Below are 46,847 nucleotides of genomic sequence, written 5' to 3'. Positions count from 1 at the left end.
CAGGGCTGGGACAAGGAAATCCTCTCGATCGAGTTGCAGGGCCTGATCGACCTCGACTTCGACGTCGAGCTGACGGGGTTCAGCCTGGCCGAGGTTGATCTTGTCCTCGACGAGGCCGGGGACAGCAACCCGGATGGATCAGATGAACCCGAGGATCATGTTCCCGAGATGGCAGGACCGCCTGTGAGCTTGATGGGTGACCTCTGGCTGCTCGGTCGCCACCGCTTGCTGTGCGGCGATGCGCGTCGATCGGATCACCTGGCGCTGCTGATGCAGAATGAGCGCGCCGACATGGTGTTCACCGATCCGCCGTACAATGTGAAGATCGACGGCAATGTCTGCGGCCTGGGATCGGTCAAGCATCGCGACTTCGCGATGGCGACCGGCGAGATGAGTGAAGATCAGTTCGTGGGCTTTCTCACCGAGACACTGGGCAACATGAGCAGCGTGATGCGCGACGGCGCTATCGCATTCGTGTGCATGGACTGGCGCCATATGGGCGAACTGCTCACGGCGGGACGGTCGGCGTTCACCGAACTCAAGAACCTTGTCGTGTGGAACAAGACCAATGGCGGCATGGGTGCCTTCTATCGCTCGAAGCACGAGCTGATCTTCGTGTTCAAGCAGGGGAGCGCCGAGCACACGAACAGCTTCGGCCTTGGCGAGACCGGCCGCTATCGAACCAACATATGGGACTATGCCGGCATCAGCAGCATCAGTGCGAACCGCAGCGACGAGCTGGCGATGCACCCGACGGTCAAGCCGGTCGCCCTCATTGCCGACGCAATCCGCGACTGCTCGCGGCGCGGCGAGATCATCCTCGATGCTTTCGGCGGATCGGGGTCCACGCTGATTGCGGCCGAGAAGACCGGGCGCAGCGCTCGTCTCATCGAATATGACCCCATCTACTGCGACACCATCGTCCGTCGCTGGGAGCAGCTTACCGGGAAACGAGCAACGCTCGCGGAAGGCGGGGCCTGCTTTGAGGATGTTGCCGACGCGCGCCTGACCGCCGCGACGGAGGCCGCCGAATGAGCGGCGAGGACCGGGACAGCAAGACCCTGTCCACTGCCCTTGTCCCTGCCACCGTGGGTTATTGCCAGCCACCGGTCGAACACCGGTTCCAGAAGGGGCAGTCCGGCAATCCGAGAGGTCGGCCGAAGAAGTCCCGCCAGTCCAAGCCTTCTTTCAATCCGTCCCACCAGCCGACCGATGGCCTTGTGCTGGAGGAAGCGTATCGGCTGGTATCCATCCGCGAGGGCGATCGGATGATCGAATTGCCGGCGATCCAGGCATCGACGCGCGCGCTGGCGATATCGGCGATGAAAGGGAGCCGGCTCGCCCAGAAGCAGCTCGCCGACATGGTGCGCGCCATCGAAGCGAAGCGGCACGAAGGCCAGTTGCAGCTTCTCGACACCATGATCGAGTACAAGAGGCGGTGGACCGCCGAGCTGAAACGCCGGCGGCAGTTCAACATCGACGAGCCAGATCCTGTACCGCATCCCGACCACGTCATCCTCAACCTTCGCAAGGGGACCGTTGATATCGAAGGTCCTGCCGACGACCAGGAGAAGGAGTTCTGGGATCACCGGTTCGCGCGCATGGACGACGCGCAGGAAAGCGTTACCTATTTTGCAAGCAAATATCGTCGATGCCGCGACGACCGGCTCAAGGCGCAGTATCTGGAGGAGTGGCACTTCGAGCAGCGCATGTTCGATCTGCTCAACGACAGCTTGCCAGAACGCCACAAGCGCAGACTGACCGACCGCTCATACGCCGAAGGCGCATCCCGTCAGGGCAAGACGCTTGAGGAGTTCCGCAGGAACAAGGCCATGCGCAAGGATTTTGTCGGCGATTGACGCATCGGCTACAGACGAAACGTGGTCTACGGCAGTTCGTGGCCGATTGCCGTCGGTCTGCTTCTGGCACAATGCTCGCTAAAGCGGACAGGCAAAGAGGCGGAGACTCTTGAAGCGCCTGCTGGCTCGTCAATACGGGATAGGCCTTCCATCCCAGCCGAAGAACCCGCCGCTATCCATCGGCGATAGCTGGTCGATGACGGCCAGGATGTGCATCGCGCTTTTATCCGCACTAAAGAGCGATGATTCAGCTACTCGCGCCTGAAACGGCTCCGAGAGCGGCGTGTCGACAGTCCCGGGGTGCAGTGCCGCGACGATTGCTTCGGGATTGCTGCGGCCGAGCTCTATCGCGAAGCATCGCACCAGAGCATTGAGCGCCGCCTTGGAAGCGCGGTAGCTGTGCCATCCGCCAAGTCTGTTATCCGCAATCGAACCAACGCGAGCAGAGAGAAATATAGCGACCGCGCGTTGCCTCCGGGCGAGCAGAGGAAGAAAATGCTTCGCGACGAGAGCGGGCCCAATGCTGTTGATCGCAAAAACCTCTGCCATCACCGACGTGTCGAGCTGCCGAAGACTTTTTTCAGGGCGGATGCCCGTGCCGCGATGCAGGATCCCGGTCGCCACGATCAACAGGTCGAGAGCGCCATCTTGGGCAATCTGGCGACCTGCCTCGGCAAGCGTTTCGTCGTCCAATATGTCGATCGACAGTCTTGTCACTTTGGAATGGCGCGCCGAATGGGGCCGCCTGTTCCCGGCATAGATGCGGTCAAATTGACCAGACGCTGCCAGCTGATCGACAAGCGCGGCGCCGATGCCACCGCCGCTTCCGATCACCAAGGCGCGCTTGCCGTTCAAATGCCTCTCCTCACGGCCACAAAGCCGGTCCGGCTTCGGGAGGCTTTAATCCGCCGCGGCTCGATATCCCATATGCCTCAAAGGGAAGGTAGATCGGATGCCTAGAAGCCGGCCTCGACCGCGAGCCGGATTGCATCGGCCGTGGTCTCGACGCCGAGCGCACGAAGTAGAGCAGCGCGGTGCATCTTAATCGTCCGCTCCGACAGCGAAAGCGTGAAGGCAATCTGCTTGTTGAGCTGTCCGCTCGCCATCAGCTTCAGCACTTCGCGCTGCCGCGGCGAAAGCGCCTCGATCTGCGCGCGCGCTCGCGCGCTCCTTCCCCCAACGGCGTCTCCAGCCTCGTCGACTTCGATCTGCGAGCCGAGAAAATATTCGAGATTGCCGCCGGGGCCAAAGATTGGCGCCACCAGCACGGCATTGCGGAAGGGCGTCCCGTCTTTCCGGTAATTGAGGATCTCGACGAGCGCCGGCCTCTGCTCCCGGATGGCGGCCCGCAAGGTCTCGGTCAGTTCAGGTTCGGTATCCGGCCCGGAGAGAAAGCGGCAATTGCGCCCAAGGATTTCGTCCGGCCCATAGCCGGTGAGCGCCGAGAAGGCAGCGTTGCACTCGACGATCGGATTGTCAGGTAGGCGCGGGTCGCTGATCACCGCGGCGATCGGGCTGGCCGCGATCATTGTCTTCAATGACATAGTATCTGCCTGCTCTCCCCTGGGTGCCCCAAGGGACATGTTGCGACACTTCCCCTCGCTCATGCAAGCCTGCGTCGATGACAATTGCGACGAACCGGAAAAAATGGCGCATGGCGCCCTGCAGATTGACGGCACAGTCATGTTTACGGGCGGCCGTAGGACATCGTGCGAGCCCACTTGGCGACCGCGAGGCCATGGTCTGATGCGGGTTGCGATCATCGGAGCGGGTATTGCGGGGCTCGCCTGCGCCAGGCGGCTGCGCGATGCAGGGCTGGAGGCGACACTCTTTGACAAATCCCACGGCATCGGCGGCCGCCTCGCGACCCGCCGCGCCAATCCGGGCAATCCCGAGGTCGCATTCGATCATGGCGCAACGCATTTCACGGCACGCTCGGAAGGCTTTACCAGGCTCGTAGCAGCGTGGGAGAAGGCAGGCCTCGCCGCGCGTTGGCCAGCGGCCGGCGCGGACAGCTGGGTCGGCACGCCGACCATGACCACGCCGCTCAAAGCTCTCGCGGACGATCTCGATGTCCGCCTGTCGCGACCGGTCACAGCCCTGACCAAATCGCCCGCGGGCTGGACGCTCCACAGCGAGGCAAAACGGCTCGGCAAATATGATGCGGCGGTGATCGCCATCCCCGCCGAGCAGGCAGCGCCGCTTCTGTCGCTTCACGATTTCGAGATGGCGCGCGCGGCCATGGCGGTGCGCTACAATCCCTGCTGGACCGCGATGTTCGTCTTCGATGAGCGGATCGAGGAGCTTCCCGATTTCCTCCGCGGCGCCGGCTCGCTTGTGACCGCTGCGCGCGACAGCGCGAAGCCCGGCCGCGCGCCGGGCGAGCGGTGGGTCGTGCAAGCCGACTGGACTTGGTCGGAGGCACATCTCGCCTGCGACGGCGCGAGCGTGGCGCCAGCGCTTCTCGCCGAACTTGGCAAGATCGCCGGACGCGACTTGCCCACCCCAAGCCATATCGCGGCCCATCGCTGGCTATTCTCGCAGCCCTCGGGACAGGATCTGAAGCTGCTCTGGAACCCTGCCATTGGTCTCGGCGCCTGCGGCGACTGGCTCTATCACGGCTTTGCCGAATATGCGTGGCTGTCGGGCCATGTACTCGGCGCGGCGATTGCGGCAGAGGCGCCGCGATGATGCGCGCGATCGTAATCGGAGCCGGCATCGGCGGCCTCGCCCTCGCCATCCGGCTCCAGTCGGCGGGCCTCGATACGCTGCTCGTCGAAGCGCGCGACCGCCCGGGCGGCCGCGCCTATGTCTTCGAGAAGGATGGTTTCACCTTCGATGCCGGGCCGACGGTGATCACCGACCCGGCCTGCCTCGCCGAGCTCTGGGAGCTGAGCGGCCAGCGGCTCGAGCGCGATGTCGACCTCGTCCCGGTGTCGCCCTTTTATCGGCTGAGCTGGCCCGACGGATCGACCTTCGATTATGGCAATGACAAGGAGGCGCTCGCCCGTCAGATCGCCGCGCTCGATCCCGCCGATGTGGCGGGATATGAGCGATTTCTTCGCTATTCCGCGTCGGTTTACGAGGAAGGCTATGTGAAGCTCGGCGCCGTGCCCTTCCTCGATTTCCGCTCGATGCTGAAGGCGGCACCCGCTCTTTTGCGGCACCGTGCCTGGCGCTCGGTCTATAAAACCGTCGCGAGCTATGTTCGGAGCGAGAAGCTGCGCGAGGCTCTATCCTTCCACACCTTGCTTGTTGGCGGCAACCCGATGGCGACGAGCAGCATCTATGCGCTCATCCACAAACTCGAGCAGGATGGCGGCGTCTGGTATGCGCGCGGCGGCACCAATCGGCTCGTCGCCGGCATGGCCGCGCTGTTCGCGCGTCTCGGCGGTACGCTGAGGCTTGGCGATCCCGTCGCCCGCATCGAAACTAAGGGCGACCGGGTGACGGGCATCGTGACGCGGAGCGGGTTTACCGCACGCGCCGATCTTGTCGCCTCGAACGCCGATCTCATGCACAGCTACCGCGACCTGCTCGCGCATCCGCGCGGCAAGCGCGAGGCGAAGCGCCTTGCGCGCAAGAGCTGGTCGCCGAGCCTCTTCGTCCTCCATCTGGGGGTTCGCGGTACCTTCCCCGAAATACCCCATCATATGATATTGTTCGGTCCGCGCTACCGCGGGCTTCTCGACGACATCTATCGGAACGGCACCCTCGCCGAGGATTTCTCGCTTTACCTTCATCACCCGAGCGCAAGCGATCCGGGCGTGGCCCCCGCGGGCCACAGCAGCTTTTACGCGCTTGCGCCGGTTCCCCATCGCGGCCACGCCTCGCTCGACTGGGAGGTCGAAGGGCCCAAATTGGCGAAGCGTATCATCGCCGAGATCGAACGGCGCCTGATCCCGGACCTTGGCGAGCGGATCGTCACGCAAATCCAATATGAACCGCCGGACTTCGAACAGGATCTCGCCGCGCATCTCGGCAGCGCCTTCAGCCTCACGCCCACGCTGCTGCAGAGCGCCTATTTTCGGGGGCACAACCGCGACGCGCGCATCGAGAACCTCTATTTTACCGGCGCGGGCACGCATCCCGGCGCGGGTATTCCGGGGGTCGTTGCGAGCGCGAAGGCGACGGCGAGCCTCATTCTCGGCGACTTTGGGGTCGAGATCGCGGCCTCCCGCGACCCGGGTGCGCGCCACCGAATATTCTCCGGGCGCGATGACGCGGCAGGAGATGTCATGCCCGGCTGATCGCACCGAATTTCCGGTTCTGCCGGCGGCCAGTGCCTTGCGACCCACGTCTGGCCGCGGCGGGGGGGCGGTGATTGCTCATCGCCGGGCGGTGCGACGCCACTTCGCACCGCCCAACCTTCCCCTTGCTCGCGCTCGCGCTCGCAAAGCGGCCCTTCATTGCCTGGGCTTCCCAAAAGGTCATCTTTTGCAGAGATCGGAGCCTGCCAGATGACAGAGCTCACGATCGCCCGCACCACAGCCCGTCAAAAAGGGAACCGCCGCCATGCCGCCCGCCATTTTGTGGCTCCGTCAGGACCTCCGCACCACCGACCATCCGGCGCTCCTCGCGGCGATCGCCGAAGGTCCGGTCATTCCGCTCTACATATTGGACGACGACAGCCCCGGAACGCGCGCGATCGGCGGCGCGCAGCGCTGGTGGCTCCATCACAGCCTCGCCGCGCTCGATGCGAGCCTGAGCAAACGCGGCAGCCGGCTCATCCTGCGCCGCGGCCCTGTCGCCGAAATATTGGAACGCGTCGCGGCGGAGTCCGGAAGCACGGCGGTTCACGCCACGCGCTGCTACGAGCCCTGGTGGCGGCGCTGCGAAGGAGCGCTGAACGCGAGGCTTGAGCTGCGGCTGCACGACGGCAATTATCTCGCGCCGCCTGACAGCGTCACCAATGCGCAAGGTTCCCGCTACCGCGTCTTCACGCCTTGGTATCGCGCGCTCTTGGGGCGCATGCCGCCCGCCCTTCCCTATGCCGCGCCCGACCATATTCCGGCTCCCGACGTCTGGCCGACGTCGGACAATCTTGCCGATTGGGGTCTGACCCCGACCAGCCCCGACTGGGCTAAAGGATTTGGCGACTGGCGCCCGGGCGAGAAGGGCGCATGGCGCGCGCTGCGCGACTGGCTGCCGCTCGCCGGCGGCTATAAGACCCGCCGCGATTTTCCTTCGCTCCCCGCGACATCGCGGCTGTCGCCGCATCTTCATTTCGGCGAAATCAGCCCCCGGTCGATCTGGCATGCGCTCGGCGAGCGCGACGATGCGGGCGCCGAAACCTTTCGCTCGGAGCTTGGCTGGCGCGAACATTGCATCAATCTCGTCGACCAGATGCCCGATTATGGCGATCGGAACGGGCGCCCCACCTTCGATAATTTCGGCTGGCGGAGCGGCCCCGAGGCAGACCGGGACTTCGCCGCCTGGACCCGGGGACGGACCGGCTACCCTATAGTCGACGCGGGCATGCGCGAGCTCTGGAATACCGGCTGGATGCACAACCGCGTGCGGATGGTCACCGCCTCCTTCCTCGTCAAACATCTGCTGATCGACTGGCGCCGCGGCGAGCGCTGGTTCTGGGATACGTTGCTCGACGCCGATCTCGGGTCGAATGCAATGAACTGGCAATATGTTGCGGGCACCGGGGTCGACGCGCCGGTCTTCTCGCGCATCATGTCGCCGCTGCTCCAGAGCGAGCGGTTCGCGATGGGAGATTATGTCCGCACTTATGTTCCGGAGCTTGCGCATCTGTCGGACGCCGAGATCACCGCCGCCCATGGTCAGGACGCGCAGGTGCCCACCTATCCGGAACCGCTTATCGGGCATGATGCGGCGCGGGCGCGGGCCCTCGCTGCCTGGGAAGCCCTGCGCGGCTAGCGAGTGAGGGCCACGGCGCTAGTTGAAAGGGGCACTTGCCACGCCGTGGCTGTCATAGACGGGCCCTTCGCGCGACACCGCGAATTTGCGGCTCGAGGAGGCGCGGACACCAAATGCGCCGATATGCCCCAGCATTCCCCTGTACTGCGGCCCGGCCAGATGCGCTGCGAGCGCAGCTTCGCCGTCCCATTCCTCGAACACGTGGATGCGCGTCGTCACATGCGGATCGAGGGTCCAGGCGTAAGCGAGACAGCCCGGCTGGGCGAGCGCGCCTTCGATCCAGCCGCGCGCACCCGCCAGCGCCTCTCCGCGCGTCTCGGGATCGATATCGATGACCGCCTGGATCAGGATCTTCATGCCTGCACCTCACTTCTCGAAAGCTGAGGCAACGGCCGAAACCGCCGCTCTGTAAACAGCCACCGGCCATCGATTCGGCGGCAGACGTCGTCATAGATGCCAAGGGTCCGGTGAAGGGTGCCGTCGCGCAGGAAGACTTCCTCGGTGTAGGACCGCATGGCCGCGGTCTCGCCATGGACCTCGATCGAACCCGGCCAGGCGCGAAAGACGATGTCGGGAAAAGCGCGCATCGCCGCGCGCCAGGTGTCGACGATCTTCGCCTTGCCCTCGAATATCCCGAAACCCGGAAGCGACCATCGGCCGCCTTCGTCCCAAGTCGCGGCCCAGGCCTCGCTGTCGGCCCGGTTGACCGCATCGGCATAGGCGTCGAGCAGGTCGCGAAGCGCCAGCCGGTCTTCGAACGACCCCTCAAACGGCATGGAAGCCCCCTTTTCGCCCGGCTGCGTCGATGGTCCAGCCTGCCGCCGGTTTGCCTGCAGCCGATGGGAGGGAGAACTGCCGTTATCGCTAGCGGCGATGGGCCGCGGAGGGCGGGCCGGATAACCCGCCCCAAAGGACAGGTCGCCCCGGCGGGGCGGCGCGCCTAATTTCATGCCCGTCCTATCCCCCCGGGACGAACATTCGAAAAGGAATGACCAATGGCTATTTCCCGTATCTCTCTTTCGCTCGCCGCAGCAGCGCTCGCGCTCGCCGGCGGCATTGCAGCCGCCAAGAACCCGATGGTCGGCGGCGCCGCGATGTATGAGACCAAGACCATCGTCGAAAATGCCGCCAATTCGAAAGATCACACGACGCTGGTCGCGGCGGTCAAGGCCGCTGGCCTCGCCGAGACCCTTTCGGGAGCCGGCCCGTTCACGGTCTTTGCGCCTACCAACGCTGCCTTTGCCAAGCTTCCCGCCGGCACCGTCGATACGCTGCTCAAGCCCGAGAACAAGGCGATGCTGACGGGCATATTGACCTATCATGTCGTGCCGGGCCGCCTGACCGCGACCGATATTGCCGCGCAGGCCAAGGCCAATGGCGGCAAGGCGGTGCTCACCACGGTGCAGGGCGCCATGCTCACCGTCTGGGAGAAGGATGGCAGCTGGTATGTGAGCGACGCCAAGGGCGGCACGGCGAAGATCGGCCCTGCCGACGTTCTTCAGTCGAACGGCGTGATCCACGTCATCGACGGCGTGCTGCTTCCCGCCTAATGACCTGTCGGGGCTGCGCGACGCTTGTTAGCGCAGCGCGGCCCCGACAATCAAAAGCCCTCAAAGCCAGCCCGAAAGCTCGCTCCTTATCAGGGCGGCGAGCATATCCATCCCGACATCGCTATCGTTGAGACAGGGCACATAAGCGAAATGGCGTCCGCCGGCGGCAAGGAACTGCTCGCGTCCGCGGATGGCGATTTCCTCGAGGGTTTCGAGGCAATCCGCGGCGAATCCCGGCGCGATCACGGCCACCGACCGGCCTTCGCGCCCTAGCGTTTCGAGCATCATGTCGGTTGCCGGTGTCAGCCATTTGGCCTGGCCGAAGCGCGACTGAAAGCTCGGAATAACATTCTTCCCCAGAACTTCGCCCAACCGACGCGCGGTCTTGAGGCACATGCAGTGATAGGGATCGCCGAGACGAAGGGTGCGCTCGGGCATGCCGTGGAAGCTCGCGACGATCGTATCGGGCACAAAGTCGAGGCCGCCGATCGCACGTCCGAGCGACGACGCCAGCGCCTCGACATGGCGATCGTCATCATAATAGGGCGGAAGGACACGCAGCGCCGGCTGCCAGCGCAGGCGCGCCATATGCGCCTGGACGGCATCGCCAACGCTCGCGGTCGTTGCGGCGCAATATTGGGGATAAAGAGGCGCAACGAGAATGCGGCGACATCCTGCCGCAAGAAGCGCGTCGATGCCGTCCGCGATCGAGCTGCTGCCATAGCGCATCGCATGCGCAACCACCGCACCACGTCCGAGCGAAGCCTCAAGCGCCCTTGCCTGGCGGCGGGTGATCGCGGCGAGCGGCGAGCCTTCTGAAGTCCAGATTTCGCGGTAGGCATGCGCGGATTTCCGCGGCCGAACCGCAAGGACGATCCCGCGCAGGATCGGTTGCCAGATCAGCGAAGGCAGTTCGACAACGCGCCGGTCGGAAAGAAATTCCGCGAGATAGCGCCGAACCGCACGGCTCGTCGGCGCGTCGGGCGTCCCGAGATTTACGAGAAGCACGCCGATGCGGTCGACCGGCACGGCGGGGTGACCCGTCGGCAATCGGGCGGGATCCGCTTCTTCGTAACGTTCCCCGATTCTGGCCGTTACCAGAGGCCCTTCGACAGTCATTGCAATCTCCGCGGACAAGACGCCTCGCGGCGACCATGCCGCGCGATGTGGATCGCATGTCTCCGACTTGCCCCGCGCCGCCAAGCTGCACCAAGGGGCAGACGGGATGCCATTTCCCGCCTCCCGGCAGGCCCCCGGGATCCCGGCACCGCCCTGGCTGCCGCGACACGTCAGCCGACGTTCCGAGCGGCACCCTCGCTCTTGAAACGGCAAAACGGCTTTCCTAACTCATTCCCGGACGCGGGATTTTCCGCGTCCTAGGACAGAGAGAGCGCCGGCTCTAAGTCCCGGCGCATCTCATGCCCGAATTGCTTCAATCAGGAGGATTTGGAAATGAGAACCGATTTTGACTTCACCCCCTACCGCCGCTCGACGGTGGGCTTCGATCATCTCTTCGACCTGCTCGAGAAGGGGCAGCGCGGCGAGACGTCGGACGGCTTTCCTGCTTTCGACATCGTGCGCGACGCCGACGACCGTTTCCGCGTCACGCTGGCGGTGCCCGGTTTCAAGGCCGACGAGATCGAGATCGTCGCGCAGCAGAACCAGCTCAGCGTCACGGGCAAGCCGGCCGAGGAGCATGCGACACGCGCCTATCTCCACCGCGGCATCGCCCGCCGCGCGTTCGAGCGTCGCTTCCAGCTTGCCGACTATATCGAGGTCGGGCGCGCGAGCTTCGCCGACGGGCTGCTCACGATCGAACTGAGCCGCGTCGTCCCAGAGGCGATGAAGCCGCGCAAGATCGAGATCGGCAGCAGTGCCGGCAAGCCGCAGCGGATCGAAGCGCCGATGGATAAGGCGCTCGAAAGCGCCTGAGTTCGACAAGGGAGGCACGCCAACGGCGTGTCTCCCTCTCTTGCTGAAGCGCGATCGCCTCAGACCTGCTCCGGCGCGCCGCGTGTCCCTGGAACCGCCAGGCTAATCAAGCGAGTGAATGATGTCCGCCGCGCGCCACTCGGCGGGCCCGATCAGGGCGTCGTGCGCGATGCGGACCGAGTGGAGCGCGGCTTCGATCTGGCGCCTCCACATGGCAAGAAAATCGAACAGCACCGGGAAGTCCGGCGGCAGATCATAGTCCTGCCAGACGAAGAGCTGGAGCAGCGAGGGATGATCGGGCCGGTAATAATGGATCTCGGCGGTTGTCAGCCCATAGCCGTCCAGCTGCGCGATCAGCGCCCGGTCGGTCATGGCGCGCGCGCCTCGCCGCCGTCGAGCGACCGGAGCGCGGCGAGCACATCGTCGACCGGCACGGCGCGGCGCGCGCCGGGCGGCTTTCGGAGCGCGGGCTTGTTGCGGACCGCCGAGTGGTCCGATGCCCAGGATGCCAGAAGTGCGCGCTTGACCTCCGGCTCGAGGCTCGGGTGACGCGCCACGTCGAAGGGGTGAAGAAAACGGGAAAATGGCTCGGACATGATCGTGCCTCCTTCGTTATAGCCTTTCCTTTCCTGTCGTGCGGCAGGCTGCCGCGACCAGAGATTTTGGAAAGGAAGCGAGTCGAGTCAAGAGGTGTCAGCCCCTTGATAAAGGGCATTTGTTTTGCGCTGGCGCGAATGCGAAAAAATTTTCGTCGACCCTCTTGAAGCAAAAAATTCCGCTTCCTAGCTCATCGGCGCCGCGCGTCCCGGACAGGCGCGCCGGCTTGTCATATCGCTATGCAACATGGAGGTTATGCATGCATTTCCGTCCCTTGCACGACCGTGTGGTCGTCCGCCGCATCGAAGCCGAGGAGAAGACCTCGGGCGGCATCATCATCCCCGACACCGCCAAGGATAAGCCGCAGGAAGGCGAAGTCGTCGCCGTCGGTCCGGGCGCCCGCGCCGAGGACGGCACGGTCACCGCACTCGACGTGAAGGCCGGCGACCGGATCCTGTTCGGCAAATGGTCGGGCACCGAGGTCAAGATCGACGGCGAGGAACTGCTCATCATGAAGGAGAGCGACATCCTCGGCGTCATCGAGCAGGCCGCGGCGCTCAAGCAGGCGGCGTAACGCCCATTCATCACCCACTGAAAGGACAGCAAGAAGGAGGTCAAAATGGCTGCCAAGGAAGTGAAATTTGCGTCGGACGCGCGTGATCGCATGCTGCGCGGCGTGGATACGCTTGCGAATGCAGTGAAGGTCACGCTCGGCCCCAAGGGCCGCAACGTCGTGATCGACAAGAGCTTCGGCGCGCCGCGCATCACCAAGGACGGCGTCACCGTCGCCAAGGAGATCGAGCTTGCCGACAAGTTCGAAAATATGGGCGCGCAGATGCTGCGCGAGGTTGCGAGCAAGCAGAACGACAAGGCCGGCGACGGCACGACCACTGCGACCGTGCTCGCGCAGGCGATCGTCCGCGAAGGCTCGAAGGCGGTCGCCGCGGGCATGAACCCGATGGACGTCAAGCGCGGCATCGATCTCGCGGTGAATACCGTCGTCGAGGACCTCAAGGCGCATGCCAAAACGGTCGAGGCGAACAGCGAGATCGCGCAGGTCGCGACGATCTCAGCCAATGGCGACGAAGAGGTCGGCAAGATCCTCGCGGAAGCGATGGAGAAGGTCGGCAATGAGGGCGTGATCACGGTCGAGGAAGCGAAGAGCCTCGCGACCGAACTCGAGACGGTCGAGGGCATGCAGTTCGATCGCGGCTATCTCTCGCCCTACTTCATTACCAATGCCGAGAAGCTGAAGGTCGAACTCGACGATCCGTACATCCTCATTCACGAGAAGAAGCTGTCGAACCTGCAGGCGATGCTGCCGCTCCTCGAGAGCGTCATCCAGTCGGGCCGGCCGCTGCTGATCATCGCCGAGGATGTCGAGGGCGACGCGCTTGCGACGCTCGTCGTCAATCGCCTGCGCGGCGGGCTCAAGGTCGCCGCCGTCAAGGCGCCGGGCTTTGGCGATCGCCGCAAGGCTATGCTCGAGGATATCGCGGTGCTCACCAGCGGCAATGTCGTCAGCGAGGAACTCGGCATCAAGCTCGAGAGCGTCACGATCAACATGCTCGGCCGCGCGAAGAAGGTCGTCATCGACAAGGATAATACGACGATCGTCGATGGCGTCGGCGCGAAGTCGGATATCGACGGCCGTATCGCGCAGATCCGCCAGCAGATCGAGACGACGACCAGCGACTATGACCGCGAGAAGCTGCAGGAGCGGCTTGCCAAGCTCGCGGGCGGCGTCGCGGTGATCCGTGTCGGCGGCGCGACCGAGGTCGAGGTCAAGGAGAAGAAGGATCGCGTCGACGACGCACTCCACGCAACCCGCGCGGCCGTGGAAGAAGGCATTCTTCCCGGCGGCGGTATCGCACTGCTCCGCTCGCTGAAGGCGCTCGAAGGCCTCAAGGCCGCGAACGACGACCAACAGTCGGGCATCGACATCGTCCGCCGCGCGCTCCGCGCGCCGGCGCGCCAGATCGCCGACAATGCCGGCGAGGATGGTGCCTGGATCGTCGGCAAGCTGCTCGAGAGCGACGACTATAGCTGGGGTTTCAACGCCGCGACCGGCGAGTATCAGGACCTCGTCAAGGCGGGCGTGATCGACCCCGCGAAGGTCGTACGCACCGCGCTGCAGGATGCCGCGTCGGTCGCCTCGCTGCTGATCACCACCGAGGCGCTCGTCGCCGAGCTGCCGAAGGAAGAGAAGGCCGCACCGATGCCGGCGATGGACTTCTGACAGACCGGGGGCGGCGGGCCACCGCCGCCCCCGCATTTCCATACCGCCCTATTCACCCAACCACCGCGCACCGCGCCACGCCTCGTCAAGCGAGCGAAGGGCATTTCTGCGTTCGGGGGTTCACCCCAGGTCCGTGCACGAAACGGGCTTCCAACCGGCGATCTGCCCCAAGGGACATGTTGCGACGCCATGCTGCGCTCGGGCATGCGCCGATCCGGCGGTCCACCTCCCTCTCCTCCCCTCCCGGACCGCCAACACTTCGCCGTCAGGAGGCCAGGACCATGCTTCACGTGCCCCCTTCCAGCCCCACCGTTGACGGCGCGATACCCCCCGAGGTTCTCGCGTCGGTGGAGACGCTGCTGCGCTGGGTCGGCGAGGATCCTCATCGCGAAGGCCTGCTCGACACACCGAAGCGCGTCGCGCGTGCCTGGAAGGATTATTGCCAGGGGTATGACGAGGATCCGGCGGTGCATCTCTCGCGCACCTTCGAAGAGGTCGGCGGCTATGACGAGATCGTCTTGCTGCGCGACATCCCTTTCCAGTCGCATTGCGAGCATCATATGGCGCCGATCACCGGAAAGGCGTCGATCGCCTACCTCCCCCGCGACCGCGTCGTCGGCATCTCCAAGCTCGCGCGCGTGCTGAACGGCTATGCGCGCCGGCTGCAGGTGCAGGAGCGGCTGACCGCCGAGGTCGCCCGATGCATCTGGGACAATCTCCGTCCGCACGGCGTCGCCGTGGTGATCGACGCCCAGCATGGCTGCATGACCGGGCGCGGCGTGCGCACGCCCGGCGTCGGCATGATCACGAGCCGGCTCCTCGGCTGCTTCCTCGACGACCAGCGGAGCCGCAAGGAAGTGCTCGCACTGATGGGCTATTGATGCGCCGGTCGAGAATCCGGAACGGTCTCGCGAGCGTTACCCGCCCCCATGAGGCGCTCGCCAGAATTCTGTGCGGCGCCGCCTCGCGCGGGTCTCCTGCCGGGATTGCACCGACATGACGCGGTCTCCACAACCATCCGACGATCTTGGTCATATTCCGAACAGCTTGCGTGGGCAGCCGGACGAAGCGGGTCATTTCGGGAAATTCGGGGGCCGCTTCGTCCCCGAAACGCTCATGCCCCTCATCCTCGATCTGGAGCGCGAATATCGAGCCGCAAAGCGCGACCCGGCCTTCCAGGCCGAGTTCGACGACCTGCTCGAACATTATGTCGGCCGTCCCAGTCCGCTATACTTCGCGCCGCGCTTGACGTCCGCGCTCGGCGGCGCTCAGATCTGGTTCAAGCGCGACGAACTCAATCACACCGGCGCCCACAAGATCAACAATTGCGTCGGCCAGATCCTGCTGGCGATCCGGATGGGCAAGACCCGCATCATCGCGGAAACGGGCGCGGGCCAGCACGGGGTGGCTACTGCAACCGTCTGCGCGCGCTTTGGCCTGCCCTGCGTCGTCTATATGGGCGCCGCCGATATCGCGCGCCAGGCGCCCAATGTCTTCCGCATGAAGCTGCTGGGCGCCGAGGTCGTGCCCGTCACGGCCGGCGCCGCGACCCTCAAGGACGCGATGAACGAGGCGCTGCGCGACTGGGTCGCCCATGTCGAGGACACCTTCTACATCATCGGCACCGCAGCCGGTCCCCACCCCTATCCGGAGCTTGTGCGCGATTTCCAGAGCGTGATCGGAAGGGAAGCGCGGGCCCAGATGCTGGCCCGTGCCGGCCGCCTACCCGATCTCCTGGTCGCCGCGATCGGCGGCGGATCGAATGCGATCGGTCTCTTTCACCCGTTCCTCGACGACCCGATGGTCAAGATGCTCGGCGTCGAGGCGGCTGGCCATGGCCTCGACAAAGCACACGCCGCGTCACTGGCCGGCGGGCGTCCCGGCATTCTTCACGGCAACAAGACCTATCTGCTGCAGGATGACGACGGGCAGATCGTCGAAGGGCATTCGATCAGCGCTGGCCTCGATTATCCCGGCATCGGCCCCGAGCATGCATGGCTCAAGGACATCGGACGGGTAGACTATGCCTCCGCGACCGACGCCGAAGCGCTCGAGGCGTTCCAGCTGCTTTGCAGAACAGAGGGTATCATCCCGGCGCTCGAGCCCAGTCACGCCGTCGCCGCCGTTGCCAGGATCGCGCCGACGATGCCGAAAGATAGTATCATCATCGTCAACATGTGCGGACGAGGGGACAAGGACATATTCTCCGTGGCCCAGCATCTCGGCGTGGAACTTTGAGCGCGACGAAAGTTAGGGGCACGGGACGTGTGATCGAAGACACTGGCGCTACAGATTTCGGATCTATGAGGGACGGATGATGATAAGGGTGTTTCTTGTAGAAGACGATCCGCTGGTGGCGATGATGCTTGAGGGGTATCTCGACGTGCTTGGACACGAGATCGTGGTAACCGCAGCGACCGTCGCGGAGGCGCTGGATCTCGTCGCGAAGCGAGATTTCGACCTCGCAATATTGGATGTTCACCTTGCCGATGGTAAAACGAGCGAGGCGGTCGCTGCCGCGTTGAGCGATGCCGGGAAGGCTTTCATAGCGACGAGCGGAGATGCGACGATCATGGCGGCTGAATTTGATGGCCGGCCAGTTCTTCGCAAACCTTTCAGGATTGCCGAGCTCGAACGGGCAATCGCCGCTATAACGGGGTAGCCCGCGGTCACAGGCCGGAGCCTGCTCGACGGTCGTTATTCGGGCGCGACTTGGTGACGGGCCATGTGCGGCATGAAATCCATCTTGCCTATGGCAACACCTGCGTTGCGCAGCGGCGCGTAAGCCATCGTCACATGAAAGTAGAAATTTGGCATGATCCAGTCGCGGACTCAAAGCCGCGATTGCAGCCGCAGCATTCGCGTGGCAGATTGTCGTCGATGGGGTCGTTTCGTACTTTTTTGATCATCCTTTGGCTGGCGCTGGCCGCCTACACCGCTGTAGTCATTTCCCGCCACGGCCTTGGATTGTTACCGATCTTTTTCGGAGACGTGGCGAAGCTGGGATGGCCCGGGCAGTTCAACCTCGATTTTCTCTGCTTTCTCATCCTCTCTGCGCTTTGGACGGCTTGGCGGAATGGATTCAGTGCGATCGCCCTGCTCCTCGCGCTCATCGCCTTTTTCGGAGGCGCGGGTTTCCTGCTTCCCTACCTCGTCTTTCTCACAGTTCGTGAACGAGGAAACATGTCCCGGGTGCTGATCGGCGCGCGAACCCGAAGAGATGAGCCTTACAGCGGACGATGAGCGCGACGGCATTTCGCCGTCATCGAACGAACTGCGCTTCTCGCGGCGCCGCTTGGCCGATACCAGACGGTCCGCACTGACGCAATAAATGAAGCAAGCGGACATTTCGCTCTGATCAGTAGGCGATCATCGCGGTGATGATGGCGACGAGCGCGGCCAAGAAGCGAGACGCCGCAGAGCGCGCGAGGCTATCTATTCAAAAAGGCTTTCGCGCTCGTCTTCGCGATCCTTCCAATAGGCAATTTGTTCGTCGAGCCGCACCAGGGCCTCGCTCGCCCATTCACGAACGCGCTTGTCGCGATGTGCCAGCAGTGCCGTGATCATCGGACGGCGCCGCTCGAAGCGCATCCAGAAGGCACCTGTACTCACGCCACTGTAGAAACGCCGTTCGACATTACCGAGCAATTTGGCTGGGTCGGGCGCGAGATCGATAAGACGGAGTGCAATGTCGCTCCACGTGAGCTCCCTGACCCCCTCTTTGTCCTCAGGCGTCTTCTGTGCATATCCGACGTGTTCGGCAAGCAGCGGCGCGCGATCATCGGGCGATTCCGAAGCCCATGCCAAGGCGACGTCGGCATCGAGCGGAGATTCCTCGATCCGGCCGTCAACGTCGTTCGAGATCGAGCCCCCCAAGAATAACGCGAGGAGCGAACCGTACCTCCGCCGACGTCGCTTCTTGGGCAGCAGCCCACCAAATTCGTCGAGAATTACACGCAAAAAACGCCCGGTCAGGACGCCGACAAACTCCTGCCAGTCGCTGTCGCTCCAATAGCGGGACTCCGTGTCCGCTTCCTTCATCGCGCGGCAAATTTCGGTCGCGCCAGCTTCACCATAGAGGTCGAGCACATGTCGCAGGAGGCCTGCGGCTTCATGGCCCGTTCGCGCATTCTCGGTCCCGTAGAAGCGCGGGTCGGTGAGCAGCGTCTTTGCGACGGCGATCAGCTCGGGCGCGATCGCCACCTTGTCCTGCCGGTCGCCATAAAGGCGCATTGACAATATCTCGCGTGCGGGCGCCAGACCGTCCTCGGCGGCGATCATTCGGACAAGAAGTCCCGCGAGCGCCGCGGCGGGGATCGACTTGGTTCTCCCTCCGAACATCAAGGCCCCGAGCTGGCCGGGCGTCACCCGCCCCGCGCCGAGCGCGATGGAGAAACGGTCGACGTCCGCGACACCCAGGTCTCGGCCGCCGTGGAAAAAGACGAGAAACTTCGAGAACTCCTCGTCGGCGGCGATTTCGTCGAGGCGAGCATCGCCCCAGCCGGTGTCAGCGCGATCATATTGCTGCAGGATGCCGATCAGGACCCCGACATCACGGTCGCCCGGATCGGCGGCGAGATAGAGGTCGCGGGCTTTCGTCCAGAGCGCGTCGCGTTCGGCCGACGCCCGCGCAAGGCCTTCGCCGAAATGAAGTGTGCTATTCTGTCCCTGCGCGGCAATCGTCCGGGCAATAAATGGCTCTGGATCAATGCCCGCGCGGACCAGCCCCACGCCGACCGCCTTGGCCAGAAGTGCAACATTGCGGGTGTAACGCTTTTCGGAGCTGCGGCGGGCAATCCAATGGCGCCAAGGCTCGCCGAGGACAAAGGCCTCAAAACTCTCGGCGAGGGTCTTCGGGCGCAGATCCTGTTCAAGGAGCGTGAGGTCGGCGCGCCAAGCGGGCGCGGGGTCGCCGTCGGAGAATTGAAGCGTTTCGACCGCAGCGCGCCAACCGGCGTCCCAATAGCCGGACGGTTTCGCCGTGCGGGCCTCGGGCAGAATCAGGCGGGCGAGACCGCGATCGCAATGCTCGCGCATGTGCTGCGCAATGATCGACCGGGCGCGTTCAGCGAGCGCGCCGCCGCCTGCGATCAGCCCCTGCAAGCGTGAAAAAGCCCCTTCGAACCATGCCGCCTCGTCAACAGGCAGCCTCGGGCGCCATTCGCTCGATCGCGTCTGCACACCCCATTCAGGATCGAAGGAGCTGTGCGCCTGAATTTCGAGCATATGATCGAGCGCCTCAACACCGAGCGAGCGGACCTCCGCCTGGCCCGATTCAAGAAGTTCGTCGAGCATCTTGAGCCGGTCCGCAGCGTCGGCCAGCGTCATCGAAAGGACGGGCCGGAAACGTTCGAGAAACAGCGTCTGCACCTCGTCGCCGTCCGCCCTTCCGGCCTCGGCCAGCGCGAAAGGGAGCATCGCGCGCATCGCACGGGCGAAGAGCGCCGGGTCATGGGCAATATGGGCGAGAAGCGTCGCAGTTTCGCTCGCCGCTTCTTTGTTCTCGAGCAACGCGACATTGGTGTTCGCGCGCTCGACAACGGCAAGCGCCGCCTCGGGATTGGCAGGGGCGGCATAAGCGAAGGCACGCGCCTCGATCTCGTCCATCGCGGCCAAGTCGCCGAGCGGAGCGCCCTTGGCCATCATCGCCGCGACGATCGCGACCGCCTTGGGTTCAGCGTGGAGTTGGCCGAGCCGCCGCGCGAATGAGCCAAGCAATCTGACCGGACCCGCTACAAAGCGCGACAACAGGGCAGCCGTATCCGCGCGCTTCAAATAGGATGCGGCGAGCCGGTTTGCGAGCGGCGGCGGCAAGACGGCGCGTTGCGGGCCGCGCTGCTGCACGACGCCCCAGTCGAGAAGCACCGACATATGTTCGTAGAAACGCTCGGCCGGGATGCCCGCCTGTTCGGCAAGAAGACCATGCTCGGCGGCATGCTGCTCGCTGGCGGCGATGTAAAAGGCGTAGACGAGCGAACCGACCTCGGCAGCGCGCCGCGTGTCGCTATCCTCCAGTCCGCGCCCCTTCTGAAACAACCGGTCGAGGAGCTGCTCATCGTTAAGCTTCGCCGCGTCGCCGCCGCCGGCAAAACTCCGCGCGAGGCCCACTGCGATGCGCGCGTTGCCGCCCGAGAAGTCGGCGAGATGAGCGCGATCGATCGCATTGAGCTGCGGCGCGCGTTGCTTCAAAATCTCGCTCAAAAGAATTTCGCTGTTGGCCTCGAGTTTGACCACAAGCGTGTCCTCGGGCTGATCGTCGCCGACGTCATAATCGATGGTCAGGAGCCGCACGCGGCTGCCTTCGCTGCGAACGACGGCGGAAAGCTGGCGGTGTGCGGCTCCGGTGCAATTGTCGACCACGAGGACGGCCTCGACCCCCGACAGCACGAGATGTTCGGCCATCGCGGCGGGACCGGTCGCGAGCTCGAGCCCGGCGTCGGCATAGATGGCGAGCGACGGGTTGAGCGCCGTTCCGGCAGGAAGGCGCTGATCGAACAGCGCCTCGGCGAGACGGGTCTTGCCCATCCCCGACATTCCCACGAGGCGGACGGCACTCCCGGGGAGCGAGAGCGTTGCCCGCATCGTCATCATCGCATCGCGCACCTCCTGCCGGTTGCCGTTCACCAATGCGCGGCTGTTGTCGTCAATCAGATAGCCGTGCCCGTCGGCGTCGGCCGACGACCAGGAGCCGAGCGGCTTCCATCCGAGCAGCGGGCGCCCCGCCCGCGCGAGCAGCCATAGCGCGACGCCAACATGCTGGTTCGTCCAGCGCGCGAGCCGGTCGGCGCCGAGGAAATCGAGGTGAATATTCTCGGCGCCGCGCAAGCCGGACAGGGCTGCCTCCATCGCCGCGACGCGCGCTTCCAGCGCTTTGGTGCCCGGATCGTCGGTCGATATGATAAGATAGGCCCCCTTCTCCGCCGCTAGTTCGGCGAAGATCGGGCGCGCGGCCCCTTTGGGGCGCATTTCCTTGTCGATGTCGGCCGCGCGCATGGTGGTGGCCTTGCATTGCATGTAGATTGTGCGCGCGGGAAGCGAGCCGCCCGGTGCGGGATGGCCCTTCCAGCGAATGAGCGCATCGATCCCGCCGTCGCGCGCGGTCTGGTTGCCGCCGAGGCCAATCGCCTCGGTTCCGATCCCGCGCGCCCGAGCTTCGGCTTCAAGGAGCTTTCCAAGGAGCGAGCGCAGATCTTCGTCGCCAAGCCGCGCGACCATTTCCTTGGCCACCGAAAAGGGCCCGATGCTCACGCCCTCGCGCTGGGCGCTGATCCCGAGCTGCGCCGCGACAAACTCGGCCGACAGCACAAAACCTTCGAAGCGCCCATAGAGCGGTGCAAGAAGCTCGGCGATCAGCGCCGCGAGATCGGTTTCGATACGCTCGACGGTATTCTCCGCCGCGAGCTCGATTACATCGCTACGTGCGACGCCGCCGGCGTCGACCTGGAGCAGCGGATCGACCCAAGCGACGAGGGTGCGGCCCGCGAGGCCTGCAAAGCGAAAACGGATTGAGAGTCTGGCCTTCTCATCGCCGCCCGCAGTCCGGGCGACGGCCGCCGCGGCCCTCAGGAACGCCGCGGCGCGCAGGATCGGCAAGCTCACATCGAAGAGCTTGCCATGGTGGAGGCTTGGCGGTGCATCTTCGGAATAGGCCCGCAGGAGATAGGCCTGCCCACTCGCTTTCAGTTCGAACCTGCGGAGCGGCTCGGCGCCTGCCGCCTCGAAGAGCAGCGCGTTTTGCCTGCTCTCGAACGACACTTCTCCTGCGGCGTCGGTGAGCAGATCGTAGTCGGCTGCGACGCCCTTGAGGAGCGGGACTGCAATCGCAGCGCGCGCCTCACTCTCGAGCGCGAAGGCAAATTCGGTATAACCGAAGGAGGGGAGCGGACTCCGCGCTTCGGCAGCGGCGCGGGATGAAGCGACAAGGGCGTCGACGCCGGCAGGATCGGCGGGCGCGTCGTAGAGACCGAGCGCGGTGAGGATCGCCACGACGCCATCGAACCGCAGCTTGGTCGATCCCTTCTCGAAGGCATTGACCGTGGGGACGCTGACCCCGGCGAGCGCGGCGAGCGCGCGCTGCGACAGCCCTTCGGCCTTGCGGCGCCGGATCGCTTCGTCGACAAGCGAAGGCCAATTGAGCGCGGTCGTGCTCATCGCTTTGCTCCTTCCGTGCCGAACAAGCGCGCCGCCTGGGCCAGCACGATATCGCGGTACCGCTGGCGAAAGTCGCCGCGCGCCACGAGTTGCGGCAATTCGAGCGTGCGCGACCGCGAGAGCCGACGGGCGAGCTCGTCGAACGCCGCCCGCGCCGCCGATGCGGGCAATCCGATCGTCACGGCGAACTCTTCGAGCAACGCCCGGTCGATGCTGTCCAGCGGGCGCTTGCGCCCGCCAATCTCGAGCGCGGTGTCGGCGTCGAACTGGCCTGTATAGACGCTGCTGTTGACGAGGTCGTAAGCGGGGCTGAGGCGGAGGCCGTCCGCGCTTTCGAGGAGCGAAAAATTCTTGAGATGCGCGTCGGCATTGCCGATCAGGATATTGAAGAGGACGAGGCGAAAATAGCGATCGAGATCGATGCGCGGACGCGCCGAATGGGCGACCAGCGCAGCGCCGACCTCCTCGTAGCTCCCTTTATATTTGCCGTCATTGTTCGGGCCGCGCGGCCGGTTGAGGATTTGCGCGAAGTCCTCGAGCCGCAGACGCTCGGCGCCGACGCGATCGAAGCGCTCAACAAGGAGCGCCTGGCCCTCGATTCCTTCGAGCGCACCGATCCTCGCTGCCGCGATCGCGCCCGCACCCAGCAGTTCGCGGGCGAGGCGCAGCGAGAGATCCTCGTTCCATACGAGGGTGGGGATGTCGTCGCGATTATATTTGGCGATATGCGTCGGCACATCGTCGGCGCCCGCGACCGGGCGATAGGCTGCGCCGTCGCGCCAAGCGAGGAGCTTCTTGTGAACCCCCGAAAGCGTTCGTCCGCTACGAATGGCCGTCTCGGCAACCGGATCGTCGGTGGGCCTCAGGGGTTCGGCGACCTGGCTCTTGTCGACGGGTTCGACGCCCACGGCGCCGATGCAGTCCGAGCCATAGTTCAGGAGAAAGGCGAAATCGTCGCTTTCGAGGCTGCGTCCGGCGCGCGCCTGAACACCGCGCAGCCAGCCTTCGGCGAGGAGATGCTGGAAGAAGGGGTGGAGACCGCCCTGCCAATAATGATCGCGCGGTTCGATCGGAAGCGAGCAGGCGATCGGCAGCCGGCACGATTCGTCATAGGCAAAGCGCGTCCCCTCGGGGGATTCGGTCAAAAGCCCGACGCGGCGACGCTTGTAAGTGACTATGGCGCTACGATCTGCGATGATAATCCTCGTTCAATCTTCGCCGAGATATTCGGCTTTCAGGAACGCCTATATAAAGGAAGATTGAACAAATTTCCAGTGCGGTGCCACGATTGCCGCACAATCGAGAAATTATTGTCGATCGCGCCTGGTCGGAAGACGGCACCCGCCGATCTCGCGGGCGGCGGGCGGTTTAAACCCGGTTGACTGCGGACGCGCCCTTGAGCGAATGTAGCATCAGGCTGTCCCGCCCGACTTGCCACAGAGTTAAAGCGGACGAAACTCCATGACCGATCGGCCATCCATTCTGGTCGATGCTTAAACTGTGGCCATCGGCTGACCAGAAGGATCAATCCATGGCAGCGATTCCGCTTACCGCAGACGCTATCCGGAGCGTCAAACAGACACTTCGTCAGCGTTTCCCGAAGGACAAATCGTCGCACCTGTCCGAAGCCTTGGCTTCTGCCTTGCGCTTCAAGACCAATATCGCGCTCGTCAAGGCGGTTCGGCACGAGGATGTCGCCGATCCCGATTATCGCCTGCTCGAAGAGCAGCCCTTTCTCGAGCGTCTCGGCCAGCTTGCGAACCGCCCGATGACGTCGGCCGACCGCTGGCTGAATTTTGACAATCTGCGTTACCCCGAGCCGGCACCGATCATTCGGACGCGCTCGGCCGGGTGGCGCCGCACCGACTATTCGAAGTCGAAGCGGCGTCGGGCCTGGCGCAACGCACTGGTCGCCGCGATCAACGAAGCGATCCGGCGTCGGCTGTTCACGATCAAGCCCGGCGACAATCGCTGGCCCGGCGCGGCGCGCGATGCGGTCGGACATTCGGCGCCGTGCGTCTTCGCGTTCGAGATCGCCGACATCCCCGCTGTCGCCTCGGTGCAGGATGGCGGGCATGACGAGCTCTCCATCCATGTCGCGCTCTGGCCGACCGACCAAGCTGCGCGGTGGGTTGCGAGCCTGAACGCCAATTTCCTCGCCGGCGACCTTTGGGCGACCGGCTGGCTCGAGCGGCAAGACGGGGCTTGGCTGCAGGTCAGCAAGGCGCTGCGTGGAAACAGCTTCTCCTGCCGGAACCATCGGCTCGACGAGGCCGCGGCGATCGAGGTTGCGCCGCTCGGCTTCGCCGACCGCGGCAGCTTCAAATTTTGAAAATGGATCATCGGTGCGGCTGATCTAATCGCGTCCGCCGGGCGAATGCGCGAGCAGTTCGTAAAGCTGGCGCCCGGTGCGAAAGCATTCGGGCGCCTTGCTCGCGTCCTGATGGTTCTTTGCCCCTCGCTTCGGACACGGTGCTGTGTAGATGGTTCTTGTGAAATAACTCGCTTGGCCGCGCGTTGTACACTGGCGGATTGGTTTCGCCGACTTTGCACCAGTGCTGTCGGCGAAGCTCTTCAGGATCATCTGCGGGATATAGTGATGGCGCTTCGACGTGGACAAAGGTCAGTTCTTCCTCAGCCGTCTCTCGCGGTTGACGACCGGCGTCCGACAGCATGCCGGTCGCCGATCCCGAGGATTCACATGTTAGCGCAATCCGAGGTGTGCACACGCACCCGCGGCGGCTCACCGTCCGATTCCAGATCGCGGTTGTCATATTTGCGCGAGGCCGCAGCAAAGATCGTGCCCCAGCCATAGTCGTCGATCGCTTCCTGCGATGCAGCAACCACGACGGCACGATCCTCCTCGTCCTTGGCCCGGGCATTGACGCCAGTATCGGTCGGTACGCGGACTCCAGTGTCGGTAAGGGGCATTCTCATTCTCCTTCAATGTTGGAGCGAACATTTTCCGTGCCATATTTTGCGGATGACAGGACTGCTGCCTATATAGTGACAAGAAGCAGGGACGAAACGCCATGTTGCAGATAAACAGCGGAAAACTCTTCACATCGGACGAAATCCGCACGAATAACCTGACCGGTGTTCTTTATTCGAATGCCAGAATATATTCGGACAAGGTCTGCGAGACCGAAGCCGGCACGATCCGCTCGGCAGATTCCGGTCACGATGTTTCGTCAATCCTGTACGAGCTGATCGAGCAGCTTGAAGGTCCTGTGGTTCCCGGCGCGCTCATTTCTCAAACGGTCAAACCATTTTTGATCGATTTCGCCGTCGTCGCGTCGTTCGCGCTCAATGTCGTGGTCGATCCGACCCAAACGGTGGTGCAGAACCTCACCAATGGTCGTCCGGGCTTTTCGTCGAGTGGGAAACCCAGCGACTTTGTGGCGCGCTTTTTCGATCCCCAGGTTGCGCTCCAACCGACCGAGCTTGACCAACTTGCCGACTTCGTCCGCGATCTGCTCGCGCTCAAACGGACTCATTTCCGCGGCGCGATGCGCGCCATGCGGACATATGTGGCGGGGCTCCACGCGATCCCCGGTGATCCTGGACTTGGCTATACGCTGCTGGTGTCTGCCGCCGAGTTGCTCGCGCAGGATTTTGACGGACATGTGACGGGCTGGCACCTTGTTGAGGAGGGCAAGCGGACGGCGATCGACAAAGCGCTCGCCCGCGCCGCCCATTCGACACGTGAAGCCGTCCGAAATGCCATCCTCGCCTCCGAACATGTCTCGATCGGCAGGCGCTACCGCGCGTTCATTCTCGCACAGATCGGCGACGATTTTTTTCGCCGCGACGAAGATGGTATCCATATCGCACGCTTCGAACTCGAAGAGGCGCTCCGCCACGCCTACGAACTTCGCTCGGCCTATGTGCACCTGAGCAAGAGCCTGCCAGATCCGCTGCTCATGCCGTTCGGACGAAGCGAGCGAACGACGAGCGAACGTCGGCCGGCGCTGACCTTTCAGGGCTTGAGCCGCCTGACACGCGAGGCCATTTTCGCGTTCGTTCGTGGTGGCCCAAAGGTCGAACGCGAGGTCTATGACTATCGCCGCGAGAGATATGGCGTGCGAACGGCGCAAGTGGCCCCGCAGCATTGGATATTCCTCCCCATCACCGATGCGCAGGAAAGCCGTTTCCGTCTTGAGGGGCTCCTCAGTCTCGCGGCAATTTGCGACGTCGGCGAGCCCGGCGCGGCCTTTGTCGATATGCGCCCGGCGCTTGCCGACGCTGAGCGACTGCTCCGGCGCGCGCGCAAGGCCGACCGGGCCGCCCTACTCGGCCTGCATTTCCTATACAATATGCAAGTCGCCGAGGAATATCGCACGCCGGGCTATTCGGCGTTCCGCGACAAGCATTTCGCGGGCTTAAACGTTCCGTCCGTTCTGGCGATGGTTGTTGCAACTGTCGCCGGCCTCGATTTCACGAATGACCTGGAGGAACATCGGGGGCTGGTTGAGCGCTATTTTGTCGAGCGGGTGCGCCCGAAGGGACTGCACGCCCCCCGATTGTATGAAACGGCGCTCTGGCTCGTTCTCGCTGAGCGCTACCGGACTGCGGGGGACATTGCGCAAGCGCGTTCAGCGATCGCCGCGGCGGTCGAGACCTATCCGGGGAAGGCGGCGCTAAGGAGGTTCGAAAGCGATTTCGATGGCGCGGTGCCGATCATCTGGCGCGACATTCTTTGCCGCAAGCCCGACGTTGCCGAGGCTGACGATACCAGCGCGTAAGTGACGGGCCACCACGATCATCTGCTTGGGAGCAAGTCGGGGCGGACGCCGGCGTTGGGCCGGGCTAGGGACAGACGATGAGCTTGACGATTTTCTGCGACGAGTCGGGACACACCGGCCCTAACCTTCTGGCGGCCGACCAACGGCTCTTTACCTTTTCGGCGTCGGCGGTTGACGATGCCGAGGCGTATGAGATCCTCGCCGAAGCGCGCGCGAAGTTTCCGGTGCAAATGCCCGAACTCAAGGCCAACGCGCTGTTGAAGACCGACAAAGGCGTCGACCTGATCCATTTCGTGCTCGACAAGGCGAAGGGGCGTTTTCGGGCGGTCGCCTATGACAAGCTCCTCGCCCTGGCGGGAAAGTTGTTCGAATATATCTATGAGCCGGTGCTCCAAGACAATCCGGGGATCGTGTATCAGAAGGACCTGCATCGCTTCGTCGCGATGTATTGCTACATCTTTTTCGACGACGACTTGGGCGGGACGGCCCTTCGCGAATTCGAGCGCTATATGCGGACGCTCGATCCGGCATCGGCGCCCTTTCTGTTCGATCCTCCGGCACTGCGGGCAGGGGAGACGGGCCACCCTTTTGCGATGGTCCCGACATTCTCCCGCGCATGTCGCGAGCTGATCGTCGCCGACAATCTCCAAGCCCAAACGATGCTGCCCGACGAAGGGAAGTGGCTGTTGGACCTTGCCGTGTCGTCGCTGTGGAGCCTTCTTCTCGAGTGGAGCCCGGTGGGTGAGGACATTCGCGTGATCTGCGACGACAGCAAGCCCTTGCGCGCGCAGGCGGAGAGTTTCTCGGAGCAGAAGCTGGCTTTTGCGCTCGAGCGCGCCACAGCCCTTATGCCCGATCGCAAGCGTCGGGGCTTCAAGCTTGCCGAACCCGTGGCGTTCCGCGATTCCCGCGCGCACCCGGGACTGCAGATCGCCGATCTCGTGGCGGGCAGTCTGAGCAAGGTGCTGGCCGAGATGATGCTGAAAGACCGGCCGCCGCGCGAGGATCTTGCGCCAATCGCCGAACTCGTCCTTCCCGCGATGAGCAGCCAGTCGGTACTGCCCGACGAGAGCCTAGTGGATTTGAACAGCAGTCCTGCCGCAGTGAACTGGTCGGTTCTGCAATATCTCGCCGACGAGGCGGTCGCGGGTCGCAACCCGCGCCGCGGCCTCGAAGACTGGTATCATGGCGCTGAAGTCAGCTACGCGCGCGGCGACTTCAAGGCGATCCAGAGCGATTGAGCGCGATCACCGAAAATCGCGCGGTTTGACCTTGATGCCCTAGGTAGGCCCGCCGGGGATAATCCCCGACCCCAGCCGCAAGTCGGGGATAAAGATATCGCGCGCGCCCCGCTCGGCGGGATCGCGCGGGTCGGAACCCGTGCAACGCTTGACGACATCGGTGCGGCTTGCGCGATAGATGTCGGCGATCCCCCCGCGCGATCCAACTCTCGCGAGCATCGCCGACAGATCGTTGAGCCGCTGGGCGATGATATGAATGACCGGGCTCTCGCGCTGGTGCACGCGCAGCGACAAGCGGTCGCGCAGTAAGCCGTAGGATCCGAAGCCCTCAATCTGGCTGAAGGCCTTTTCGGCAAATTCGGGTTCATAGCCGCGCGTGGTCATGCCGTTGATCAGCTTGTCCTCGAAAAGGCTGAAGCAAATGTCGGCTTTCGGGCGCAAGTCCCGGTGCCGGTTACGTCCAAGATGAGGCGCAAAGCCGACATTCGACTGGACTAGTGCCAGCGAACGAGCATTGCTGTTTCCGCGGCCGCGCCGGTGGGTGCTGGCCGCACGCCTCGCCCTGACGGGGCTTTGGGTGGTGGGCCCGGCGTGGTGCCGGGATCCGATCAAGGAGACCGCCCATGACCAAGAACACCCCGCGCGCGAACCGCGCAGCTTCCGCTCCCGCACCGACCGCGACCGAACGGCCGCAGACGAAGGCCGAGCGGCTGCTCGCTATGCTCCGCGCCCCCGCCGGCGCCAGCGTCGAAGAGGTAGCCGAGGCGCTGGGCTGGCAGCATCACACGGTTCGCGCCGCAATCACCGGCGTGCGCAAGAAGGGCCATGAGGTTGTCCGGCAGAAGCAGGGCAGCGTCACGACCTATCGGATCGAAGCTTGAGCGCCGGTGAGGATGAGGTGGCAGCACTCGGCGCGATGTCGAACGCCGATTTGAAGCGCGAGTGGGAGCGGGTGCAGCAAGCACCCGCTCCGCCGATCGCTCCGAGCCTCCTCGCGCGCGACCTCGCCCATCGCGTGCAGCTCGCCGCAGCAGGGGGCATGGATCGCGGCCTCGAACAGCGGCTACGCAAGCTGGTCGCTTCCCACGCGGATGTCCCCGGAACCGGCGGCCGCGCTGCTGCGCCTTCCTCCCTCGCAGGCGGAACCCAGCTGCTGCGCGAGTGGGGCGGTCGGACGCACCGCGTGATCGCCGAGCCCGACGGCAGCTTCCTTTACGCGGGCGAGCGATGGCGATCGCTCTCGGCGATTGCCCGCGCCATCACCGGAACACGCTGGTCGGGGCCGCGCTTCTTCGGGACCGGCGGATGAAGAAGCTGCGCTGCGCCATCTATACGCGGAAGTCGACCGAGGAAGGCCTCGACATGGACTTCAACAGCCTCGACGCCCAGCGCGAGGCTTGCGAGGCCTATGTGACGAGCCAGCGTTCGGAAGGCTGGACGCTGGTTCCCACCGCTTATGACGATGGCGGCGTCTCCGGCGGAACCATGGAGCGCCCCGCGCTCCAGCGGCTGTTATGCGACGTGCGCGCAGGCAAGGTTGATGTCATCGTCGTCTACAAGGTCGATCGCCTGACGCGCGCGCTGTCGGACTTCGCGAAGATCGTCGATGTCCTCGACGCGGCGGGCGCCTCCTTCGTCAGCGTGACCCAGGCGTTCAACACCACGACCAGCATGGGCCGGCTGACCCTCAACGTCCTCCTGTCGTTCGCGCAGTTCGAGCGCGAGGTGATTGCCGAACGCGTCCGCGACAAGGTCGCGCAGTCGAAGGCACGCGGCATCTGGATGGGCGGCGTCGTGCCGCTCGGCTATGATGTAGAGGATCGCAAGCTGATGCCGAACGCCGTAGAAGCCGCAACCGTCGTCCACATCTTCCGATCCTATCTCGATCAGCCTTCGGTGCGGGCCCTCAAGTTAGTGCTCGACGCGCAGGGCGTCCGGACCAAGATCCAGCAAGGGAAGTCGGGACCACGCGGCGGCGTGCCCTTCTCGCGCGGTGCGCTATACTGGCTCCTCTCCAACCCCATCTACATCGGCAAGCTGCGCCACAAGGACAAGGTCCATGAGGGGCAGCATGAAGCGATCATATCCACCGATCTGTGGGACGCGGTGCAAGCGAAGCTAGCAGCCTCCACCGCCGAACGTGCAAACGCCATCGTCCCGAACGGCATCGCGCTGCTCACCGGGATGATCCGCGACGCCGACGACCGTCCGATGTCGCCGTCGTTCACGGTCAAGCAGGGTCGCCGCTACCATTATTATGTATCGAGCATCAGCAAGGACATCGACCGTGAGGTACCCAGCAAGCCAGCCGCCCCGGTCGCGCGGATCGCGGCACGGTCGATCGAGACGGCAGCCCGCGACGCCGTCCGCGAACTGCTGCGCGATCCGGCACGCATCGCCGGGCTCGATGATCGCGCCGGGGCCGCGGTCACAAGCGCCCGGATCGACACCGCCGCGGAGCTTGCCCGGCAGGTCGGGCCTCACGCCGACCATGGTGCGCGCAATCTCTTCGAGAGACTCGAACTCACGGTCGAGGTCGATCCCGCGCGTGTGGCAGCCAGCCTGTCCGCTCGCGCCTTGATTGCGGCACTGGACCATCTTCCCGAAGGGGGCGATCACGGACCGGATCGCATCGACCTCGTGATCCGCACCGACGTTCAGCGCGGCAAGCGGGGGACGAAGCTCGTTATCGCCGGTCCAGAACCCGAGGGCCGCAAACCAGACGCGCGTCTCGTCAACCTGATCGCCAGGGCGCATCGCGCCCGCTCCGATCTGTTCGGCGATCAGGCGTCACCGAGGGATCGGCACATCGAACGCCTTGCCCGCTTGGCCTATCTGGCACCCGACATCGCCCGCGCGATCCTCGACGGGAATCAGCCCGCCGCACTGACGTCGCGCCGGCTGATGAAGCTCGCTGCCCTGCCGCTCGCCTGGGCCGACCAGCGCCGACTGCTGGGATTTACCTGATCGAATCACCCCTGCGGTGGCCACCGAATTGCGCCGCGGAGACTTGCCGAGACGTTGCGCTGAATTAGCTCGTCGGAACCCCGGTCTCTGACCACGACCGAGCCATAGACCGCGGGAGCGGCCGCAGAACCGCGCCGACTTCACCTGACCAACTATATATAACCGATCTATATCAGCCACTTAGATGTGCGTGGTGCACCCGACAGGATTCGAACCTGTGGCCCCCAGATTAGGAATCTGATGCTCTATCCTGCTGAGCTACGGGTGCGCCGCGGTCCGTTTAGCGGCGGCGGGCGCTCAGCGTCAATCGGCCCATATCCGCTTCGCTCAATTCAAAGCATCGGGCGGCGCGAACGGCACCAGCAACGGCATCGCCGCGATGCCGTCGTCGCGCAGGGCCTGCGCCTCCTCGGGCGAGGTCTGGCCGTGGATCAGGTCGTCCTTCGCGCGGCCTTCGTGCATCGCGCGCGCCGCGTCGGCGAACTCGCGCCCGACCCAGCGCGACTGCGGCAGCATCTCGGCCTGTTTCGCGGCGATCCCCGCCATCACCTTGCGCACCAGTTCGGGCGAAATCTCGGCGGTGTCGTCTTTCGCGCCGGTCGGGGACGGCGGCGCGGCGGACACCGCACCCTGATTCGACTTGGCACCGACACGCGGCGCCATCACCGCTTTGCGGACCTCGCTATCGCCGCAGACCGGGCAGGCGATCAGCCCGCGCGCCTGTTGGTCGGCAAAGCTTTCGCTGCTCTTGAACCAGGCCTCGAACCGGTGGTCGCCGGCGGCGCAGCAAAGATCGAAGACAATCATGTCCGGACCTCAGGCGGTGCCCAGCAACGGGTCGAGCCCACCCCTGGCGTCGAGTGCGGCGAGATCGTCGCTGCCGCCGATATGCCGGCCGTCGATGAAAATCTGCGGCACCGTGCGGCTGCCGCCGGCGCGCTCGACCATCGCGTCGAAACCCTTGCGATCCATCGTCAGGTCGATTTCCTGATAATCGGCGCCCTTGCGGTCGAGCAACGCCTTGGCGCGCGAGCAATAAGGGCAAAAGACTTTCGTAAACACTTCGATCTTGGGCATGCGCCTATCCTGTCATCATCTGGTCTCTGATATCGGAATCCAACGAGGCAAAGTCAAATATGTTGCTCGTCATCAGGGCATCGGGGACGACCCGCGCCCAGCTGAGCGCCGACACCCGCGCCGCACCGCTCCGCCGCAGCGCCTTCGCCGCCGCGCGCAACGTCGCCCCGCTGGCGTGGACATCGTCGATCAGGATCAGGTGACGGCCCACCGCTTTCGCCTTGGCATCGCCCGCCAGCGCGAAAGCCCCCGCGACGATCGTCTCGCGCTCGCGCCGGCTCTTGCCGCGCAGCGACGCGGTTGCCCTGGCGCGCAACAGCAGATGATGGTCGTGCGGCGTCCCGGTCAGCCGGGTCAGTTCGTCGGCAACCAGCGCCGCCTGGTTGAACCCGCGCGACCAGAGCCGCCAGCGATGAAGCGGGATCGGCACCAGCAGCGCATCGCCTTCGCCCGTCAGGCGCGCGAGCGGCCGGGCCATCAACCGCGCCATCAGCCGGGCATGACCGAGACGCCGGCCATATTTGAGCCGCAGCGCCACGGTACGCGCCGCCGGACCATAAGCGACGGCGGCGGGCGCGCCGTCGAAGGGCGGTACCTTCGCAAGGCACGCGCCGCATTGCAAATCGTCGCCCGCCACCGCCGCCGGCAAAGGGATCGAGCAGGAAGCGCAGGCGGGGCCATCGAGAAATTCGAGCGATTGCCAACAGTCGAGGCAGAATTGCCGGTCGTCGGCGACGATGATTCCGCAGGCCGGACAACGCGGCGGCAGCGCATAGTCGATAACCATCCGGCCCGCGTGGCGGAGGCCGCGCAGCAGGCCCGCCGCCCGCGCCGGCGTTTCGCTCTCGACCTGCCCCGCCGCGCTCGCCATGTCCGGCTTGTGAAGCATCGCGCGAAGCGGCACAAGCGCCGCATGTCGCCGCCTCTCGCCCCGCTTTTTTCCTCCGCCCGCCATCGCGCCCAGCGCGACCGGCTCGTGCGCCAGCCCGCCGACGCCAATTTCCTCGCCCCGATCATCGCCGAAACGCTGCTCGACCGGCTGGCGATGGTGACCCGCGATTTTCCGCGCGTGCTGCTGATCGGCGCCCATGATGCGGCGCTCGCGGCGCAACTGCGGGCCACCGGCGCCGAATTGACGATCCTCGAGGCCGGGCGCAGCCTCGCCGCCGCGACCGGCGCGCTCACCGGCGAAGCCGATGCGATCGACCTGCCCTTCGCCAGTTTCGACCTCATCGTCTGGCCCGGCGGGCTCGACAGCGTCAACGACGTGCCCGGCGCGCTCGTCCGGCTGCGCGCGCTGCTCGCGCCCGACGGCTTGCTGCTCGGCGCCTTCGTCGGTGACGGCAGCCTCGCCAGATTGCGACGCGCGGTGATGACCGACGGGGTGCGCTCGGTCGCGCGCCTGCATCCGCAAATCGACCTCGCCGCGATGGGCAATCTGCTCCAGCGCACCGGTTTCACCATGCCCGTGGTCGATGTCGACGCGCTGAGCGTGCGCTATGGCGACTGGTTCGCGCTCGTCCGCGACCTGCGCGCCGCAGGCCTGTCGAGCCGGCTATCCCCTGCGCCGCCGCCGCTGACGCGCGAAGAGGCGGCGCGCATCGCGGTCGCTTTTGCGGGGCAGGCCGACCCCGACGGCCGCGTCGCCGAAAATTTCCGCCTGATCCATTTCAGCGGCTGGGCCCCGCATCCGGACCAGCCCAAGCCGGCCCGGCGGGGCAGCGGCACGGCGTCGCTCGCCGAAGCGCTGAAACCCCGGGATTAGAGGAGCGCCTCGAGCAGTCCGATCAACGGCCGGTCGGCGGGGGGCATGTCGAGGCCGTAAAGTTCGACCGGGCGCACCCAGCGCAGCGCCGTGGCGTGCCGTGCCTCGGGCACCCCCTTCCATTTGCGCAGCGCGTATACGAGCAACAGCAAATGCCGGTCCCCCAGCGGTTCGCTCGCGAAACAGGCGGGCGCGAGGCACGCATGATCGACCTCGATCCCCAACTCCTCCGCAAGTTCGCGGATCAGCGCCGCCTCCGGGGTTTCGCCGGGTTCGATCTTGCCGCCCGGAAACTCCCACAATCCCGCCATCGCCGTGCCGGGCGGGCGTTGTTGCACCAGCACGCGCCCATCGCGATCGACCATCGCCGCAGCGACCACAATGAGACAGTTTTCAGCGGTTTTTATCGATGACGGTGAGGACAAATTATTAACCCTGATGTGCGAAATCCGGAATCCTCGGGAACTCTAGGACCAGAATCCCCGAATTGCACGGCTGAGGTTTACGAAGATTTGTTCAGGGCTATGGCGCGAAGCAGGCACGGACCAGTGCCATCGTTCGCACCGCAAACCGGCCAAGAACAAGGCGGCCCCGCAATTTGGGAGGACTGATCCTGGCAATAGGCAGGGGCAGAACAATGACCAGAATTGCCAGGCTGCTGCGGTCAACCAGCGCCGCCACGGCCGTCGAATATGGGCTGATCCTGGCCCTCATCTTCATCGCCGCGATGAGCGCGATCAGCTCGGTGGGATCGTCGACCATCGGCATGTGGAACAATGTGTCCACCGCCTCCAGCAACGCGATGTAGCTGTCCAGAATTGGGACTGCTCGCCGTTGCCGCAGCGTTCCGCCCATTAAGAAATTCAAAACCAATTAGCCTTAGAACCAATCAGGTTGACCCGACCAGAACGTCAACAGGGTAAGTGACTTATCAGGAGACCAGACATGAAGTTCATCAAAAAGTTCGTCCGCGACACCAAGGCCGCGACCGCCATCGAATACGGCCTGATCGCCGCTCTCATCGCCGTCGCCGGTATCACCGCGATGTCGGCTGTCGGCACCAGCGTCGGCAACACCTTCAACAACGTCGACAGCGCCCTGAAGCAGTAAGCTTCAACGCTGTGACGCCCGCCCCTCCGGGCGGGGCACAAACAGGAAAGGGCGGTGGAGATTCCACCGCCCTTTTTTGTGTCCGCCGGCGCCAGGCGCGCGGCGCGCCGCCTTACCGGCTGGCGTAGACGACGATCTTGACCTTCTGCCCCGGCGTCAGCCGGCTTTCGGCGGTCAGACGGTTGAGCACCTGGAACCGCTCGGTCTGGTAATTGCTGTACGCCATGCGCCGCGCCATCGTCGCGACCGTATCGCCCCGCGCGACCGTCACCACATCGATGCGGCGCGGTTTGATCGCCGCCGCTTCGGCCGTGCTCAGCCGCCGGACGCTGTTGTACATCGGATCGAACACCCCGCCGCCGCCGGCCTTGGTCAGCGCCACGAAGTGAAAGGCGCTGCTCCGCGAAAATTCATAGGCAAAGATGGTGACATCGACCGCGCCCGACTGGGTGTTGGCGCGCGCGGTCGACGTATAGGCCGGAATGCCGTTCACCGTCGTGCGCTGGACCGCGCTGGGACTGAGCGCCGTGTCGCCCGCGACCGCTTTGAACGCGGCGGCCATATAGGCGTTCATGTCGCCATTATAGGCGGCGGTGGTGAACTGCGCCTGGCCGCCGTTGCCGCTGATCGTCACCGCGCTTGCCCCATTCTGCATGCCATAGCCGGTCGGCACCGCGAATTTCAGCTTGAGGTCGGGGTGGAGGAATTCATTGCCCTCGACCACGCCCTGCGCCGGATCGTCGCCATAGAGCACGCCGTCGACCGAGGTCAGGAACGCCTCCGCATTGCGCAGGCCGCCGGTACCGGCGCGACCCGCAAGCACTTGCGCGTTGCGCACGCGCGAAGCGGGATCGGGGTGGGTGCTCGCCCATTCGGGCAAAGCGCGCGCGTCGCCGCCCGACAGGCGCGCCTCGAGATTGGTCTGGTTGGCGAGACTGGCGAGCACGGTCGACAGCGCGAGCGGGTCATATCCCGCCTTGCGCAGATATTGCACGCCGAGCTGGTCGGCTTCCAGTTCCTGGCTGCGCGAGAATCCCAGCGTCGCAAGCTGCGCCACTTTCATGGCGTTGTTCTGCAGCAACCCGCCCAGTCCGCCGAGCAGTCCGCCATTGTCGCCGATCGCGCCGCCGAGCACCCCGGCGAGGACCCCGAGAATCGAATTGCGCGTCGCCGCCGACTGGCGCTTCTTGCTGTGCTGCGCCGCGACATGGCCCACTTCGTGACCGAGCACGCCGGCGAGTTCGGCCTCGTCATTCATCAACGCCATCAGCTGCCGCGTGACATAAATATAGCCGCCGGGAATCGCGAAAGCGTTATTGACCGGCGAATTGAGCAGCGTGACGGTGAAATCGCTGCGCGCATTCGACAGCCCCGATTGCACCGCAATATTCTGTCCGACCCGCGCGACATAGGTTGCCTGCGGACCCGAATAGGCGCCGCCGAATTCCTGCACCAGCTCGGGATGCGCTTCGCTGCCCTGCTTGCGCTCGCTCGCGGTGATCGCGGTCGCCGTTTTGATCGTTTTGGTCTTCGTCTTGGCATCGGCGACGCCGCCTACCGTGATCGCCGTCGCCAGCAGCGCCGCAATTGCCAATTTTGTCCGGGCCATATGTGCCTCCCTTGGTCCTCGTCCGTCCGCCTCAACCCTTAGCGGCGCGCAACAAGACGCGCCATGAACATCGGGCTCATGCGATTGACAGGGAAAACGTCGGCCGGGCGATCCGGTTCCGACAAGAAAGATGCTAAGCGCGGCCCATGGCGAGGAATTTTTCCTCGCGCGCGGCCAATATCGCGTCGCGCGACAGTCCCGACAGCGCGTCGAGTTCTTCGGCGATCGCATCGCCCAGCGCCTTGATCGCAATCTCGGGCGCCCGATGCGCGCCGCCGACGGGCTCGGGGACGATGCGGTCGATGATCTTCAGCGCCAGCAGGTCCTCGGGCGTCATTTTCATCGCCGCCGCCGCGTCGGCGGCCTTGTCGGCGGTGCGCCACAGGATCGACGCGCAGCCCTCGGGCGAGATCACCGAATAGACGGCATGTTCGAACATCAGCACGCGGTTCGCCGCAGCGATGGCGATCGCACCGCCCGATCCGCCTTCGCCGACCACCGTCGCGACCATCGGCACCCCAAGCGCGAGGCATTGTTCGGTCGAACGCGCGATCGCCTCGGCCTGGCCGCGTTCCTCGGCCTGGATGCCCGGGAAGGCGCCCGAGGTATCAACGAGCGTCACCACCGGCAGCCCGAAGCGGTCGGCAAGCTGCATCAGGCGGATCGCCTTGCGATAGCCCTCGGGTTTGCCCATGCCGAAATTATGCTTCATGCGCGACGGAATATCGTCGCCCTTTTCATGGCCGATCACCATCACGCGGCGGCCACGAAAACGCGCCAATCCGCCCAGAATCGCCTGATCATCGCCGAAATTGCGATCGCCGGCGAGCGGCATCCAGTCGTCGAACAGCCCCGCGACATAATGTTTGAAATGCGGGCGATCGGGGTGGCGGGCGACCTGCGTCTTTTGCCAGGGCGTCAGCTTCGCATAGATATCGCGGAGCATCTTCGAGGATTTATCCTCGAGCCGCGCAATATCATTGTCGATATTGAGCGACGGATCGTCGCCCATTTCGCGCAATTCGGCAATCTGGCGATCGAGCGCCGCGACCTGTTTTTCGAAGTCCAGAAAGGCTGTCATGGCGGGAGTCGCTAGGACGAAGGCGGCGCAAGGTCAACGTCCGCCGTTTCCGCACCCTGCCCCACACCCATATGCGCCAGCGGATGCCGCCGGTTGACCAGCTCGACGAGGCGCCGGCTGTCGACATGGGTGTAGATTTCGGTCGTCGCGATATCGGCGTGGCCGAGCATCAGTTGCAAGGCGCGCAAATCGGCGCCGCCTTCGAGCAGGTGCGTTGCAAAGGCGTGGCGCAGCACATGCGGGCTGACCGCGCCCGGGTCGATCCCCGCGCGGCCCGCGAGGTCGCGCAGCATCTGGAACAGGCGCACCCGCGAAATATGGCTCTTTCCCGAAGGAAACAGCCAGAGCGACCCGTCGGTCAACAACGGCAGCCAGCGATCGAGCGCCTCGCGCGCGCGTTCCGACAAGGGCGCCAGTCGTTCCTTGTCGCCCTTGCCGCGAACGATCAGATAGAGCCGCTCGCCCGCGATCGCGCGGCGCGGCAGCGACACCAGCTCGCTCGCGCGCAGCCCCGAACCATAGAGCAATTCGAGCAGCAACAGCATCCGCACGGCGGCGGTCGGCGGCGCTTCGCCTTCGGCCTCTTCGCCCGCCTGCGCAAACAGCCGCCCGACGTCGTCATGGGTCAGGATGCGCGGCAGGGGGCGCCGCGTCGTCGGCCGCGCCAGCGCCTGCGCCGGGTCGTCGCCCCGCTCGCCCTCGTCGCGCAGAAAGGCGTAAAATTGCCGCAGCGCCGACAGTTTGCGCGCCGCGCTGCTCGCCGCAAGCGATTGATATCCCGCCATGACCTTGCGCAGCGCGTCGGTGTCGGCGACTGTCAAGCCGCGCGGGGCCAGCCCCGCCGCCTGTTCCAGATCGCGGCGATAGGCGGCCAGCGTATTGCGCGCCGCGCCGCGCTCGGCGGCCATCATTTCGAGGAAACGGTCGATCAGCGCGGCGTCGCTGTCGCGCATCTCAGACCCGGACCAAGGCCTCGGCCGCGATCATCCGCGCCTCCGACGCCAACCCGACCTCGCGCAGCGCCTTGACGATGTGATACAAATGATAAGGCGGCATCGTCGACCAATCACCCTGCATCCCGGTCGCCGCGAGCAGGGCGACCATACCGGGCTCGCCGCGCGCGGCCGCGTCCGAAATCGCGCGCGTCCAGCGCGTCTGCTTGCCGAGGTTGACGTCGAGGTCGCTCGCCGCCGAAGCCGCCTGCCCGCTGTCGATGCGGCCGAGACCGGCGAGCCCCGCGAGCAGCAGCTTGCTGCGCTGATAATCGGCGCTGTCGTCATTGCCCGAAAAGTTCGATACCGCGCTCGCTGTCGTGCCGTTGAGCGCGCGCGGCGATCCGACCGCGAGCACGCCCCAGGCGCGGCTGCCGACATTGACCGTCGGCACCCAGTCGATCGCGCGATTGTCGTAACCGCCCGCGAACATCGCCCCGATCAGCTGCCAGGGGTCGTCGCCGACATCGGTGCCGACCGGCAAGGCCGCGGCCGCCCGTGCGGTCGCGATCATCGCGGCATAGCGGTCGATCGGATTCGTCCCCCGGCCCCACAGGCCTTGCATCGCGGTATAGCGGTCGGCGCCGCTGGCCGCGCCAAAGGCCCCTTGCAACAGGTCCGCCTGCGCGGTCAGGTTTTCGGACGGATCGTCCCCGCTCGCCGCCGCGCTGAGCAACGACACATAAGCCTCGCTCGACAGCACCCCGCGTGCGGCGGCGTCGGGTGCGGCCGCAACACGATCGGCCATGTCGCTCATCGGCGCGAGCACCGTCCAGGCACGCATCGCGGGGGTGGATGCGGCGCGCAAAGGCGCTGGAATCGGCGTCGCGGTCGCGGTCGCCATCCCGAATCGCCAACTCGTCAATTTGTCGATCTTGTCCCACTGGATGGTGATCGAGCGCCCGCCGGCGCCGCTCGCACCGAGTACGCGTTCGGCGAGCAATATGTCGAAGTTCGATACCTTGCCGCTCGACCGCACCCGGCTCATCGCCCAGCCGGCGGGGCCGGCCTCGCCCGAAAGGCCGGCGCAGATGCCGGCGGCAAGCCGCCAGCTCTGCTCGTCGCCATGCGCCAGGCCGGCGGGAACATAAGGGCAGAGACCCGCCGGATCGGCGTTGGCGAGGAACACCTGCTGCGCGGTCGCGACGAGGCGCGGGCTGGCGCGGTCATAATCGACCGACTGAACGATCGAGCGCGCGACATTAGCCTCGCCCATGCGCAGCAACAGTCCGGCGCGATCGGCGGCGAGGTCGGCGCCATTGATCGTGTCGGGGGTGTCGATCGCCGAGGCGAGCGAGCGCCGCAGCAGGATCGCGCCCCAGCGCGAGGCGAGCGGCCCGCGCGTCGCGCGCATGATCGCGGCGGCATATTGGCCGCGCACACCGAAGGCGTCGGGGGCGAGCCCGCCGGTCTCCGGCGTCAGCGGGCCGATGCGGGCGAGCAGGCGCCGGGCGCCCGGCGGCAGGTCATATTTCAGCGTGCCGGGCTCGACCTCTTCGCCGTCGTCGGTTTCTTCGTCGTCGGTCGCGGCGGTGTCGGTACCGGGCAGCGTCGCCGTGACCGTCGGCGCGGTCGGTGCGGTCGATTTTGGCGTCGAAGACGGCGTCGGCGTCGCGGTCGGCGCGGGGGTCGGCGACGGACTCGGCGTCGGGGCCGGATTGCCGAAACCTTCGGGCAGCAGCGATTCCTGCGCCAACGCGGGCAGCACGAGTATGGCGGCGATGGCGGCGCCCGACAGGCCCAGCGTCAGCGACAGCAGTTTTTTGTTCATCGCGGCGCGCCTTCGGCAATCTTGTCGGTCACATCCACCTCAATCATTCGCGGTTCGATCGGTCGGCCCAGGAAAATCAGCAACAGCCAGAACGCCAGCAGGAGCAACAGGACCACGACCAATCGTCCGATCCAGCGGCCTTTCCCCGATCTGTCCTGCCTGCGCAATATCCAATGCCACCCTCTGCTCGCTGGAACGCCGTTTTGCGCGCCGCAGCAAAACCATTGTCCCGCGCGGTTCAGCGGGTATAGCCGCGCCCAGCATGACGCGAAACCCGAAAAGCCCGGCCCCGATCGCCTCGGGGCCCCTGTCCGCGGCGATCCGCGAACGGCCGATCGTGCTTGTCGGGCTGATGGGCTCGGGCAAGTCGACGATCGGCCGCCGCCTCGCGTCGCGGCTCGGCATGCGCTTCGCCGACGCCGACGACGAAATCGAGCGCGCGGCGGGCATGACGATTTCGGAGATTTTTGCGCGCTTCGGTGAAGCGCCGTTCCGCGACGGCGAACGGCGGGTGATCGCGCGCCTGCTCACCGGCCAACCGCTCGTCCTCGCAACCGGCGGCGGCGCCTTTATGAACGACGACACCCGCGCGCTCATCAAACAAAGCAGCCTGTCGATCTGGCTCGACGCCGATATCGCGACGCTGGTCGAGCGTGTCGGGCGCCGCCACCACCGCCCCTTGCTCAAGGATCGCGACCCCGGCGAGGTGCTGCGCGAGCTCGCGGCGGTCCGCAACCCCGTCTATGCCGAGGCGCATATCCGCGTCAGCTCGGCGTCGAGCCCGCACGACTATACGGTGCGGGCGATCATGGAGGCCCTGTCAAAGTGGGACAATCCGCAATGGAACGCCTGACCGTCGATCTCGGCAGCCGCAGCTATCCGATCCTGATCGGCGACGGGCTGATCCGCGACATCGGCGCGCATGTCGCGCCGCTGCTGAAGCGCCCGCGCACGATGATCGTCACCGACGAACATGTCGCGCAACATTATCTGATGCCCGTGGGCGCTTCGCTCGGCGCCGAGGGGATCAGCTTTTCGTCGCTGGTCCTGCCGCCGGGCGAAGCGACGAAGAGCTGGGACGGACTCGCGCGCCTGACCGAATGGCTGATCAGCGAAGGCGTCGAGCGCGGCGACCATGTGATTGCCCTAGGGGGAGGCGTGATCGGCGATCTCGTCGGCTTCGCGTGCAGCATCGTCAAGCGCGGCTGCCATTTCATCCAGGTCCCGACCACCCTGCTCGCCCAGGTCGACAGCAGCGTCGGCGGCAAGACCGCGATCAACGTGCCTGCGGGCAAGAATCTGATCGGCGCCTTCCACCAGCCCGCGCTGGTCGTCATCGACCCGACGACACTCGCCACGCTGCCGCGCCGCGAACTCGGCGCGGGCTATGCCGAGGTCGTCAAATATGGGCTGATCGACGACGCCGATTTCTTCGCCTGGTGCGAGGATCATGGCGCGGCGCTGCTCGCCGGCGACAGCGCCGCGCGGCACCGGGCCATCGCGCACAGCGTCGCCGCCAAGGCGCGTATCGTCGCCGCCGACGAGCGCGAAACGCAGGACGTCCGCGCCTTGCTCAACCTCGGCCACAGCTTCGGCCACGCGCTCGAGGCCGAGACCGGCTATTCGGACCGGCTGCTCCACGGCGAGGCGGTCGCCGCGGGCATGGTCCTCGCGCATTCATTCTCCGCCGCAAACGGTCTTTGCACCGCCGCCGACGCCGACCGCGTCCGCGCCCATCTCGCCAGCGTCGACCTGCCGCACAGCCTCGCCAGCGCGGGCGTGAACAGCGACGGCGCGACGCTCGCCGCGCATATGGCGCATGACAAGAAGGTACGCGGGGGCAAGCTGCCTTTGATCCTGACGCGGGGAATCGGGCAGTCGTTCGTCACCGACGCCTATGGGCTCGACAAGGTCGCGGCGTTTCTGGACGGCGTCGAAACCGTTTAAAAGGCGGCGTCGCCTTCGGCCTCTTCGCGCGCCAGCTTCGCCGCGCGGCGCGTCTCGCGCAATTTTTCGAGGATGCTCCTTCCCTCGCGGCTGCCGCCCGGCTGGAACCGGTGGTCCATCCCCGCCGCGATGTCGCCATCGGCGAGCTGCGCACCCAGCCGCACTTGGTCGAGGTGGCGCAGCGCCGCTTCGACATCCTCGATCTCGCGCCGGTCGATGTCGAGCTGCTCGAGCGCCATCAACCCCAAAGCGATCGAGCTTTCGAACACCTCGCGCACCGCGCCCGACGCCCCCGCGCCGTCGATCGCCAGCAACTGGCGGCGGTCGAACACGCGCGTCAATATCCTGGCATTGGGGAAGGCCTCGACCACCGGGCGCAGCGCTTCGGCGTCGACGCTGCGGTCATCGATGCAATAGACGATCAGCTTGACGTCATCCGCCCCCGCGCGGCGCAGCAGGTCGAGCCGCAGCCCGTCGCCGAAATAGACTTTGGTGTCGAAGCGCTCGGACAGCTCGATCTGGCTCGGCTTCTTGTCGATCAGCGTCACCGAACAATCGACCGCGTGCAGCATCTGCGCGACAATCTGCCCAAAACGCCCATAGCCGATCACCAGCGCCGCACCGCGCGGCGCATCTTCGGGGCCGGCAAGGTCCTTCGCATCGCGGTCGGGCGCAAATTCCAGGTTGCGCGCGAACAGCATCAGGAACGGCGTCGATACCATCGACAGCGTCACCACCGCGCTGAACAGGCTCGCCGCCTCGGGCGCGATGAGTAGCGCGTCGGAGGCCTGGGTGAACAGCAGAAAACCGAATTCGCCGCCCTGGCTGAGCAGCAGCCCAAGGCCGAGCGCCGCTTTCCACGACATTCCATACATCCGCGCGATGCCGGTGAGTATGCCGACCTTCACCACGACCAGCCCCGCCGCGAGGCCGAGGACGAGCCAAGGCCGCTCCATCACCGCGCCGACGTCGAGCACCATGCCGACCGCGAGGAAAAACAGGCCGAGCAGGACGAGGCGGAAGGGCTCGACATCGGCCTCGATCTCGTGCCGGTACGGCGAATCGGCGAGCATCACGCCCGCGATGAAGGCGCCGAGCGCGGTCGACAGGTGCAGGCTGTGCATGAACGCCGCGCTCGCCAGCACGACAAGCAGGCCTACCACCACGAACAATTCGCGCTCGCCATAGCGCCCGACAAGCCGCAGCAACGGGTTGACGACAAAGCGCCCGACGAGGACCAGCGCGACGATCGCGCCCACGGTATACAGCCCCATCTGCCACCCCGGCGGCGCCGACGGATCGGCGGGCGCGCGCGACAGCGCGGCGACGATGGTGATCATCGGCACGATCGCCAGATCCTGGAACAACAGGATCGAAAAGGCCTTTTCACCGAAGGGCGAGTTGATCGTCCCCGATGATTTGAGGCTGGGCAGCACCTGCGCGGTCGAGGAGAGCGCGAGCGGCAGCCCCAGCGCGAGCGCCGCCTGCCAGCTGAACCCCAAAGTCGCGAGAATCAGCGCGGTGAGGACCAGTCCGCTCACCACGACCTGCGCCATGCCGAGACCGAAAATTGCGCGGCGCAGTTCCCACAAGCGCCGCGGATGGAGTTCGAGGCCGACGAGGAACAGCAGGAAGGCGATGCCGAGTTCGGCAAAAGCAAGCTTCGATTCGCCGCCGCCGACGAGACCGAGCCCGTGCGGGCCGACGAGCGCCCCCGCGATCAGATAACCGAGCACCGCGCCGAGCCCGAGGCGGCGAAACAGCATCACGAACACCGTCGCAACCCCGAGCAGGATCGCCCCCTCCAGCAACATCGTGTCGGTCGCCACACCGCCCGCTTTTTCGGCCACGACGTTCGACGCGGCGGTCGCGAGCGCCAACAGGCTCATGCGCCCACCCCCTGCGGCTCGAACGCCGCGATCGCGGCATCAAAGGGCAACAGGATCGCGCCGTGCCGCGCCGGATAATCTTTCGCCGGGGCGAGCAGGTCGAACCCCGGCCAGTCGGGCCGATCGCCGCTGCCGCCGAACCAGCCGGCGATGGCGGCGCGTGCGGCGCGGATCTCGTCGATACTGCGCCCCGTCGCATGGCGCGCGAGCAGCGCCGCCGACGCCTGTCCCAATGCACAGGCTTCGACATGCAGGCCGATCGCGATCACCCGGTCCGCATCGTCGGTGTCGAGATCGAGGATGATCCGGCTGCCACAGAGCGGCGCACGCAGCGAAGCGTGATAGCGCGCATCGGGCAGCGGCAGAAACTCGGCCGTCGCGACCGCGAGCGACAATATGTCGCGATTATAGAGCGGCGCGCTCATTTCGCGCCCGCGGTGGACGCGTCCTTATTGCCCTTGGCTTCGGCCTCGCGCGCGGCGGCGCGGCGGTCGGCGATCACCTTGCTCATTGCCGCGCTCGTCGCGTTGAGCGCGGGATAGGTGCGGCTGTCGGTCATCCACGCCGGACGCTGCGCATTGCCATAACCAATGTCGTACAGCAACGTGACGAGCAGGAAGCCGATCGAGGCGATCAGCAGGCCCTTCACCGCACCGAATCCTGCTCCCAACCCGCGGTCGAAACCGCCGACGAGCGAGGCGCGACTGCGCTTGCCCATCGCGCGCGATCCCCATTTGGCCGCCGCGAACACGCCGCCGAACACGATCACGAACGCCAGAACCGCAGCGCCCCCCTGGGTCCCGACCCAGCCGCTGACCAGTCCCGTCACCATGCCGTGAAACAGGCGCACGGCAACGATCGCGAGGACCCACGCCAACAGGGTCGTGACCTCCTGCACCAGCCCGCGCGAAAAACCGAGCACCGCGCCGCCGCCGACCAGCACGAGCACGACGATATCCAAAGCCGTCAAACTTCCCATATGCCGGTCGCTAGTCGCGCCCGAGCATCAGGTCAACGAGTTCGCCGAGCCGGGTGAAACCGGTGACCGAAATCCCGCCAACGCCCTTCATCCCCTTCGGACCCCAGGCGGTCGAAAAACCGAGCTTCGCCGCCTCGCGCAGCCGCAAGCCGTCATGCGCGACGGGGCGCACCTCGCCCGACAGCGACAATTCGCCGAAGACGATCGCGTCGGCGGGCACCGGCCGCTCGCTGAACGCCGAAATCAGCGCCGCTGCGACCGCCATGTCGGCCGCCGGATCGGTCAGCCGATAGCCGCCCGCGATGTTGAGATAGACCTCGCACGCCCCCATCTGCAGCCCGCAGCGCGCCTCCAGCACCGCGAGCACCATCGCGAGCCGCCCGCTGTCCCAGCCGACCACGGCGCGGCGCGGCGTCGCCCCGCTCGCGAGCCGCACGGTCAGCGCCTGCACCTCGACCAGCACCGGCCGCGTGCCTTCGAGCGCCGGGAACACCACCGATCCCGGCACGTCGCGGCTGCGGTCGGTCAGGAACAGGCTCGACGGGTTGGCGACCTCGCCCAGCCCGCCCTCGCCCATCGCGAACACCCCGATCTCGTCGGTCCCGCCAAAGCGGTTCTTGACCGCCCGCAGGATGCGATATTGGTGGCTGCGCTCGCCCTCAAACGCCAGCACCGTGTCGACCATATGTTCGAGTACGCGCGGGCCCGCGATCGTCCCGTCCTTGGTGACATGGCCGACGAGCACCAGCGCGGCGCCGCTGTCCTTGGCGAAACGGATCAGTTCCTGTGCCGAGGCGCGCACCTGGCTCACGGTGCCCGGCGCGCCTTCGATCAGGTCGCTGTGCATCGTCTGGATCGAATCGATGACGATGAAATCGGGGTCGCTGCCCCCGCCGAGCGTCGCGAGGATATCGCGGACCGACGTCGCGCTGGCGAGCGCCACCGGCGCCTTGCCGAGCCCCAGCCGCTGCGCGCGCAGCCGCACCTGTGCGGTCGCTTCCTCGCCGCTGATATAGACCACCGACTTGCCCGCGAGCGCGAGCCGCCCCGCCGCCTGCAACAGCAAAGTCGATTTACCGATCCCCGGGTCGCCGCCGATCAGCGTCGCGGACCCCGCGACGAAGCCGCCGCCGAGCGCGCGGTCGAACTCGGCGATGCCGCACAGCATCCGCTCGGGCATGATGCTGTGCGCGTCCAGCGTTTCGAGCGCCAGTGTGCGTCCGCCCTTCGACAGGTCGTGCTTCGCCGAAAAGGCACTTTCGCCAGCTTCCTCGACCAGCGTGTTCCATTCGCCGCAATCAGCGCATTGCCCTTGCCAGCGGTATGTCACCGCGCCGCAATTCTGGCAGACATATTGGCGTTTCGCTTTGGCCATGATTGGCGCATAATCGGAACAAAGATGGAACGCCAGCGCTTTCCCGCCACCGTCACCCCGGACTTGATCCGGGGTCCCGCTT

General features: G+C 65.5%; 49 protein-coding genes and 1 tRNA gene. 24 read left to right on the top strand and 26 right to left on the bottom strand.

Annotated features, from left to right (window positions below; all coding sequences use genetic code 11):
* Together ACREB7_RS08240 and ACREB7_RS08235 are read left to right on the top strand one after the other, a co-directional pair.
* Nucleotides 1-1,035, top strand: a 1,035-nt coding sequence (locus tag ACREB7_RS08240) for a DNA-methyltransferase (protein WP_431591788.1), incomplete at its 5' end; no start/stop codon positions are given.
* The gene (locus tag ACREB7_RS08235; RefSeq protein WP_431591787.1) at nt 1,032-1,859 is read left to right on the top strand and encodes a DUF5681 domain-containing protein; all 828 of its coding nucleotides are present in this window, start codon (nt 1,032-1,034) and stop codon (nt 1,857-1,859) included. The genes ACREB7_RS08240 and ACREB7_RS08235, both read left to right, overlap by 4 nt.
* Nucleotides 1,860-1,988: 129 nt before the next feature.
* On the opposite strand, the gene ACREB7_RS08230 is transcribed toward ACREB7_RS08235, so the two are convergent.
* Nucleotides 1,989-2,714 (bottom strand): SDR family NAD(P)-dependent oxidoreductase, encoded by a 726-nt coding sequence (locus tag ACREB7_RS08230; RefSeq protein ID WP_431591786.1) that lies wholly within the window; start codon nt 2,712-2,714, stop codon nt 1,989-1,991.
* A gap of 101 nt (nt 2,715-2,815) precedes the next feature.
* On the bottom strand, nt 2,816-3,403 hold the full coding sequence (locus ACREB7_RS08225; protein ID WP_431591785.1) for a PAS domain-containing protein: 588 nt from the start codon (nt 3,401-3,403) through the stop codon (nt 2,816-2,818).
* Between the two features lie 103 nt (nt 3,404-3,506).
* Between ACREB7_RS08225 and ACREB7_RS08220 the strand changes: the two genes are divergently transcribed.
* From ACREB7_RS08220 to ACREB7_RS08210, 3 genes are all read left to right on the top strand, one after another.
* A complete protein-coding gene (locus ACREB7_RS08220) occupies nt 3,507-4,550 on the top strand; it encodes an NAD(P)/FAD-dependent oxidoreductase (RefSeq protein WP_431591784.1) in 1,044 nt (347 codons plus the stop codon).
* Complete coding sequence (locus tag ACREB7_RS08215; protein ID WP_431591783.1) at nt 4,547-6,109, top strand: phytoene desaturase; 1,563 nt, start codon at nt 4,547-4,549, stop codon at nt 6,107-6,109. The genes ACREB7_RS08220 and ACREB7_RS08215 overlap by 4 nt, the downstream gene beginning before the upstream one ends.
* A gap of 265 nt (nt 6,110-6,374) precedes the next feature.
* Nucleotides 6,375-7,748, top strand: a complete 1,374-nt coding sequence (locus tag ACREB7_RS08210) for a cryptochrome/photolyase family protein (RefSeq protein ID WP_431591782.1) — start codon at nt 6,375-6,377, stop codon at nt 7,746-7,748.
* An 18-nt stretch (nt 7,749-7,766) separates the two neighbouring features.
* On the opposite strand, the gene ACREB7_RS08205 is transcribed toward ACREB7_RS08210, so the two are convergent.
* Both ACREB7_RS08205 and ACREB7_RS08200 read right to left on the bottom strand, forming a co-directional pair.
* Complete coding sequence (locus tag ACREB7_RS08205) at nt 7,767-8,105, bottom strand: putative quinol monooxygenase (protein WP_431591781.1); 339 nt, start codon at nt 8,103-8,105, stop codon at nt 7,767-7,769.
* Complete coding sequence (locus ACREB7_RS08200; protein ID WP_431591780.1) at nt 8,102-8,524, bottom strand: nuclear transport factor 2 family protein; 423 nt, start codon at nt 8,522-8,524, stop codon at nt 8,102-8,104. Before ACREB7_RS08200 ends, ACREB7_RS08205 begins: the two co-directional genes overlap by 4 nt.
* Nucleotides 8,525-8,743: 219 nt before the next feature.
* On the opposite strand from ACREB7_RS08200, the gene ACREB7_RS08195 reads away from it, so the two are divergent.
* Nucleotides 8,744-9,298 (top strand): fasciclin domain-containing protein, encoded by a 555-nt coding sequence (locus ACREB7_RS08195; protein ID WP_242777674.1) that lies wholly within the window; start codon nt 8,744-8,746, stop codon nt 9,296-9,298.
* Between the two features lie 60 nt (nt 9,299-9,358).
* Here ACREB7_RS08195 and hemH read toward each other — a convergent pair whose 3' ends face one another.
* Complete coding sequence (gene hemH, locus ACREB7_RS08190; protein ID WP_431591779.1) at nt 9,359-10,348, bottom strand: ferrochelatase; 990 nt, start codon at nt 10,346-10,348, stop codon at nt 9,359-9,361.
* 402 nt (nt 10,349-10,750) lie between these two features.
* On the opposite strand from hemH, the gene ACREB7_RS08185 reads away from it, so the two are divergent.
* Nucleotides 10,751-11,230, top strand: a complete 480-nt coding sequence (locus tag ACREB7_RS08185) for an Hsp20 family protein (protein ID WP_431591778.1) — start codon at nt 10,751-10,753, stop codon at nt 11,228-11,230.
* A gap of 102 nt (nt 11,231-11,332) precedes the next feature.
* Here ACREB7_RS08185 and ACREB7_RS08180 read toward each other — a convergent pair whose 3' ends face one another.
* Complete coding sequence (locus ACREB7_RS08180; protein ID WP_242777670.1) at nt 11,333-11,602, bottom strand: usg protein; 270 nt, start codon at nt 11,600-11,602, stop codon at nt 11,333-11,335.
* Nucleotides 11,599-11,826, bottom strand: a complete 228-nt coding sequence (locus tag ACREB7_RS08175; RefSeq protein ID WP_058538762.1) for a hypothetical protein — start codon at nt 11,824-11,826, stop codon at nt 11,599-11,601. The genes ACREB7_RS08180 and ACREB7_RS08175 overlap by 4 nt, the downstream gene beginning before the upstream one ends.
* 260 nt (nt 11,827-12,086) lie before the next feature.
* Between ACREB7_RS08175 and groES the strand changes: the two genes are divergently transcribed.
* The 5 genes from groES (at nt 12,087) to ACREB7_RS08150 (ending at nt 16,728) form a co-directional block, all read left to right on the top strand.
* Nucleotides 12,087-12,401 carry a co-chaperone GroES gene (gene groES / locus ACREB7_RS08170; protein WP_329626545.1) on the top strand — a complete coding sequence of 105 codons (315 nt, stop codon included), beginning with the start codon at nt 12,087-12,089 and terminating at the stop codon, nt 12,399-12,401.
* 45 nt (nt 12,402-12,446) lie between these two features.
* Complete coding sequence (gene groL / locus ACREB7_RS08165; protein ID WP_329626544.1) at nt 12,447-14,066, top strand: chaperonin GroEL; 1,620 nt, start codon at nt 12,447-12,449, stop codon at nt 14,064-14,066.
* 281 nt (nt 14,067-14,347) lie between these two features.
* Nucleotides 14,348-14,947, top strand: a complete 600-nt coding sequence (folE, locus tag ACREB7_RS08160) for a GTP cyclohydrolase I FolE (RefSeq protein ID WP_136172900.1) — start codon at nt 14,348-14,350, stop codon at nt 14,945-14,947.
* Between the two features lie 115 nt (nt 14,948-15,062).
* Nucleotides 15,063-16,304, top strand: a complete 1,242-nt coding sequence (gene trpB / locus ACREB7_RS08155; protein ID WP_431591792.1) for a tryptophan synthase subunit beta — start codon at nt 15,063-15,065, stop codon at nt 16,302-16,304.
* Nucleotides 16,305-16,380: 76 nt separating this feature from the next.
* Nucleotides 16,381-16,728, top strand: coding sequence for a response regulator (locus tag ACREB7_RS08150; protein ID WP_136172898.1), 348 nt, complete (start codon nt 16,381-16,383; stop codon nt 16,726-16,728).
* A gap of 35 nt (nt 16,729-16,763) precedes the next feature.
* Here the strand turns inward: ACREB7_RS08150 and ACREB7_RS08145 are convergent, their stop codons facing one another.
* Nucleotides 16,764-16,856 (bottom strand): hypothetical protein, encoded by a 93-nt coding sequence (locus tag ACREB7_RS08145; RefSeq protein ID WP_329626543.1) that lies wholly within the window; start codon nt 16,854-16,856, stop codon nt 16,764-16,766.
* Between the two features lie 6 nt (nt 16,857-16,862).
* On the opposite strand from ACREB7_RS08145, the gene ACREB7_RS08140 reads away from it, so the two are divergent.
* On the top strand, nt 16,863-17,309 hold the full coding sequence (locus ACREB7_RS08140; RefSeq protein ID WP_431591777.1) for a hypothetical protein: 447 nt from the start codon (nt 16,863-16,865) through the stop codon (nt 17,307-17,309).
* 192 nt (nt 17,310-17,501) lie between these two features.
* Here the strand turns inward: ACREB7_RS08140 and ACREB7_RS08135 are convergent, their stop codons facing one another.
* Both ACREB7_RS08135 and ACREB7_RS08130 read right to left on the bottom strand, forming a co-directional pair.
* Nucleotides 17,502-22,217 (bottom strand): helix-turn-helix domain-containing protein, encoded by a 4,716-nt coding sequence (locus ACREB7_RS08135; RefSeq protein WP_431591776.1) that lies wholly within the window; start codon nt 22,215-22,217, stop codon nt 17,502-17,504.
* Nucleotides 22,214-23,395 (bottom strand): type II toxin-antitoxin system HipA family toxin, encoded by a 1,182-nt coding sequence (locus tag ACREB7_RS08130; RefSeq protein WP_431591791.1) that lies wholly within the window; start codon nt 23,393-23,395, stop codon nt 22,214-22,216. The genes ACREB7_RS08135 and ACREB7_RS08130 overlap by 4 nt, the downstream gene beginning before the upstream one ends.
* A 353-nt stretch (nt 23,396-23,748) precedes the next feature.
* Here ACREB7_RS08130 and ACREB7_RS08125 point away from each other — a divergent pair, with 353 nt between their 5' ends.
* Nucleotides 23,749-24,549: a hypothetical protein gene (locus ACREB7_RS08125; protein WP_431591775.1), complete on the top strand. Its 801-nt coding sequence runs from the start codon at nt 23,749-23,751 to the stop codon at nt 24,547-24,549.
* Between the two features lie 365 nt (nt 24,550-24,914).
* Here ACREB7_RS08125 and ACREB7_RS08120 read toward each other — a convergent pair whose 3' ends face one another.
* Nucleotides 24,915-25,148 carry a hypothetical protein gene (locus tag ACREB7_RS08120; protein WP_431591774.1) on the bottom strand — a complete coding sequence of 78 codons (234 nt, stop codon included), beginning with the start codon at nt 25,146-25,148 and terminating at the stop codon, nt 24,915-24,917.
* Between the two features lie 101 nt (nt 25,149-25,249).
* On the opposite strand from ACREB7_RS08120, the gene ACREB7_RS08115 reads away from it, so the two are divergent.
* Both ACREB7_RS08115 and ACREB7_RS08110 read left to right on the top strand, forming a co-directional pair.
* On the top strand, nt 25,250-26,962 hold the full coding sequence (locus ACREB7_RS08115; protein ID WP_431591773.1) for a hypothetical protein: 1,713 nt from the start codon (nt 25,250-25,252) through the stop codon (nt 26,960-26,962).
* Between the two features lie 77 nt (nt 26,963-27,039).
* Complete coding sequence (locus ACREB7_RS08110; RefSeq protein ID WP_431591772.1) at nt 27,040-28,203, top strand: DUF3800 domain-containing protein; 1,164 nt, start codon at nt 27,040-27,042, stop codon at nt 28,201-28,203.
* A gap of 39 nt (nt 28,204-28,242) precedes the next feature.
* Here the strand turns inward: ACREB7_RS08110 and ACREB7_RS08105 are convergent, their stop codons facing one another.
* Entirely contained in the window at nt 28,243-28,815 is a 573-nt protein-coding gene (locus ACREB7_RS08105; RefSeq protein ID WP_431591771.1) for a hypothetical protein, read from the bottom strand.
* An 11-nt stretch (nt 28,816-28,826) separates the two neighbouring features.
* Here ACREB7_RS08105 and ACREB7_RS08100 point away from each other — a divergent pair, with 11 nt between their 5' ends.
* The 3 genes from ACREB7_RS08100 to ACREB7_RS08090 are packed head-to-tail and all read left to right on the top strand — an operon-like array spanning nt 28,827 to nt 31,170.
* The gene (locus ACREB7_RS08100) at nt 28,827-29,084 is read left to right on the top strand and encodes a DUF3489 domain-containing protein (RefSeq protein WP_431591770.1); all 258 of its coding nucleotides are present in this window, start codon (nt 28,827-28,829) and stop codon (nt 29,082-29,084) included.
* Nucleotides 29,081-29,512: a DUF2924 domain-containing protein gene (locus ACREB7_RS08095; protein ID WP_431591769.1), complete on the top strand. Its 432-nt coding sequence runs from the start codon at nt 29,081-29,083 to the stop codon at nt 29,510-29,512. The genes ACREB7_RS08100 and ACREB7_RS08095 overlap by 4 nt, the downstream gene beginning before the upstream one ends.
* A complete protein-coding gene (locus tag ACREB7_RS08090) occupies nt 29,509-31,170 on the top strand; it encodes a recombinase family protein (protein ID WP_431591768.1) in 1,662 nt (553 codons plus the stop codon). The genes ACREB7_RS08095 and ACREB7_RS08090 overlap by 4 nt, the downstream gene beginning before the upstream one ends.
* A 191-nt stretch (nt 31,171-31,361) precedes the next feature.
* On the opposite strand, the gene ACREB7_RS08085 is transcribed toward ACREB7_RS08090, so the two are convergent.
* From ACREB7_RS08085 to ACREB7_RS08070, 4 genes are all read right to left on the bottom strand, one after another.
* Nucleotides 31,362-31,438 (bottom strand) — tRNA-Arg (locus tag ACREB7_RS08085).
* A gap of 59 nt (nt 31,439-31,497) precedes the next feature.
* Nucleotides 31,498-31,977 (bottom strand): DUF1178 family protein, encoded by a 480-nt coding sequence (locus ACREB7_RS08080; RefSeq protein ID WP_431591767.1) that lies wholly within the window; start codon nt 31,975-31,977, stop codon nt 31,498-31,500.
* A 9-nt stretch (nt 31,978-31,986) separates the two neighbouring features.
* Nucleotides 31,987-32,247, bottom strand: a complete 261-nt coding sequence (gene grxC, locus ACREB7_RS08075; RefSeq protein WP_431591766.1) for a glutaredoxin 3 — start codon at nt 32,245-32,247, stop codon at nt 31,987-31,989.
* A gap of 4 nt (nt 32,248-32,251) precedes the next feature.
* Complete coding sequence (locus tag ACREB7_RS08070) at nt 32,252-33,034, bottom strand: double zinc ribbon domain-containing protein (protein WP_431591790.1); 783 nt, start codon at nt 33,032-33,034, stop codon at nt 32,252-32,254.
* Between the two features lie 126 nt (nt 33,035-33,160).
* Here ACREB7_RS08070 and ACREB7_RS08065 point away from each other — a divergent pair, with 126 nt between their 5' ends.
* A complete protein-coding gene (locus tag ACREB7_RS08065; protein ID WP_431591765.1) occupies nt 33,161-34,012 on the top strand; it encodes a methyltransferase domain-containing protein in 852 nt (283 codons plus the stop codon).
* On the opposite strand, the gene ACREB7_RS08060 is transcribed toward ACREB7_RS08065, so the two are convergent.
* Entirely contained in the window at nt 34,009-34,419 is a 411-nt protein-coding gene (locus tag ACREB7_RS08060) for a (deoxy)nucleoside triphosphate pyrophosphohydrolase (RefSeq protein ID WP_431591789.1), read from the bottom strand. The genes ACREB7_RS08065 and ACREB7_RS08060 overlap by 4 nt on opposite strands.
* Before the next feature lie 230 nt (nt 34,420-34,649).
* On the opposite strand from ACREB7_RS08060, the gene ACREB7_RS08055 reads away from it, so the two are divergent.
* Both ACREB7_RS08055 and ACREB7_RS08050 read left to right on the top strand, forming a co-directional pair.
* Nucleotides 34,650-34,820, top strand: coding sequence for a Flp family type IVb pilin (locus tag ACREB7_RS08055; protein WP_431591764.1), 171 nt, complete (start codon nt 34,650-34,652; stop codon nt 34,818-34,820).
* Between the two features lie 137 nt (nt 34,821-34,957).
* Entirely contained in the window at nt 34,958-35,122 is a 165-nt protein-coding gene (locus tag ACREB7_RS08050; RefSeq protein ID WP_431591763.1) for a Flp family type IVb pilin, read from the top strand.
* A 112-nt stretch (nt 35,123-35,234) separates the two neighbouring features.
* Here ACREB7_RS08050 and ACREB7_RS08045 read toward each other — a convergent pair whose 3' ends face one another.
* From ACREB7_RS08045 to ACREB7_RS08025, 5 genes are all read right to left on the bottom strand, one after another.
* Nucleotides 35,235-36,731, bottom strand: a complete 1,497-nt coding sequence (locus tag ACREB7_RS08045; RefSeq protein ID WP_431591762.1) for a M48 family metalloprotease — start codon at nt 36,729-36,731, stop codon at nt 35,235-35,237.
* 133 nt (nt 36,732-36,864) lie between these two features.
* The gene (locus tag ACREB7_RS08040; RefSeq protein ID WP_431591761.1) at nt 36,865-37,812 is read right to left on the bottom strand and encodes an acetyl-CoA carboxylase carboxyltransferase subunit alpha; all 948 of its coding nucleotides are present in this window, start codon (nt 37,810-37,812) and stop codon (nt 36,865-36,867) included.
* Nucleotides 37,813-37,823: 11 nt separating this feature from the next.
* The gene (locus tag ACREB7_RS08035; protein ID WP_431591760.1) at nt 37,824-38,765 is read right to left on the bottom strand and encodes a tyrosine recombinase; all 942 of its coding nucleotides are present in this window, start codon (nt 38,763-38,765) and stop codon (nt 37,824-37,826) included.
* Between the two features lies 1 nt (nt 38,766).
* The gene (locus ACREB7_RS08030) at nt 38,767-40,575 is read right to left on the bottom strand and encodes a hypothetical protein (RefSeq protein WP_431591759.1); all 1,809 of its coding nucleotides are present in this window, start codon (nt 40,573-40,575) and stop codon (nt 38,767-38,769) included.
* Complete coding sequence (locus tag ACREB7_RS08025) at nt 40,572-40,697, bottom strand: hypothetical protein (RefSeq protein WP_431591758.1); 126 nt, start codon at nt 40,695-40,697, stop codon at nt 40,572-40,574. Before ACREB7_RS08025 ends, ACREB7_RS08030 begins: the two co-directional genes overlap by 4 nt.
* A 140-nt stretch (nt 40,698-40,837) precedes the next feature.
* Here ACREB7_RS08025 and ACREB7_RS08020 point away from each other — a divergent pair, with 140 nt between their 5' ends.
* A complete protein-coding gene (locus tag ACREB7_RS08020; RefSeq protein ID WP_431591757.1) occupies nt 40,838-41,428 on the top strand; it encodes a shikimate kinase in 591 nt (196 codons plus the stop codon).
* Entirely contained in the window at nt 41,416-42,522 is a 1,107-nt protein-coding gene (gene aroB / locus ACREB7_RS08015) for a 3-dehydroquinate synthase (protein ID WP_431591756.1), read from the top strand. The genes ACREB7_RS08020 and aroB overlap by 13 nt, the downstream gene beginning before the upstream one ends.
* Here the strand turns inward: aroB and ACREB7_RS08010 are convergent.
* The 4 genes from ACREB7_RS08010 to radA are packed head-to-tail and all read right to left on the bottom strand — an operon-like array spanning nt 42,519 to nt 46,765.
* Nucleotides 42,519-44,411, bottom strand: coding sequence for a cation:proton antiporter (locus tag ACREB7_RS08010; RefSeq protein WP_431591755.1), 1,893 nt, complete (start codon nt 44,409-44,411; stop codon nt 42,519-42,521). The genes aroB and ACREB7_RS08010 overlap by 4 nt on opposite strands.
* The gene (locus ACREB7_RS08005) at nt 44,408-44,836 is read right to left on the bottom strand and encodes an iron-sulfur cluster assembly scaffold protein (protein WP_431591754.1); all 429 of its coding nucleotides are present in this window, start codon (nt 44,834-44,836) and stop codon (nt 44,408-44,410) included. Before ACREB7_RS08005 ends, ACREB7_RS08010 begins: the two co-directional genes overlap by 4 nt.
* On the bottom strand, nt 44,833-45,390 hold the full coding sequence (locus tag ACREB7_RS08000) for a CvpA family protein (RefSeq protein ID WP_431591753.1): 558 nt from the start codon (nt 45,388-45,390) through the stop codon (nt 44,833-44,835). Before ACREB7_RS08000 ends, ACREB7_RS08005 begins: the two co-directional genes overlap by 4 nt.
* A gap of 10 nt (nt 45,391-45,400) precedes the next feature.
* Nucleotides 45,401-46,765: a DNA repair protein RadA gene (radA, locus tag ACREB7_RS07995; protein WP_431591752.1), complete on the bottom strand. Its 1,365-nt coding sequence runs from the start codon at nt 46,763-46,765 to the stop codon at nt 45,401-45,403.
* Nucleotides 46,766-46,847 lie beyond the last annotated feature (82 nt).

The sequence above is a fragment of the Sphingopyxis sp. genome (assembly GCF_050725615.1).
Taxonomy (GTDB): Bacteria; Pseudomonadota; Alphaproteobacteria; order Sphingomonadales; family Sphingomonadaceae; genus Sphingopyxis.
Note: the sequence above shows the minus strand (reverse complement) of the source record. Positions and strands in the feature narration are given on the sequence as shown.

Excerpts from the sequence above, each read along its gene's own strand:
- ACREB7_RS08235 (WP_431591787.1), top strand. The coding sequence starts at position 1,032 with ATGAGCGGCGAGGACCGGGACAGCAAGACCCTGTCCACTGCCCTTGTC.
- ACREB7_RS08225 (WP_431591785.1), bottom strand. The coding sequence starts at position 3,403 with ATGTCATTGAAGACAATGATCGCGGCCAGCCCGATCGCCGCGGTGATC.
- ACREB7_RS08220 (WP_431591784.1), top strand. The coding sequence starts at position 3,507 with ATGGCGCATGGCGCCCTGCAGATTGACGGCACAGTCATGTTTACGGGC.
- ACREB7_RS08215 (WP_431591783.1), top strand. The coding sequence starts at position 4,547 with ATGATGCGCGCGATCGTAATCGGAGCCGGCATCGGCGGCCTCGCCCTC.
- ACREB7_RS08210 (WP_431591782.1), top strand. The coding sequence starts at position 6,375 with ATGCCGCCCGCCATTTTGTGGCTCCGTCAGGACCTCCGCACCACCGAC.
- ACREB7_RS08205 (WP_431591781.1), bottom strand. The coding sequence starts at position 8,105 with ATGAAGATCCTGATCCAGGCGGTCATCGATATCGATCCCGAGACGCGC.
- ACREB7_RS08200 (WP_431591780.1), bottom strand. The coding sequence starts at position 8,524 with ATGCCGTTTGAGGGGTCGTTCGAAGACCGGCTGGCGCTTCGCGACCTG.
- ACREB7_RS08195 (WP_242777674.1), top strand. The coding sequence starts at position 8,744 with ATGGCTATTTCCCGTATCTCTCTTTCGCTCGCCGCAGCAGCGCTCGCG.
- ACREB7_RS08185 (WP_431591778.1), top strand. The coding sequence starts at position 10,751 with ATGAGAACCGATTTTGACTTCACCCCCTACCGCCGCTCGACGGTGGGC.
- ACREB7_RS08180 (WP_242777670.1), bottom strand. The coding sequence starts at position 11,602 with ATGACCGACCGGGCGCTGATCGCGCAGCTGGACGGCTATGGGCTGACA.
- ACREB7_RS08175 (WP_058538762.1), bottom strand. The coding sequence starts at position 11,826 with ATGTCCGAGCCATTTTCCCGTTTTCTTCACCCCTTCGACGTGGCGCGT.
- groES (WP_329626545.1), top strand. The coding sequence starts at position 12,087 with ATGCATTTCCGTCCCTTGCACGACCGTGTGGTCGTCCGCCGCATCGAA.
- groL (WP_329626544.1), top strand. The coding sequence starts at position 12,447 with ATGGCTGCCAAGGAAGTGAAATTTGCGTCGGACGCGCGTGATCGCATG.
- folE (WP_136172900.1), top strand. The coding sequence starts at position 14,348 with ATGCTTCACGTGCCCCCTTCCAGCCCCACCGTTGACGGCGCGATACCC.
- trpB (WP_431591792.1), top strand. The coding sequence starts at position 15,063 with ATGACGCGGTCTCCACAACCATCCGACGATCTTGGTCATATTCCGAAC.
- ACREB7_RS08150 (WP_136172898.1), top strand. The coding sequence starts at position 16,381 with ATGATGATAAGGGTGTTTCTTGTAGAAGACGATCCGCTGGTGGCGATG.
- ACREB7_RS08145 (WP_329626543.1), bottom strand. The coding sequence starts at position 16,856 with ATGGCTTACGCGCCGCTGCGCAACGCAGGTGTTGCCATAGGCAAGATG.
- ACREB7_RS08140 (WP_431591777.1), top strand. The coding sequence starts at position 16,863 with ATGAAAGTAGAAATTTGGCATGATCCAGTCGCGGACTCAAAGCCGCGA.
- ACREB7_RS08135 (WP_431591776.1), bottom strand. The coding sequence starts at position 22,217 with ATGAGCACGACCGCGCTCAATTGGCCTTCGCTTGTCGACGAAGCGATC.
- ACREB7_RS08125 (WP_431591775.1), top strand. The coding sequence starts at position 23,749 with ATGGCAGCGATTCCGCTTACCGCAGACGCTATCCGGAGCGTCAAACAG.
- ACREB7_RS08120 (WP_431591774.1), bottom strand. The coding sequence starts at position 25,148 with ATGCCCCTTACCGACACTGGAGTCCGCGTACCGACCGATACTGGCGTC.
- ACREB7_RS08115 (WP_431591773.1), top strand. The coding sequence starts at position 25,250 with ATGTTGCAGATAAACAGCGGAAAACTCTTCACATCGGACGAAATCCGC.
- ACREB7_RS08110 (WP_431591772.1), top strand. The coding sequence starts at position 27,040 with ATGAGCTTGACGATTTTCTGCGACGAGTCGGGACACACCGGCCCTAAC.
- ACREB7_RS08100 (WP_431591770.1), top strand. The coding sequence starts at position 28,827 with ATGACCAAGAACACCCCGCGCGCGAACCGCGCAGCTTCCGCTCCCGCA.
- ACREB7_RS08090 (WP_431591768.1), top strand. The coding sequence starts at position 29,509 with ATGAAGAAGCTGCGCTGCGCCATCTATACGCGGAAGTCGACCGAGGAA.
- ACREB7_RS08080 (WP_431591767.1), bottom strand. The coding sequence starts at position 31,977 with ATGATTGTCTTCGATCTTTGCTGCGCCGCCGGCGACCACCGGTTCGAG.
- grxC (WP_431591766.1), bottom strand. The coding sequence starts at position 32,247 with ATGCCCAAGATCGAAGTGTTTACGAAAGTCTTTTGCCCTTATTGCTCG.
- ACREB7_RS08070 (WP_431591790.1), bottom strand. The coding sequence starts at position 33,034 with ATGGTTATCGACTATGCGCTGCCGCCGCGTTGTCCGGCCTGCGGAATC.
- ACREB7_RS08065 (WP_431591765.1), top strand. The coding sequence starts at position 33,161 with ATGTCGCCGCCTCTCGCCCCGCTTTTTTCCTCCGCCCGCCATCGCGCC.
- ACREB7_RS08055 (WP_431591764.1), top strand. The coding sequence starts at position 34,650 with ATGACCAGAATTGCCAGGCTGCTGCGGTCAACCAGCGCCGCCACGGCC.
- ACREB7_RS08050 (WP_431591763.1), top strand. The coding sequence starts at position 34,958 with ATGAAGTTCATCAAAAAGTTCGTCCGCGACACCAAGGCCGCGACCGCC.
- ACREB7_RS08045 (WP_431591762.1), bottom strand. The coding sequence starts at position 36,731 with ATGGCCCGGACAAAATTGGCAATTGCGGCGCTGCTGGCGACGGCGATC.
- ACREB7_RS08040 (WP_431591761.1), bottom strand. The coding sequence starts at position 37,812 with ATGACAGCCTTTCTGGACTTCGAAAAACAGGTCGCGGCGCTCGATCGC.
- ACREB7_RS08035 (WP_431591760.1), bottom strand. The coding sequence starts at position 38,765 with ATGCGCGACAGCGACGCCGCGCTGATCGACCGTTTCCTCGAAATGATG.
- ACREB7_RS08030 (WP_431591759.1), bottom strand. The coding sequence starts at position 40,575 with ATGAACAAAAAACTGCTGTCGCTGACGCTGGGCCTGTCGGGCGCCGCC.
- ACREB7_RS08020 (WP_431591757.1), top strand. The coding sequence starts at position 40,838 with ATGACGCGAAACCCGAAAAGCCCGGCCCCGATCGCCTCGGGGCCCCTG.
- aroB (WP_431591756.1), top strand. The coding sequence starts at position 41,416 with ATGGAACGCCTGACCGTCGATCTCGGCAGCCGCAGCTATCCGATCCTG.
- ACREB7_RS08010 (WP_431591755.1), bottom strand. The coding sequence starts at position 44,411 with ATGAGCCTGTTGGCGCTCGCGACCGCCGCGTCGAACGTCGTGGCCGAA.
- ACREB7_RS08005 (WP_431591754.1), bottom strand. The coding sequence starts at position 44,836 with ATGAGCGCGCCGCTCTATAATCGCGACATATTGTCGCTCGCGGTCGCG.
- ACREB7_RS08000 (WP_431591753.1), bottom strand. The coding sequence starts at position 45,390 with ATGGGAAGTTTGACGGCTTTGGATATCGTCGTGCTCGTGCTGGTCGGC.
- radA (WP_431591752.1), bottom strand. The coding sequence starts at position 46,765 with ATGGCCAAAGCGAAACGCCAATATGTCTGCCAGAATTGCGGCGCGGTG.